Origin of the sequence: Streptomyces sp. PT12 (assembly GCF_003311645.1) — a bacterium.
In the GTDB taxonomy this organism is placed as follows: domain Bacteria; phylum Actinomycetota; class Actinomycetes; order Streptomycetales; family Streptomycetaceae; genus Streptomyces.
In genome coordinates this window covers 1-55377 of sequence record NZ_QEST01000177.1, presented here as the reverse complement: position 1 = coordinate 55377, position 55377 = coordinate 1, and the positions used below count along the sequence as shown (strand labels likewise).

The window sequence follows — 55377 nt, the reverse complement described above, 5'->3', positions numbered from 1 at the left end:
GCCCCAAGGACACCGTGCGCGTCCGGCCTGGCCACGTCGTCCGCGTCAAGACGACGTTCGACGAGCCGGGGGACTATGTGTGGCACTGCCACCTGCTGGAGCACGAGGACCACGCGATGATGCGCCCGTTCCGGGTCTCCTGACCCCGGTGGGGCCCGCCCGGCGCGCGAAGCCGCGCGGGCCCCCTCCGCCCGCGCCCGCGCGCCCTCTCCGTGGAACAGCCGTGAATCGGCCACCACACCCCGCACACATCCTTGGCTTTGGCGTGAACGCGCCCTCATCGGATGAGCGAAGCGGCGCTACTTTGCCCGCGGGAGCGCTCCCATGACTCTTCCCGAGGAGAACCCTTTGTCCACGCAACCCACCCGCCGAAGAAGGCCATCGGCCAGAAGATTCCGCCTCCTGAGCGTCCTGGGAGCGGCCCTGCTCGCCCTGGTGATGGCGTCGCTGCCGACCCAGGCGCAGGCGCACGGCGCCACGATGCTGCCGGGCTCGCGCACGTTCCTGTGCTACCTGGACCTCCAGCGGAACAGCAGCACGCAGATGCCGACCAACCCGGCCTGCGCCAACGCCGTCCGGCAGAGCGGCACCGGGCCGCTCTACAACTGGTTCGCCGTGCTCGACTCCAACGGCGGCGGCCGCACGAGCGGTTACATCCCCGACGGAACGCTGTGCAGCGGCGGCAACAGGGGCCCGTTCGACTTCGCCCCCTACAACGCCGCCCGCGCCGACTGGCCGAAGACGCATCTCACCTCGGGCCGGACGATCGAGCTCCAGCACAGCAACTGGGCCCACCACCCGGGCAGGTTCGATGTCTACATCACGAGGAGCGGCTGGTCGCCGACCCAGTCGCTCGGCTGGGGCGACCTGGAGCGCATCAGCACCGTCACCGACCCGCCGCAGCGCAGCGGCGCGGGCTCCAACGGCGGGCACTACTACTGGAACGTCAACCTCCCGAGCCGCTCGGGCCAGCACGTCATCTATGTGCACTGGACGCGCTCCGACAGCCAGGAGAACTTCTACTCCTGCTCCGACGTCGTCTTCGACGGCGGCAACGGTGAGGTCACCTACGACAACGGCCAGACGCTGACCGCCGACGAGGTCGCCGAGGCGGCCCTGGCGGCCGACGCCGCCCCCGCCTCGGCCCCGGCCTCGTCCGCGGGCCAGGCGGAGCACGCGGGCCACGCCTCCCACGCCCAGCACGCCCCCGGATCGGCGGGCAGCACGGCGCTCGCCACAACGACGAAGGAGGCCCTGCGCGCGGGCCTCCTCAGGCTCCTCCCCTGGTAACACGCCCCCTCGCACCACCCCGCACCACCCCGCACCACCGATGAACCCCCTGTCCGGCGGGGGCCTCTCCCGCCGCCGCCGGACAGGGGCTCCGCGCTCTCAGGTGCCGATCAGGTCGACCAGGTCGTCGGCGTGCTCCTCTTCCTCCTCCAGGATCGACTCCATCAGGCGGCGCGTGGTCGGGTCGTGGTCGCCGAGCCAGCGGATGATCTCCTGATAGGTCGAGATGACGATGCGCTCGGCCAGGAGGTTGTTCTCCAGCATGGCCTTGAGCTCGTGGTCCGCCGGGGTGGCGTAGTCGGTGTGGGCGCGCTCGGCCAGGGTCGTGGGGTCGAAGTCGGGGTCGCCGCCGAGCTGGGAGACGCGTTCGGCGGCGCGCAGCGCGTGGTCCATCTCCTCCTTGGCGTGCTCGGTGAACTCGGCCGAGACCTGCGCCCTGTCGATCCCCGTGGCGGCGATGGCGTGGCGCGTGTAGCGGAGCCAGCAGACCACCTCGGTGGCGATCACGTCGTTGAGGATGGAGATCACCCGGTCCTTGTCCACGCCGTAGGTGTCGGTCACGGGACCCTTCTCCATCCGCTGCCTCGCCTGGTCGCGGATGCGGGTGACGTCGAGCACGAAGTCGTCTGTTGTCGTCATGGCGAGGACGGTAGGCATCCCCTGCGCCTTCCACGGCGCGTGGCACGCCGTTCGGGCCCGAGCGAGACCGAATGGCAGAACCGCGCCGCGCGGTGGGCCGCCGGGCGGGTGAACGGGCGGGTGAACGGGCGAGGCGCGCGGATCCGTTCACGCCGTTCAACGCGTTCAACACCCCGGGGCTCGGGCGCCGGGGGCACCGGGGGTGGTCCCCGGTGCCGGGCGGGGTCAGCGCACGGAGACGTCGTTGTAGACGTTGATCGCGCCGTCGCCGTGGTTGGCCGAGTACATGAACTGGTCCGCGTAGTTGCCGTTGCCGTCGAGGTAGTGGTAGCTGTACGCGCCGACGATGTAGCCCCAGCCGCGCGCGGTCTGGAGGTCGTCGAGCCAGGGGCCGCCGCTCGTTCCATTGCGCATGTCGCACGTCATCCTGATGTCGCCGCCCGCGGCCGTCGATGGGCCCTCGCAGTACCACAGGTCGTTCCCCGAGAAGTCGTTCCGCTGGTAGCCCGCGGCCGGGAAGCCCAGCGCGTGCAGCGAGGCCCACGTCTGGCCCGAGCCGAACGCGTAGCCCTGGGAGCCCACCCAGCCCGCGAGGTCGCCACGGCTGCCCTGCGGCCAGACGGCGATGGCGGCGAGGTCGTAGGCGAAGTCGCCGTTGTCCTGCCAGCCGATGGTGGTGTTGGCGAACTTGTAGCTCCACTGACCGTGCGGCTCGAGGCCGTTGTCGGCGTCGGGCACGAAGACGATGTCCGTGTAGTAGGTGCCGGGGCCCGTGCCGCCCGGGTGGATGCAGTGGCCCGCGGTCCAGACGGTGTTGTTGTTGGCGGCGGTGACCGCGCTGCCGGAGCAGAAGCCGCCGCTGCCGTCGCCGCGCGTGAAGTAGACCTTGCCGGTCGTGGTGGCGGGCATCTGGCCCTGGCCGCCCCAGCGTTGGGCCTGGGTGACGGCGGTGGCGCCGATGGGGTCGTCGGCTTCATCGGCTTCATCGGTGGCGGTGGTGGCGGTGGTGGCGGTGCGCTTCGGCGCGGCGCCGGGGGCGGATCGCGCGGGGAGCGCGTTCGCCGCCTCGGCGTCGGCGAGGGCGTCCGCCAGCTCGTCCTCGCCGACGTCCGGCGGGAGTTCGGGCGTGGCGGCGGCCATGCGCTCCTTGGTCCAGTAGGTGTCGGCCCTGGCGATCTCGGCCGGGCTCGCCGCGGTGCCGCCCGCGGCGCTGGACGGGGCAGTGGTCGGGGCGGGGGTCGGGGCAGTGGTCGGGGCGGAGGTCGGGGCAGTGGTCGGGGCGGGGGCTTTGGCGGTGCGCGTGCCGTCGTGGGCGGCGGCTGGCTGGAGCGCCGCGAGGCCGATGAGGACGGCCCCGGCGATGGCCGCGGCGATGCCCCGCCCGCGACCGGGGCGTGACGAGGTCGAGTCGTTCAACGTGGGTCCCCTCCGATGTGATGTGCCGCGCTGGGCACTCGGAGGTCCCACGGGGGCGCGCGGGCCACCGCGGGAGACTGGCACATTCCCCCCAAGTGCCAACGTTTCCAGGCGAGATGGTAGAGACGCGGCGCCCCCCTGACCATGGGGCGAACGCGGCAGCACGCGCGCGCGGACCACTTCCGGCCATGTACACGGCAAGCCGGGAACGGCGGCGATCTCGGGAACCCCGCCGCGACCGGCCGCGTTAAGAGGGTGAGCAAGGCGCACAACTGTCGCGAAACGGGGGCATTCGCATGGCACTCTTCGGGAACGCACACGCGATCGATCCGGCGTCCGCACAGCGGGACTACGCCCGGCTGCTGGGCCAGGGCGAGCAGATATACGCCGCGTTCCTGCTGATCAGGGACACCATCCTGCTCACCGACCGGCGGCTGATCCTGGTGGACAAGCAGGGGATCACCGGCAAGAAGGTGGAGTACCACTCGGTGCCCTATCGCAGCATCACGCACTTCTCGGTGGAGACGGCGGGCACGTTCGATCTCGATGCCGAGCTAAAGATCTGGATATCAGGCACGCCGACGCCGATCGAGAAGACGTTCACCAAGGGTGTGGACATTTACGAGGTGCAGGCGATTCTTACGCAGTTTGTGGCGCGCTGAGCGCTTGGTTTGTGGGGCGGGCGGCTACTGGCTGGACGCCCGCAGCCCCTCCCTACACCCGCCCGACCCCGGAAATCTCCTCATCAACAGGAGGCGCCCCCGGAGCAGTCCCCTCCCCGAACGGCCGCCCGCCCAACGCCTCGCGGCCATGCGGCGTCCGCCAGCCGGAGAGATCGGGACCGGCGGGGACGATGCCGGTGGGGTTGATCCCGGTGTGCACCAAATAGTAATGCCGCTTGATGTGATCGAAATCGACCGTGTCACCAAAGCCGGGTGTCTGGAAGAGATCGCGCGCATAAGCCCAGAGCACCGGATCCTCGGCGATCTTCGAGCGGTTGCAGCGGAAGTGGTTGTGGTAGACGGCGTCGAAGCGGACCAGCGTCGTGAACAGCCTGATGTCCGCCTCGGTGATCGTGTCACCCACCAGGTAACGGCGGTCGGCCAGCCGCTCGGACAGCGCGTCGAGGCGGCGGAACACATCGCCGTACGCCGCCTCGTACTCCGCCTGCCCGGTGGCGAACCCGGCCCGGTAGACACCGTTGTTGACGTCCTCGTAGAAGCTCTCCACCACGTCGTCGATCTCGTCGCGCAGCGCCTCGGGATAGAGATCGGGCGCGCCAGGGCGGTGCAGGGCGGTCCACTCGGTGGCCAGATCAAGAGTGATCTGAAGGTAGTCATTGGTGACCAGAACCCCACTCGGAACGTCCACGATCGCCGGAACGCTGACCCCGCCCGGATAGCCGGTCTCGCGGGCGTCGTACGCCTCGGCCAGGTAGCGGATCCCCAGCACCGGATCGCGCCCGTCAGGGTCGAGCGTGAAGCGCCAACTGCGGTCGTCCTGGATCGGATCGGTCACGGCGATCGGCAGCGCCGCCTCAAGGCCGAGCAGCCGCCGCGAGATCAGCGCCCGGCTCGCCCACGGGCAGGCCCGGCTCACCACGAGCCGGTACCGCCCGGCCTCCACGGGCCAGCCGTCCGCGCCGTCCGCCGTGATGCGATCGGTGAAGTGGCTCCGCGAGCGGCGGAACTTCTTCCTGCCGTACTGGGCGTTGCCGCTGCCCAGGCCCTCGCCGTTGCCGCCGTTGGCGCCCGTGGCGCCGCCGTTGTCGTTCATGCCGCTCCTCGTCTTGTCACCGCAGCTTCGGATGCGCGTTCCCCGGCACGCGGAACCTATCGCCTCGCGGCCCCGCGCCACCCCGCCGCGCCGCGCGGGCGCGCAAGCCCGGGGCACATGGCCGAAAACGCGCCCCCGGGCCAACTCATGGGAGCGCACCCACACCTAGGGCGCGCGACGTGCGCGGCAGCGCGCGCCGGGTACGGAAGGGGCGCCCGGCGCGGCCACCCCCACAGGCAGCAGATCTCGCCGAATCGCGGAGGGCGCGCAAGAGGTGTTGCGCGAACGGTTACGCAACGATCCGATCGGCGCTACGTTGCTTTGCGGGAGCGCTCCCACGGCCCCATCGCACGGCTTACTCTCCGAAGGAGATCCCCCCACATGTTCATCCGACGCACCGCCCGGAGGACGGCCAAGCGCCGCGACGCGCGCCTGCTGAGTTTGCTGGGCGCCGCGCTGCTGGCGCTCGTCGTCACGAGTCTGCCGACCCCCGCCGCGGCCCACGGTGTCGCCATGTCCCCAGGATCGCGGACGTTCCTCTGCTACGAGGACATGCTCGCGAGCGGCAACCAGATGCCGTCCAACCCCGCCTGCGCCGCCGCCGTCGAGCAGAGCGGCACCACGCCGCTCTACAACTGGTTCGCCGTGCTCGACTCCAACGCCGGTGGCCGGGGCCCGGGTTATGTGCCCGACGGCACGATATGCAGCGCGGGCGACAGGAGCCCGTACGACTTCTCGGCGTACAACGCGCCGCGCAACGACTGGCCGAAGACGCACCTCACCGCGGGCTCGACGATCGAGATCGAGTACAGCAACTGGGCCGCTCACCCGGGTGACTTCGTCGTCTACCTCACCAAGGACGGCTACAGCCCGACCCAGCCGCTCGGCTGGGACGACCTCGAGGAGATCCAGACGGTGACCGACCCGCCGCAGCGCGGCGGCGCGGGCTCCAACGGCGGCGCCTACTACTGGGACCTCCAGCTGCCCGACCGCAGCGGCGATCACCTGATGATGATCCACTGGATCCGTTCGGACAGCCAGGAGAACTTCTACTCCTGCTCCGACATCGTCTTCGACGGTGGCAACGGCCAGGTGACCCTCTAAGCCGCACCCGAGGGGCCTTGCGCCCCGGGGACCCGCCGCGCCCGCCGACACAGGCCAGGCGCGCGGCGGGTCCCTTCGCGCGCGGGCAACACCCCTGCGGATCAACGCCGTTGCGCGAAGGCGCCCCCGCCGGAAAACGCCGTTGCCAAGGGCGCGCCGGTGATAACACGCTTCCGTTCATGACCGTTCGAAAGGCGGCTTCCGCCTCTCTCGGGTGAGCGCCGTGGCGCCGCCGATCTCCGACATGTCCCGGCAGGCCATCGCGCTGGCGCACGCCGTGCGCGACGAGTGGCTCGGCGGGCCGCGCGCGCTGTGGCCGGACTCCGAACTGGTCTGGCTCTGGGCCGAGTTGGCACACTCGACGGGCTGGTGGTGGCCCGGCCCCCGGGTGTGTGTGATGGCCGAGCGGCCCGTCGAGACACATACCGAGTCGCTGCCCGGTGGCCGCGTCGGCGGGCTGCGGCTGCGCAGGGACGACGGTCCAGCGGTGCGGTTCGGGGACGGCGAGGAACTGTACGCGTTACATGGAACGACCGTGCCTCGGTGGGTCGTCGAGGGGCCCACGCCCGAACTGATCCACCGGGAGGCCAACATCGAGGTCCGCGGGGCCGCCATCGAACGGCTCGGCTGGGACCGCTACATCGAAGAGGCCGGGCTGCGCCTGGCCTCGACCGCCGCCGACCCTGGCAACCCCGGCTCGCCCCTGTCCCTGTACGACGTGCCCCCGCGGGTGTGGGGCGCGTCGGCCCGCCTCGTCGTCGCGACCAACGGCTCGGTCGAGCCCGACGGGAGGCGCCGCCGCTACGGCCTCGCCATCCCAGGGTACTTCGACGACCCGGTGGCCGCCGCGGGCTGGACCTATGGCCTGACAGGCGCGCGGTACGCCCGGGTACGACGCCGCACATGAAACGGCCCTGTTCATCAACGCCGCCAACGGTGACATCCATGACGCACCACACCCCGCTGACCCTGGCCGAGCTGACCGAGCGGACGGGGCTCGGCGTCCTGGCCCATCTGGAGCGTTCGCTGTCGATCCCGGTGGTCGACGGCATCCAGGCGCAGGGCGACCTGATCGTCGTCCCGTTCTCCGAGCTGCCCCGGGTGACCCGTTCGCCGTGGGCCCGCTGGCGGGACGTCGAGCCCGGAGGCGTCGAGCAGCCGCGCGGCGCGAACGGCGGCAACCCCCCACACCCTGGTCGCCGACCCGGGCACATGCGCCTGGACCCCGCACGTCAGGGACGCCCAGGGCCTGGCCATCGCCCTGACCCGGGGCAGCGCCCCCGCCACCTCATCCACCCCGAACACGGCGCCACGGGCATCACCCCCGGCACCTGGACGATCCGCCGCCAACGCGAACGCGGCGACGGCCGCACGACGGGCGGCGTGCGGATGATCATGGACTGAACAGGGCGGGCGGGGCGAACGGGGCGGGTCGGCCGGGCCCCTCGTCGGCCGAAGGGACCGGTCCGCTCTGCCGTCGGCGAATCTGCTGGGAGCCGAGAATCATGAGGAAGTAGGGGTTTTCGGTCGAGACTTTAGGTGGGCCGCGGTGAGGGTCGCCGCGGTGTGGAACGAGGAGGATCGATCGTGGTGCTCACCCGAAGGCCGTGGGCCGCGGACGGGGACACGGCTCCGTCGCGGTTCGACGACCATCTCGCCGAGCGGTTGCTCGGGCAGCGCATCGTCGTTCTTGGGACCCAGGTGGACGAGGTGTCGGCGAACCGGATCTGCGCGCAGATGCTGCTGCTCTCCGCCGAGGACCCGCGGGCGGACATCAGCCTGTGCATCAACAGCCCTGGCGGCTCCGTGCACGACGGTCTTGCGATCTATGACACGATGCGGCTCATACCCAACGACGTGGCCACGCTGGCCATGGGATTCGCCGCGAGCATGGGGCAGTTCCTGCTCACCGTCGGGACACCAGGCAAGCGGTACGCGCTGCCCAACGCCCGCATCATGATGCACCAGGTCAGCTCGGGCATCGGCGGGACCACGGCGGACATCGCCATCCAGGCGGAAAACCTCGAGTTCACCAAGCGGACCATCGAGCGCATCACCGCCGAGCACACGGGCCAGACGCCGGAGACGATCTCGCGCGACGGCGACCGCGACCGGTGGTTCACGGCCGATGAGGCCAAGGCGTACGGCATGGTCGATCACGTCGTCGTCTCGCTGGCCGATGTGCGGCCCGCGGACGCGCACCGCAGGACGGGGTTCTGAGATGGGTCAGTACACGATTCCCACGGTGGTCGAGCGCACCCCGCGGGGCGAGCGCGCGTTCGACATCTACAGCAGGCTGCTGTCCGAGCGCGTGGTCTTCCTGGGCACCGAGATCGACGACGGCGTCGCGGGCGTCGTCATCGCCCAGCTGCTCCACCTGGAGGCGGCGAACCCCGAGCGCGAGATCTCGATCTACATCAACTCCCCCGGTGGCTCGTTCACTTCGCTCATGGCGATCTACGACACGATGACCTTTGTCAACGCACCGATCTCGACGTTCTGCGTCGGGCAGGCGGCCTCGACCGCGGCCGTTCTGCTGGCGGGCGGCGATCCGGGGCGGCGGGCCGTCCTCGAGCACGCGCGCGTGCTGCTCGGGCAGCCAGCCAGCCGGGGGCAGCGCGGGACCGCGTCCGATCTGAGCCTCCACGCCAAGGAGATGCTGCGGATCAGGTCGCAGGTCGAGGAGGTGCTGGCCCGGCACACCGGGCACGATGTGGCGACGCTGCGGGCGGACATGGACCGCGACAAGGTGTTCACCGCGCAGGAGGCGGTGGCCTACGGGCTCGCGGACCAGGTGCTGAGCAGGAGGACCCCGGTGGCGACCTGAGCGAGGCCGCCACCGGCGCGGAGGGTGCGGAGGGAACGGAGGGAACGGAGAGGGCGCGGAGGGAGCGGGGCGCTCCGGGCGCGGGCGCGGGGGGCTCGCGTTCAGGCCGCGAGCCTGACCTCGCCCCGGTGCGAACCGGGGCGCGCGGCGGCCCGATGGGTCGCGCTGGCACCGCCCTCGCTCCGGCGCGCGGAGCGGCGCACGGCGCATTCGGCGAGCTCGCGCTGGGCGAGCCCGAGCAGGTCGGCCAGGCCGAGGCCGAGCGCCCCTGCCGCCGCGGCCAGCACCTCGGACGACGCCTCCTTGCGGCCGCGTTCGACCTCGGACAGGTACGGCATGGAGATGCGGGCCGCCTCGGCCACGTCCTTGAGCGTGCGCTCCTGGTCGAGGCGGACGCGGCGCAGCACGTCGCCGATGACGTGCCGCCACAGCGGCTCCCCCGGAGGCGGCGGGCGGCGGGAAGGGCCCCGCCCTCCGCCCTCCGCGAAACCGGCGGGGCGCCTCCCTTCGCAGCACCTGTGAACGGGCCATCGCCGAATGGGGTGACGGCACGTGCGTCCGGGCCACACCCGTCCCCCCAGCCACTACGGTGCTCGCCAAGCCGACGCCATGGTGGCGCCGCGACATGGTGGGAGGGATTCTGTGTGCCTGTTCTCGCGCTGATTTCCGGTTCCGGTGGGGATTCGCCCATGGTGGGCATGTCGGACGAGGCCGTTGATCAATTCTTGTCCGGTCTTGGAACGGCCGTGCGCGAATTCCTTCGGGAATCCGACGGCGAACAGCGGCGCCGCGACGGCCTGATGGAGGCGGGCGAGGCGCACCTTGAGCGTTGCGACCGCACGCGCCACCCGCTCGTCGACTGCGAGATGGCCATCTCATCGACGCGTGAACGCCTCGCCGTCGACTCCGCGACCCGGTACCGCAACGCCGCCCGCGAGTTCGTGTCCTGGTGGGCCGACGCGGCGGCGGTGGCCCTGGCAGCGGCGGCCGGGGGCGCACCCGTGACGAGCGTGCGCCTGGGCGCGGGCAACCCCGCGCTCCCCATGGACGAGAAGGAGGTCGCGCAGCTCCCCGAGGTCGACCGCCAGACCCGGCAGATGGTCGAGCTGGCGGCGTGGCTCGGGCCGACCCCGGCGCACGGCGGCCCCGAGCGCAACGACCTCATGGCCGAGGCGCTGGGACTCGCGTCCAGAAGCGGGCTGTTGATCCATCGCGAGGGCGGCGACGTCAAGGTCATCGACGACCCGTGGCCCGAGGCGCGGCGGCGGCGCCTGTGGGGTGAGTTCTGGACCGAGCACCGGATTCCGCGCCTGCCGAGCCCCAACGAGCTGGCCGACCTGCTGGCGGGGGCGGCGCCCGACACCGTGGAACGCGTCCACTCGGGGGCGATGGCGGTGGGGCGCGCGGTGCGGGCCGAGTCGCGCGTCGAGGAGCTGAACAGCCAGGCGGAGGACTGGACGCGCGAGGACGCGGAGGAGTTCGACCGGCTCTGCGACCAGGTGGACGGGCTGACGGGGCTGCTCGCGGCATACGCGGGCCTGCTCACCGACAGCCTCCCCGAGGTCCGCGCGGCGACGCACCGGCGGACGCGCGCCGGAGCAGGCGCCGGAGCGAACGCCAGGGCGGGCGCCGGAGCACGCGCCGGGACGAACGCGGCAGCGAGCGCGGGCGCGGGCGCCGGGGCGGGTGAGGAGTTCGGGCCGCGATCGCGGCCGTAGCGGCAGGGATCGGCCGCGCGGAAAGGGGACCGCCGCGAGGTTGACGTGTGCATGCTGGTGGGTACGTTCGCCATGCGGGCCTCAACCCGCGTAGACCCCCACATCCAGCGCCCCCCATCCAAGAGAGGTCCCCCCACATGCGTATGCGATCTGTTCTGTCCGCGGTCGGCGCCGTCGGCGCGGCCGGTGCGCTCGTCCTCGGCTCGGGCGGCGGCGTCGCGGCGGCGGAGCGCGCCGATGTCGCGCCGCTCGTGACCAAGATCAGCCACAGCCAGGCCACGTCGATGTTCCAGGCGTCCGGCATCACCTGGTCGTCATCCGGCGGCTGTTCGGACCGCAACGTCCCCACCTGTACGTCGTTCGACCAGCTCAACCTCGAGTCGGCGCAGGGCGCCCAGACCCTCAGGTCCGCCAGCGGCTGCTCCCTCAACATCACCGGCGGCACCGAGACAGGCCACGCGGGCGGCACCTACAGCCACTGGAACGGCTACAAGCTCGACTTCGGCCTCAACAGCTGCATCGACGGCTACATCACGGGCGTCTTCACCTACATCGGCCAACGCGGCGACGGCGCCGCCCTCTACGAGTCGGGCTCGGGCAACGTCTACGCCCGCGAGGGCAATCACTGGGACGTCACCTACTACAACTGCGGCGGCTGCTGACCGGCACAGGCCCCGCCGACCAGGCCCCCCCGACCAGGCCCCACCGTTCGGCCCCCCGGATAGACTGGGGGGCCGATCGTCTGACGGAAGAGGGGAGTTCCGCGGCATGGACGGGACGGTGACGGCGGTCAGCAGCAGCGGCGAGTACACGTTCACCAAGCCGAATCGGGACAGCATCACCCTGCTCGCGGGGCTTGGCGTCGAGGGGGACGTCCACGCGGGCGCCACGGTCAAGCACCGTTCGCGGATGGCGCAGGACCCGACCCAGCCGAACCTTCGGCAGGTCCACCTCATCCACGCGGAGCTGCTCGCCGAGCTCGCGGCCGACGGCTTCCCCGTCGCGCCTGGCGAGCTCGGCGAGAACGTCACCACGACCGGCGTCGACCTCCTGGGCCTGCCCGTGGGCACCCTGCTGCACCTCGGCGGCGGCGCGGTGGTCGAGGTCACGGGCCTGCGGAACCCCTGTGTGCAGATCGACGCCTTTCAGGACGGGCTCCTGAAGAAGGTGATCAGCCGCGACGCCGCGGGGAACGTCGTGCGGCGGGCCGGGATCATGGGCGTGGTCCGCCGCGGGGGCGTCGTCCGCCCGGGCGACGCGGTCAGGATCCAGCTCCCCACGTCCCCGCACCGCCCCCTCGAACGCGTCTGAGCGGATCCGAGCGGGAGGGATCTTGCAGGGGTGGATGCCTCGACGAGCGCGCTGATCGTCGCGGTGGCGGGCGTGGTCGGCACCCTGGCCTCGGGCCTGCTGGCGCACCGCGGCGCGCTGCGGGCCGTTTCGGTGCAGCTGACCCACGCCGAGCGGCAGTGGCGGCGGGAGCGCGAGGCCCAGGAGCGCGGCGAGGAGATGGCGGCGCGCCGGGCCGTGTACATCGCGCTGAACCAGTCGCTGCGGCAGTACCACGCCGCGGTGTACCGCGACCACAGGGCGCGGGTCGCGGGGAGGGTCGAGCCCGAGCTGACCGAGCGGCGCGAGGCGGACCGGCGTGCGACGCGCGATGTGTACGCCGAGGCGCAGATGACCGTTCCCGACGAGGTGATGGAGGCGGCGGGGCGGCTGTTCCACCTGCTGGAGCAGACCAACAGGAGCGTCGAGTCCGGCGATCTCGACGGCGTGCCGGAGCGGCTGGCGCGCGGCTCGGAGTGGCTGTACGAGGTGCGCCAGGTGATGCGGCGGGACCTGGGGATCAGCGATCTGCCGGTGCAGCGGCCACCGGGGTACGGCAGCGTCTGAGGCGCGCGCGGCCCCGCGAGGGCGCGGGTCGCGTAGGGGTGGCGCGGTGGGGTACTCGGGGGCGCATGAATGTCTCAGCGGTGTCCGCGTTGCCTCACGCGGGGGTACCTCCCGCTTGCGGGGTGGGGGTACCTCCCGCTTGCGGGGTGGGGGTACCTCCCGCTTGCGGGGGAGTGTCCGAGGCGTTGATCGACGCGCTCCGGCGCGAGCCGGGGCGCGCGGTCGAGGTGTGCGCCGAGGGCTCGATCCAGGGGGCGGATCCCTATGGGGAGGATCTTCAGCTGGCGCTCTACCTCTGTTACGAGCTGCACTACCGCGGCATCGACGGCGTGGACGCGGCGTGGGAGTGGGATCCGGAGCTGCTGCGGTTCCGCGGGGCGCTCGAGAAGCGCTTCCTCGGCGCGCTGCGCACGGACGCGCCCGCGCACGAGACGCCCGCGGAGGCGTTGGACGCGCTGCTGGTCGAGCCGGTGAACGGGACCGGTCTCTCGTTCTATCTGCGGGACGAGGGTGAGCTGTGGCACCTGCGCGAGTACGCGGCGTTGCGCTCGCTCTACCACCTCAAGGAGGCGGACCCGCACGCGTGGGCCATCCCCCGGCTCTCCGGGCGGGCCAAGGCGGGGCTGGTGGCCGTGGAGTACGACGAGTTCGGGGCGGGGCGCGCGGAGCGGGCGCATGCGCGGTTGTACGCGGAGCTGATGGCCGACCTCGGGCTGAACCCGGGCTATGGCCGGTATCTGGAGGAGGCGGGCACGGCCGAGGCGCTGTGCACCGTGAACGTGATGTCGATGCTCGGCCTCCACAGGGGGCTGCGCGGCGGTCTCGTCGGGCACTTCGCGGCGCTCGAGACCATGTCGTCGCCGGGGTCGCGGCGCATGGCGCAGGCGCTGGAGCGGGTCGGGGCGGGTGAGGCGGCGGTCGGCTTCCACCTGGAGCACGTCGAGGCGGACGCGGTGCACGAGCAGCTGGTGCGGCGCGAGGTCGTCGGTGGCCTGCTCGAGGACGAGCCGTGGCTCGCCAGGGACGTGGTGTTCGGGGTGGACGCGACGGTGTGGCTTGAGGACCGTTTCGCCGAGGCGGTGCGCGGGGCGTGGGAGCGCGGCGAGTCCGCCCTGCGCCAGCCCCTGCCCTGACGCGCTCCCGCGCACGCGCCCGGCGCGCGCGCCGTTCAGCTGTCGCGTCGGCTGTCGCGTCGGCGCGGGCGGTGGCTCGTGTCGCAGAACGGGAAGTGCTTGCTGCGGCGGCACGTGCACAGCGCCACGACCGGGCGGTCCGAACGGGTCGTCGTGCCGTCCTCGTGCCGGAACTCCACGGGCCCCTCGATCAGCAGCGGCCCACCGCGCTCCTGCGCGACCCGGCGCGCGGGCCGTTCAACGGCGGGCCCGGTGGGCCCGGTGGACGAGGCGGGCCCGGTGGACGAGGCGGGCTCGGTGGACGAGGCGGGCTCGCGTGAAGGCTTGTTCGTCGACATGGCCCGCGAGTACCCGGATGTGGACGGTTCGTGCCGTCACGCCCGAGAATGGCGACCGGCTGATCGGGACCGGACACGAGGAGAACGTTCATGGCACACGACGTACGTCATGAGGTACGTGGCGTCATCGCACCAGGCAAGAACGAGCCGGTGCGGGTGGAGACCATCCTGGTCCCAGAGCCCGGGCCCGGCGAGGCGCTGGTGCAGGTGCGGACCTGCGGCGTGTGCCACACCGACCTGCACTACAAGCAGGGCGGTATCAACGACGAGTTCCCGTTTCTCCTGGGCCACGAGGCCGCGGGGGTCGTCGAGGCGGTCGGCGACGGCGTGGCCGACGTCGCGCCCGGCGACTTCGTGATCCTCAACTGGCGCGCGGTCTGCGGCCTGTGCCGGGCGTGTCTGCGCGGCAGGCCGCAGTACTGCTTCAACACCCACAACGCCACCCAGCGCATGACCCTGACCGACGGGACGGAGCTGTCCCCCGCGCTCGGCATCGGCGCGTTCGCCGAGAAGACGCTGGTCGCGGCGGGGCAGTGCACCAAGGTGGACCAGGCCGCGTCCCCTGCCGCGGCCGGGCTGCTGGGCTGCGGCGTCATGGCGGGCATCGGCGCGGCGATCAACACCGGGGGCGTGGGGCGCGGCGACAGCGTCGCCGTCATCGGCTGCGGCGGCGTCGGCGACGCGGCGATCATGGGCGCAAGGCTCGCGGGCGCCGCGCGGATCATCGGGGTCGACATCGACCCGCGCAAGCTGGAGACGGCGCTGCGCCTCGGCGCCACCCACACGGTCAACGCGGCCGAGGCCGACCCGGTCGAGGCGGTGCGCGAGCTGACCGGGGGCTTCGGCGCGGACGTGGTGATCGAGGCGGTGGGCCGCCCCGAGACGTACCGGCAGGCGTTCTACGCCCGCGACCTGGCTGGAACGGTCGTGCTCGTCGGGGTGCCGACGCCCGAGATGACGCTCGAGCTGCCGCTGCTCGACGTGTTCGGCCGCGGCGGCGCGCTCACGTCGTCGTGGTACGGCGACTGCCTGCCGTCGCGGGACTTCCCGATGCTGATCGACCTCTATCTTCAGGGGCGCCTGGACCTGGACGCGTTCGTCAGCGAGACGGTCGGGCTCGACGACGTGGAGGCGGCGTTCGACCGCATGCACGCGGGCGACGTGCTGCGCTCGGTGGTGGTGCTGTGATGGCCGCGCGGATCGAACGCGTCGTCACATCGGGCACGTTCGCGCTCGACGGCGGCGTGTGGGACGTCGACAACAACGTGTGGATCGTGGGCGACGACGCCGAGGCCGTCGTCATCGACGCGGCACACGACGCCGACGCGATCGCCGAGGCGCTGGGCGAACGGCGGCTGATCGCCATCGTGAGCACGCACGCGCACAACGACCACGTGGGCGCCGCCCCCGCGCTCGCCGAACGCACCGGCGCGCCCGTTCTGCTGCACCCGGACGACCTGCCGCTGTGGAAGCTGACGCACCCGGACCGCGCCCCGGACGGGGAGCTGGCCGACGGGCAGGTGATCACCGTCGCGGGCACGGCGCTCACCGTGCTGCACACGCCGGGGCACGCGCCGGGCGCGGTGTGCCTGTACGCGCCCGCGCTCGGGACGGTGTTCACCGGGGACACGCTCTTCGCGGGCGGCCCGGGGGCCACGGGGCGTTCGTTCTCCGACTTCCCCACGATCATCCGGTCGATCGAGGGGAAGCTGCTGAGCCTCGCGCCCGGCACCGTGGTCCGCCCCGGTCACGGGGACGACACGACGGTCGGCGACGAGGCCCCCCACCTCGACGCGTGGATCGCCCGCGGTCACTGAGCCCTGCCCGGACGGGCGCGGCCCCCGAGAGCGACGGCCGCTCCCGTCAGCGCGAGCGCGCCGAGCGCGGCCATGACGTTGCGCATGCGCACCCCCCGTGAGTCGTCTCACCGTCGGCGTGTTTGACTCGTCGGGCGGCCAGGGGGTTGCGGCCATCGCGGGAACACCGCGGGAACGTCGCGTCGTCCGGCACGCTGGAGGGTGACGTGTCAGCGGCTGGATGACGTGATCTCACCGAGCGTAAAGGCAGCGTTTACCACGCGGTCACCCGCGCGTATCCTGACTCGCTGGTCGCGTGTTTACGGTCGTGCCTGTCCTGCTCACTGCCCCTGGAAATCCGGTGCCCAAGCTCTCAGTCATCGTCGCCTGCCACAACGTTGCGGACTTCGTCCCCACCACCCTGCGGAGCCTGGAGAGAAACGCGGGGCCCGACACGGAGTTCATCCTGGTCGACGACCGGTCCACGGACGCCACGGGCGAGATCCTGGGGCGAGCAGAGGGGAAGCTCCCGCAGGCGAGAGTGATCAGGCACGACACCAACCTGGGCATCTCCCACGCGCGGAACACCGGGATCGAGGCCGCCCGCGGCGACTACCTCACGTTCCTCGACGGTGACGACTGGTACGCGCCCGGCTATCTGGACCAGCTCACGGCGGCCGCCGAGTCGATCGACTGCGACTATGTGCGCACCGACCATGTGCAGTCGAACGGGAAGCGGCGCACCGTGGTCCGCGCCCCCGCGCCCCGGCGCGGGGTGGCGATCAGCCCGCGCGACGCGATCGCGCCCGCCGACCGCAAGACGATGGTGGACTACCCGTTCGTGTGGGCGGGCGCGTACCGGCGCTCGCTGTTCGACGACGGGCTGCGCTTCCAGACGCACCTGCGCACCGCCGAGGACCGGGTGTTCTGCTGGCAGCTCCAGCTGCGCGCGACGTCGTTCGCCTCGGTGGGGCTGCTCGGGATGTTCTACCGGCGCGGCGTCACCACGTCGTTGACCCAGATACGGGACGACAGGCAGCTCGACTTCCTCCCCGCCCACGACCTCATCCTCGAAGAGGTCATGAGGGACAGGGAGTCGGAGCGCTTCCTGCCGAAGATCGTCAGGACGTACTGTGCCATGATCGCCTTCCACGCCGCGAACGCCGAGCGCTACGAGCCCGACGCGGCACGGCGGTTGAAGCAGGAGTCGACGGCGGCGCTGCGGCGCTTCCCGCCGCAGCTGCTCGAGCGGACACTGGTGGCCATGGGCGACGAGCGCGGGAGAGTGCTCAGGCGGTTGCTCGGCCGGGTACGGAAGGCGGCCTGAATCCATGGGCGTTGGGAACACCCCGCACACCCCGCACGACGACAAGCTGATCCAGATCTTCGAGGTCTCCACGCTCTACGGCGCGGCCACGCTGGCCGCGGCGCTCGACGCCGGGCAGTTCGGCCCCGGCGGCTCGGCGCACCGCGTGCTCCTGGTGTCGAACAACGCCGCGATCCCCGAGACCGCGTCCGGCATCGACGAGATGACCGGGTGGGGCCGGATCGCGGCGCGGTTCGACCAGGTCGTCGACTGGAACGCCACCATCAGCCCGCACCACCCCAGCGACTGGGGCCCGGCCGACCGTGACTCGCCCCTGTGGGAGCGGCTGCTGCGCCACTGGTGGGGGCTCGGCGAAGGGCCGGTCGAGCTGGCCGTCGAGTCGGTGCACGCCAAGCCAGCGGCGGCGCTCGCGACGATCTTCGCGAACGCCGATGTGCACGTGTACGCGGACGGGCTGATGAGCTACGGGCCGACGCGCGACCGGCTGCCCCCCGACACGTCGATCCGCATCCAGCGGCTGCTGCACCTCGATCTGGTGCCGGGGCTCCGCCCTTTGCTGCTCGCCGAGCACCACGTGCCCGCCGAGGTCGTGCCGAACGACGCCTTCCGCGCGGTCCTCGACGAGATCAGCGCGCAGCACGAGCCCGCGGTGGCCCCCGACGCGGACGGCGTCCCCGAGGGGAAGCCGGCGGTGATCCTCGGCCAGTACCTCGCGGCGATCGACATCCTCAGCGTGCGCGAGGAGGAGGCCCTGCACGAGCGGATGCTGCGCGGGGCGGCGGCGGCGGGGTTCCGCACGGTGGTGTTCAAGCCGCACCCGACGGCGCCCGCGCAGTACTCGCGCGTGCTGGAGAAGGCGGCGGCCGAGGCGGGCGTCCGGCTGACCGTCCTCGACACCCCGATGCTGGCGGAGACGGTCTTCGACCACCTCGACCCCGGCCTTGTCGTGGGCTGCTTCTCGACGGCGATGCTGACGGCCTCGGTGTACTACGGGGTGCCGATCGCGCGCGTCGGGACGGGGCAGCTGCTGGAGAAGATCAAGCCCTACCAGAACAGCAACCGCATCCCGCTCACCATCGTCGACGCGCTGGTCCCCGACCTGGAGCGGGAGAATCCGAGGGCTGGCGAGGTCGTCACGCGACGCCCCGACGCCGCCGCTTCGGTGGAGCCGCTGGTGCGCACGGTCGGCTTCTGCATGCAGGCCAAGACGAACCCCGGCCTGCGCGGCGAGGCCGAGGCATGGCTTGACGCCAACCTGAACGACTCCACCCGCCGCTACTTCAAACGCGCCCGCCTGACGGCCCTGGCCCTCCCTGGCGGCTTCGCCTCGGGAATCACCCGCCAACTCCCGGGCGGAAGCGCGGCCCTGAGAATCGCCCGAAAGGTGCGCAAGGCGACGCTCCGGAACAAGTGAAACGCTGCGCGGGCGTCGCTGCGCTGGCCTGCACGTTGGGGTTGCGCCGCGCCGGGCAGCGCGCCCACGGCGCTCCACACCGGTCGAGGAACCGTCGGCCCGTCCCGGTGCGCCGCTGCGCCGCGGCGCCCCGGTGCTGCGCGCGGCACACGCGGGCAACGGCCCGACACGACGCACGGGCGGCAGCACACCACGGGGCGTGGCACCGCGCCAACGGGCACGCACGCCCCGCGCACAAGACAACGCCCCAGCGCCACGCCCACCCGAACCACCCGCCCGGCACTGCGCCACGCGCGAAGCAACACCACGCAGCGGCACGCCACTTGGCCACGGCACACGCGGGCAGCGGCCCGCGCCACTGACCAGTGCCGCGACACGCCGCCACGCGGTGGGGGGCCGGGCCAACGGCCCGGTGCACGTCAACCCGGCGCGTCCCGGCGCGCAACGCAGCGGCGGCCCGGGCGGCCAGCCCGGGTGCACCGTGTCACCGTGCGTTCAGGCGCGACGTGCTGGCCAGCGCAGCGTCATCGCGCAGCAGTCGATCACCGTGGTCGCTGTGTCCCGCACGGTCGTCACCGTCGGGGTCAGGCCCGCCGCCCTGATCGCTCGCGCCGCCTCCTCGGCCTGGGCCGGGGCCGTCTCGGTCAGGGCGTGGCCCGTCGGGGAGAGCCAGGCGGGCGCCTCGGCCATCACGCGGCGCAGGATCGCCAGGCCGTCCGGGCCGCCGTCCAGCGTGGGGTGGGGCTCGTGGTCGCGGGCCTCGGCGGGGAGCAGGGGGATGTTCGCGGTGGGGACATAGGGGACGTTGGCCGTCAGGATGTCGATCCGGCCGCGCAGCGTCCGTGGGAGGGCGGCGAACAGGTCGCCCTGGTGGACCTGGGCGCCGGTGGCGGCGAGGTTGCGGCGGGCGCAGCGGACCGCCGCGGGGTCGCGGTCGGCCGCGTGCAGCTCGCGGGGGGTGAGCGCGGCGGCCAGGGCCGCGGCGATGGCGCCCGAGCCGCAGCACAGGTCCACGATCACCGGGCGCTCGGGGGCCAGCGCGATCGCGCGGTCCACAAGCGCCTCCGTGCGGCGCCTTGGCACGAACACCCCCGGCTCGACGGCGATCCGCAGGCCGTGGAACGCGGCCCAGCCCAGGACCTGTTCCAGGGGGTGGCCCGCCGCCCGCCGCTCGACCAGGGTGGCGAGCCGCTCGGGCGTGCGGGCCTCCTCGATCAGCAGCCGCGCCTCCTCATCGGCGAAGACGCAGCCCGCGGCGCGCAGCCGCGCGGCGGCCTCCCTCAGCCCAGCCACCGGCGCAGCCCCAGCTTCCCCCACAGCAGGCTGACGCCGTAGGACAGCACGGTGGTCATGGCGAACATCGCGAGCAGCATCCCGCCCGAGACGAGCGGGCCGCCGTCGGCGTCGACCCAGCGCTTGACCAGCTCCTCGACGAAGAACACATGCACCATGTACGCGCCCATCGCCGCCGCGGCGAGCTTCGTCAGGCGCGGGCGCCACCGCTCGGGGACGCGCACGCGGCTGACCAGCATCAGCAGGCTGAAGGTGAGGATCGCGACAAACGGGTGCGCGTTGGGGATGACGTAGTGGACCTGGGTGTCCCAGTAGACGGCGCCGATGCCGGAGACGACTATCAGCGGGACCATCAGCCAGCGGCCGCGCCGGGAGAGGCCGCCTGGCAGCGCGAACAGCATGGCGCCGATCACGGCGTAGGCCACGGAGTAGGTGCCGAAGCCCCAGCCGACCGGCGGCGCCGACCAGCCGGTGAACTCGCTCACGGTGGCGAGGATGTGCGGCAGCGTCGCCACGACGAGCAGCGCGACGCCCAGGCCCCAGGGGCGCTGGCCCGAGCGGATCAGGACGACGAACCCGAGGGCCATGATGATCGGGATGTACGCGTACAGGAACCACAGGTGGTACGCGGGCTGCACCGAGCCGAAGATCGCGTCCACGCCGAGCTCGGTCATCGGCCGGTCGTTGGTGTCGCGCAGCCAGGCCCAGGCGAGATAGGCGGCCGTCCAGACGTACAGCGGGAGCCCGTTGCGGATGATCCGCTGCCACATGCGGGCGCTGTCCCGGGGCGGGGCGCCCATCAGCGCGGCCCAGCCCGCCATGGCGAAGAACATCGGGACCGCGAACTGGTTGAGCCCGTCGGCTATGTGGCCCGCCCAGTACGCGCTCGGACCGTTCTCCTCCTCGCGGTCGACGGCGAGGATGAACGCGCCCGCGACATGGCCGAGGATGACGGCGCACGAGCAGATGAGCCGCATCAGGTCGATGTCGAACCGGTGCTCGTTGACCGGGGCGGAGGCGTGGGGCTTGGGGACCGGTGCGAGCGTGTCCTTGTCGGTGGGCGCGCCGGTCTCCGGGGTCGCTAGGGGTGCGCTGTTGCTGGGCATGGGATCCGATCGCTGGTCGGTACAGGCGTGGCAGCGCCGGCGCCGGACCTGGCTCCGGAGTCCGTTGCTCGGGCACTTCTAGCCGCCTGGGGCCAACAGGCCGCCGCGTCGAGGTATCCGCGGGGTGAACTCCTGGGAACCGGCCGGTGCGGGCCAAGGCCGGGTCGGTGTCCTTCGGGCCTTCTTCCGTCAGGACGCTTCCGACAGGATCTCATCCAAGCTGGTCTCCCTGGGCCCGGGGAAGTCGGGGGACGGCGTGAACGCGGCTTGGAATGCAGCCGTGACCGCACCGGCCATCTCGCGCAGGGTGCTGAAGATCCAGACGCCGCTGAGGCGCTCGGGCACGCCGACCCCGTGGGCGTCGATCCCCGCGGCGTCGCACAGCGCGAGCGCCCTGCGTATGTGGAACTCCTGGGAGACCAGCAGCGCGTCGGTGACGCCGAAGACGGAGCGGGCGCGGGCGCAGGAGTTCCATGTGTTGAAACCCGCGTAGTCGGTGACGACGCGGTCGGCGGGGATGCCGCTGGTCTCGATCAGGTAACGCCGCATGGCGTCAGGCTCGTTGTAGTCGTCCGTGCTGTTGTCGCCGGTGACGAGGAGGGCGCGGGTGCGCCCGGAGTGGTATAGCTCGGCCGCGGTGTCGAGGCGGTGGGCGAGCCACTGGCTCGGCTCGCCGTCCTGGCGCAGGCCCGCGCCGAAGACGACGGTCACGGGCGCGGAGGGCGCGCTCCCCACCGCGTGCACGCGCCCGTCGGTGGTCATGTGGAGCCACGCGGACGGCAGCAGCGCGGCGACGGTGAGCAGCATGAACGCCTGGAGCGCCCGGCGCTTGCCGCGAACGGTGCGCGGCATGCGGGGCATGCGGGGCATGCGGGGCATGGCGGCGGCCAGGAGGCGCCGCACGCGTGAGGGAGACTCGGCGGGTTGCACACCGTGAACACGTGCGACGCCGATGCGGAGTTCCCCGGAAGGCGCGCTCCGTGATGGGATGATGGTATGTCTTCGCGCCGTTCACGCCCCCGTCGCCGCACCCCGACCCCGTGACCGGGTTCGAGCTGAGCGCCGCCGACCTGGTGGTGCTCGCGGTCGGCGCGGTGCTTGTGGGGTTCGCCAAGACGGCGATCGGGGGCGTCGCGGCGATCAGCGTCGCGCTGTTCGCCACCGCGCTCCCGGCGCGCGAGTCCAGCGGCGCGCTCCTGCCGATGCTGATCGTGGGCGATGTGCTGGCCGTGAGCGCCTATCGGCGGCACGCGGACTGGTCGGTGCTGTGGCGGCTGTTCCCCTCGGTTGCGGTGGGGATCCTGATCGGGGTGGTGTTCGTCGCGCGGGTCGACGACACGGTGATGCGCCGCACGATCGGCGCCCTGCTGCTCGCCGTGGTCACCGTCCACGTGTGGCAGCGCGGGCGCCGCAGGCGGCGGGCCGCCGAGGGCGAGCCCGCGGGGCAGGCGGAGCGGGCGGAGCGGGCGGAGCCCGGGGGGCAACGGGTGGGCACGGGCGGCCCGTTGCTGGCGTTCGGCTATGGCCTGCTGGCCGGGTTCACGACGATGGTGGCCAACGCGGGCGGCTCGGTGATGGCGCTCTACCTGCTGGCCGCGGGCTTCCCGATGCTGCGCTTCCTCGGCACCGGCGCGTGGTTCTTCCTCATCGTCAACGTCTTCAAGGTGCCCTTCAGCGCGGGCCTGGGGCTGATCACCGTTGACTCGCTCTCGCTCAACGCCATGCTGCTCCCCGCCCTCGCCGTGGGCGCGCTCGTCGGCCGGGCCAGCGTGAACCACCTGAACCAGAAGCGCTTCGAACGCCTGGTGCTCGGCTTCACGGCCGCGTCCGCGCTCAACCTCCTGCGGTGAACGGCGCGTTGAACGACCCGTTGAACGGCGCGTTCACCCCAGCGCCTCCTCCACGCGCGACCGCAGCTCGGCCAGCGCGTCGGTGGCCAGGCTCTCTTCGGCGGGGCCACGCACGGAGACGCCGACGATGACCGACCCGATGCGGTCCACCGCCCATGTGTAGGGGTGCGGGCCGCCGTCCGCGTCGCTCGTGAACTGCCCGGTCTCGACCACGTGGTCGTCCGCGGAGTTCTGCCCGCGCACCCCCGCGGCGGCGCCGAACGACGACAGGCCCGTGACGTACTCGCCACGCCCCAGCTGCTGGTCGGGGCAGCGCAGGGCCTCCTCGAGCGTGGTCGTCACCTCCCGGTCGGCGCTCTCGACGCCCGCGTGCACCGTGACCACGAGCGTCACCCGAACGGGTGGCTCGCCGTCGGCGCCCGGCGCCTCGGCGTAGCGCGAGAGGCTGCTGAGCACGCCTTCGGGCAGCAGCTCGCGCTGCCAGGCGCACGCGTCGTCGAGCACGGCCCACGTCGCCGGGTCGCTCTCGTACGGGCTCGCGGCCACGAAGCCGTCGCCGAGCGCCGCGGGCTCGAGCGCGATCACGGCGGCGAGGGCCCGCGCCTCGGCCGCGTCCCGCGGCAGCTTGGCGGGGTCGGCGGTGAAGTCGTAGCCGTCGGGGCTGGGTGAAGCGGCATCGTTCACCGCGGGGTCGTTCACCGCGGAGTCGCCGCCCTCGGCGGACGGCGGTCCCTCACCCCCCGAACAGCCGCCAAGCGCCAGGGACAACGCCATGGCAAGCCCCGCCGTGACCCCCGCCGTGAGCCCTCTTCCCCGCACGGACACCCCCAGCACACAGACACCAGCAGCACAGACAACCAGCAGCACGGACACCGGCCCGCGATCCGACGCGCGAGACGCACGAGAGGCACGAGACGCGCGACATCGTACGGCCGCGGCCGGGCCGAGGAGGCACGTTCGCGCGATCGGTCGCACGATGGAGTGGTGCTGCTCGCCGCTGAGTGGGGGCACGGGCGGCGCACGGGCTCGCTGTCCAATCTGCGCCTGGGGGCGCGCACGGCTGACGGCTCGTTCGCGATGCTCGGCAAGACGTTCAAGGGCATGACCGACGCCGTGCTCGCGTGGCAGACGGAGCGCCTGCGCGAGCTGGCCGTCGACGACAGCGGCGGAGTGGTCACGGTGCGGCCCGAGTTGGTGGTGGAGGTCGCGTTCGACGGCGTGCAACGCTCGACGCGCTACCCCGCGGGCGTCACTCTGCGGTGTGCGCGCCTCGTGCGCCGCCGGTCCGACAAGACGCCTGGCCAGGCCGATACCCTGGACGCGGTGCGCGCCTTGCGGACGAATGAGTAGCGGAACCGTGTTTCCATCGTTATGGGGTCAGCCTCAACGTTCCGTCTGGTTGGCGCATCCTTGTCCCTGAGGCCACTCACGTCCTCATCAGGTCCGCGTCCACGCACGCTCGGATCGACCGGGCCGATCCGATCCGCACCACCCAGGGGGAACACCGATGGGCTCCGCGTTTCTTCGTAAATCCGCGCTGAGTAGATCCGCGCTGAGTAAATCCGCGCTGACGGCCGTGGCGGGCACGGCCGTCGCCGCGCTGCTGCTGACGGGCTGTTCGGCCGAGGGCACCGAGGCGTCGGAGCGGCCGTCCGACGAGACCTCCCAGGAGGAGGGCGGCCAGGACGGCGAGGGCGGGGACGAGGAGGAGCAGGACGAGGTCCTGATGGACTTCGGCGACGAGACCGACCAGGTCAGGGAGTTGCAGGCGCGCCTGCTCCAGCTCGAGCACTTCGCCGCGCAGCCCACCGGGTACTACGGCGACGTCACGCTGGGCGCGGTCTCCGAGTACCAGCGCGCGGCGGGCATGGACGTCTCGGGAACGGTGTACCGGTCGACGTGGGACGCGCTGCTCGGCGAGACCGAGGACCCGACGCAGGAGGAGCTCTACCCGCCGCAGCAGCTCATGGGCTACGGGGACAACTCCGACCAGGTGCGCGAGCTCCAGGCCAGGCTCGGGCAGCTCGACCACTTCACGGAGAACCCCACCGGGTACTACGGCGACGTCACGACCTCGGCCGTCCTGGCCTACCAGCAGGCGCGCGGCATCGAGGCCACGGGGACGGTCTTCCAGGAGACGTGGGACGCGCTGCTCGGCGAGACCGAGGCGCCCACCGAGGAGGAGATGTTCCCGCCGCTGGAGATCCCCGAGGTGGAGCCCGCGCAGGAGCTCGACGAACGCTGCCTGACCGGGCGCGTGCTGTGCATCTCCAAGACGTCCAACACCCTGGCGTGGGTGATCGACGGCGAGGTCGAGCTGACCGTCGACGTGCGCTTCGGCGCCGAGGAGACGCCCACGCGCGAGGGCGAGTTCGAGGTGTACTGGAAGTCGCGCAACCACCACTCGACGCTCTACGACTCCCCGATGCCGTACGCGATGTTCTTCGACGGCGGCCAAGCGGTGCACTACTCGGAGGACTTCGCGGCCAACGGCTACAACGGCGCGTCCCACGGCTGCGTCAACGTCCGCGACGAAGCCGCCATCTCGGGTCTCTTCGACGATGTCGTCGAGGGTGACAAGGTCGTCGTCTACTGGTGATGCGGCCACTGGATGATGCGGCCACTGGATGATGCGGCGCCCGGGCCGCACGGGCGACAATGAACCCCATGCGTTACATCGTGATCGGAGCGGGCGCGGTCGGCGGCGCCATCGGCGGGCGGCTGCGCCAGAGCGGCAGGGATGTCGTCCTGGTGGCCCGAGGGGCGCACGCCGCCGCGTTGCGCGCGGACGGGCTGCGGCTCACCACCCCCGAGGGGAGTGTGACGCTGCCCGTCCCGGTGGCCGAGAGCCCCGATGAGGCCGCGCCGCGCGAGGGCGATGTGCTGATCCTCTCGGTGAAGACGCAGGACACCGCGGCGGCGCTGGCCACCTGGGCTGAGGCGGCGGGTGATCTGCCCCTGTTCGCCGCGCAGAACGGCGTGGCCAACGAGCCGATGGCGCTGCGCCACTTCCGCCGCGTCTACGGGGTGTGCGTGTGGCTGCCCGCGCAGTTCCTCGATGCGGGCGCGGTCGTCGCGCCCTGTGGCCCGCTCACCGGGATCCTCCACCTGGGCCGCTACCCGGAGGGCCCCGTTGAGGGCGACGAGACGCTGCGGCGCGTCTCGGAAGACCTGCGGGGAGCGCGCTTCGGGGCCCCCGTGGTGCCGGATGTGATGCGGTGGAAGTACGCCAAGCTGCTGTCCAACCTGGGCAACGCGCTCGAGGCGCTGTGCGGCCCGGTCGAGGGCGAGGCGCGCACGGGCCTGCTCCGCAGGGCGCGCGACGAGGGCGTCGCGGCGCTTCGGGCCGCGGGCATCCCGTTCGCCTCGGACGAGGAGCAGGCGGCGGCGCGCGAGGGCCGCATGACCTACCACGACATCCCGGGCGCCGAGCGCGGCGGCAGCTCGACGTGGCAGAGCCTGCGCAGGGGGCGTTCCGTTGAAGCGGACTGGCTCAACGGCGAAGTGGCGCTGCTCGGCCGGGCGTTCGGCGTGCCGACGCCGGTGAACGAGGCCCTGCAACGCCACGCCGCGGCCGCGGCCCGCGCGGGCCGCCCACCGGGCTCGCTGTCCCCCGATGAGCTGGGCGTCTGACGAGCGCTAGTCGCTCTCCTCGTCGGGTACGCGGCTGGTCAGGCGGGTGTAGCGCTGGCGGGCCGCCTGGGGGTGCCGAGCCGAGGGCCGAACGCGATCTCGTGCCACGTCAGGCCGCACCCCCTGGCCATCGTCAGCAGCCCGGCCTCCAGCTCGTCCAGCTCGCCGCGCACGCGCGGCATCAGCGTGAGCGCCGCGGTGATGTCGGCGCGATCCACCTCGGGTTCGCCTTCGGCGCGCTCGGCCGCGCCGCTCAGCCTTCGGCGCGCTCGGCCGCGCCGCTCATCAGGAACGCCACCAGCCTGACCGCCTCGTGCGGCGCCAGGACGTTCGGGTGGACCCCTCGCGCGCGTCGCGGCGCCGGGTCATGACGTGGTCGACGGCGCCGTCGGCGAAGACGACCACCGTGTCGCCGCCATCGGCGGGGAAGTCCGTGTAGAGCCACGTGTCCCAGCGCGCGTCGGCCGCCGTGGCCGGGTCGTCCCCCGCGAACCTCCCCGAGGCCAGCCGGTCGCGCGGCGGGCCGAGCGCGGACTCGACCTGCTCGGGCGTCATTCCCGGGCCGATCCCCGGCATGAGCCACCTCCCTCGTCGCCCCCGGCACGGTCGCGACGGACGGTACGGCGGATCCGGGGGGAGGGGTCGCGGGGCGCGGACACCCGGGCGCGGACACCCGGCACCGTTCACCCCCGGTAGGCGTGCGGGGCGACGCCCGTGTGGCGGCGGAAGACGCGGCTGAAGTAGGCGCGGTCGTGGAACCCCACGGCGCGCGCGACCGTCTGCACGCTGTCGTCGCTGCGCTGAAGGCGCTCCTTGGCGCGCTCGATGCGCAGCCGGGTCAGGTACTCCCAGAGCGTCAGGCCGAGTTCGCGGTGGAACAGCCGCCCCAGGTGGTCCTCGCTCACCCCGGCCGCGCGCGCGATCTGCCAGCGGCTCAGCCGGTGCCTGTAGTGCTGCTCGATGTGCGCGAGGGCATACCTGACCGGCGCGGGGTCGGCGGCGCGCTGGGGGCGGCGTTCGGTCAACGAGGCGAGCAGCCTGGCCAGTTCGGGCTCGGTCAGGATGCCGCGGCCCAGCAGCACAAGCCCGGGGTGCGGCTCGGCGCGGCGCGCGTCCGCCGCGGTGAAGCCCTGGTCGGAGAGCATCAACGCCGGGGTGCCCGGCAGCCGTTCAACCAGGTCGAAGCCGTCCATGTCGGGCAGGACGCGGGCCACCACGAGCAGCCCTGGGCGCTCATCCGCGATGAGCGCGAGCGCGGCGGTGCCGTCGCCCGCCGCGCGCACCGGGCGTCCGGGCAGGAGGCGACGCAGCTGCTCGCGCGCGGCGGGCGAGCCGTCGGCGATGACGGCGGGGGCGGCCAGGTCGTCGGGGCGCAGCGCGGCCAGCGCCCGGTCAAGGTCGTCGCCCGCGATCCGGTCGGGGCCGCCGAAGAGGAGGAACGGCGTGTGCCGCAGGGCGGGTTGGTCGTGCAGGTGGCGCACGGCCGCCCAGGCGTCGGCGGTGGGGCGCGCGGCGTCCCAGGCGACGGCCGCGGGGCCGGTCGCCGCGAGGGCGGCCAGGTCGTCGTCGGGGTGCAGGCGGTGCACGCGCAGGTCGTGGCGGCGGGCGAGCGCGGCGATGTCGGGTGGCACGGCGGCGCCGGGCGCGGCGAGCAGCAGCGTGTCCCCTGTGGGGCGTGGCCCCCCGGGGTCGGCGGGGGTGGGCAGCGGCAGCGCGAGCTGGAACCCCGGCGAGCCAGGGGCGCGGTGGGGGGCGACCGTTCCGCCGTGCAGCGCGGCCAGGCGGCGGGCGACGGCCAGGCCGAGGCGCGCGCCGGGGCGGCCCGTGGCGAACGGCTGGAACAGCTCGTCGTCCTCGGCCAGGGCGAGCTCGGGGTTGGCGACGCGCACCGCGAGGTGGTGCGGGGTCAGCCGCGCGGCCAGCGTCACCCCGGGGCCCGCGGCGGCGGTCAGCAGGTGGACGACCAGCTGCCGCAGCCGCGCCTCGTCGGCCAGCAGGGCGGGCAGGCGGCGCGGCAGGTCGAGGCGCCCGTCGCCCGGGGCGGTCCCGGTCGCGGCGCGAAACGACTCCGCCAGCAACGGGCGCGGGTCGATCATGCGGCGATCGAGAGCGCGCGCGTCTATTTCCGAACCCGACAGATCCAGAAGGTCGTCGATCATCAGCAGCAGCCGGGCCGCGTCGTCGTGCGCCGCGTCGCCGGGGCGCGTGTGGCGGAGGATCGCCTCGACGGGGGTGCGCAGCTCGTCGGACGCGTTGTCGAGCAGCCGCGTCTTGAAGCGGCTCGCGCGCTCGGCCGCGTCGCGCGCGAGCCGCACCTCGGTGAACAGCCGCACGCCCTTGAGCGCCGCGCTGATCTGGTCGCCGAGCGCCCGGTGGAGCGCCCCGTCGCGCGCCGCGGCGGGGCCGGGCTCGAACGCCGCGTGCCCCAACTGCTCGTCGCCGATGTGCAGGGGTTCGAGCACGGTGGTGGTGCGGGCGGCGCCCTGGCGGGGGCGCTCGGGCAGGGGGTTCGCGCCCGCGCCCAGCGCGAGGCGGTGCGCGGGCACGCCCAGCCCCGGCAGGTGGCGTTCGAGCACCCGGCTCAGCGCGGCCGTGTCGGTCACGGTGGTGAGCGCGGTGGCCAGCTCGCGCAGGCGCCGCGCCTGCTGCCCGCTCGTCCAGCGCTCGTACTCCAGCAGCCGGTGCGCCTTGTCCGCGACCATCAACCTCGCCTGCCCGACGAGCCGTTCGCGGCGCGCGTCGGTCGGCTCGGCGTCGCGGAGGCGCAGCAGCGCGCGGTCGAGGGCGGCGGCGTCGTCGAGCGAGTGGACGCGCTCGCCGAGGTGGCGTTCGACGAGGTCGAGGAACGCGACCCCCGGGCCGTTGAACTCCCGGATCAACGCGGCGTCCACGGGGTCCACGGCGTCCGCGGGGTCCACGGGGTCCACGGGGTCCGCGGCTGGCTCGCCCGGCTCGTGGGGGACGGCGCCGCCCTGGGTCACCAGGGGCGAGTGGCAGCCGCACGAGCGGCGGATGACCAGCGTGCCGGGCACGACGCGGCGCGCGGGCGGGCGCGTGCCGCGCAGCCTGGCCACCACGGTGTCGACCGCGAGCGAGCCGAGCTCGGCGAACGGCAGCGCCACCGACGTCAGCGGCGGATCGCTGATGCGGGCCTCGGTCGAGTCGTTGAATCCGATCAGCGCAACGTCGTCCGGCACGCGGATCCCGCGCGCGGCCAGGAACCGCAGCGCGTCGGCGGCCAGCACGTCGCTGCACGCCACCACGCCGTCGAAGTCGCGGCCAGGGCGCAGCCCGCGCACATCGAGCAGCACGCCCATCGCGGCGGCGCCCGCGCCCGCGGCGTAGTCGAACGACGCGGACACGAGCGCCCTGTCGCGCGGGATGCGGTGCCTGGCCAGCGCGTCGGCGTAGGCGCGGAACCGGTCGCGGGCCACCGGGTTGGTCAACGGGCCGCGCAGGCACGCCAGGCGGCGGCGGCCATGGTGGTGCACGAGGTGGCCGACGGCCTCGCGCATGCCGATGTGGGAGTCGAGGAGCAGCGTCTCGTGGCCCTCGATCGCGCGGTTGAGGCTGACGACGTGGCCGAGGCGGGCGAGGCGTTCGAGCAGGCGCGTCGCGCCGGGGCCGCCGCGCGGCAGGCCCAGGGTCGAGGTCCAGCAGATCGCGCCGTCCACGCGCTCGGGGTCGAGCAGCTCGTAGATGGCGTTGCGGGGGGCGGCGCCTGGGCCCGGCGGCACGGAGTCGCCCGGCAGGCAGACGAGATCGACGTCCTGGCGCTCGGCGGCGTCGAGGACGCCCGACCACAGGGTGGCGCCCACGCCCAGGTGGATGTTGGCGGTCAGGAGCGCAACGGTGGGGCGGGCCTTGGCGGGGCGTGGGGCAGCCCCCAAGGGGACCACCTCGCTCATCGTCGTCGCAGGGCGCCTCAGGTGGCGTGGACGATAGCGGGGGCCGGGCGCCCCGGCAAGGCACCCGGCCCATCTGCTTTGGGCGTTGAACGTTGGGCGTGCGACGTCGGTCCGGTGCGCCTCGTGGTGCGCCGGGGTCAGATGGTGCCGACGCCAGCGCCCGCGGTGACGATCGACTTGACGTCGGCGGCCGGGTCGGGGCTGTAGCCGTAGGGGATGGAGCCGACGGAGCCGCCCGCCTGGCCCGACCCCGAGTTCACGAAGTGGTTGTCCCTCGCGACGATGCCGCCCTCGTCCGACGATCCCTCGCCGAGGTGGAACGGGTCGTCGGTGTTCTCGAAGTAGTTGGCCTCGACGAGCACGCCCGCGTCCTCGGTGGAGGCGACGCCGTAGCCGCCGATGTCGTTGTAGTAGTTGTTGTAGACGTGGACGGGGTCGCCGAAGCGGACGCGGGGGTTGCGCTGGTTGACCCCGTCGAACCAGTTGTGGTGGTAGGTGACGTTGAGGCGGCCCGCGTCCTCGCCGCCGTTGCTGTCGCTGTGGCCGAGGAGCATGTTCTTGTCCGAGTCGTAGGTGTGGTTCCACGACACGGTGATGTTCGTCGAGGCGCGCTTGATGTCCAGGGCGCCGTCGTTGGGGTTGGTGAAGTCGTTGTGGTCGAGCCATACGTTCGTCGAGTACTCGACGTTGATGCCGTCGTCGTCGGAGTTGCTGAACGTCAGGTTCTGCACGATGACGTTGTCGGCCTCGCGGATGGTGAGCCCGCTGCCGTCGATGCGGCCCGAGGTGCCGACGCCGACGATCGTCTTGTCCGATGACACCCGGGCCATGGCGTCGAGCTGGATCGTGCCGTTGACCTGGATCTGGAGCGGCCCGTCGCTGTCGGCGGCCTCGATGAAGGCGTCGGCGTCCGACACGGTGACCACGTCGCCGCCCGCGCCACCGGTCGTTCCGGCTCCGAAGCCGGTGGGGGTGCCGACGGCCAGGGTGGCGGGGTCCTGGGCGTCGGAGGGCTCCGCGGCGTTCGCAGCGGTGATGCCGCCAAGGGCGACGGCGGTGGCCAGCGCGAATCGTGCGCTCGTCCTGCGCATGGGATTCTCCGTCCGGAAGGGGTGGAGGTGCTGGAAGGTGTGCCGCGCGGCTGCTCTGATGCTAGGGCGGGCGCCGTGGACGATGACGGGCCGTGTGTGGACTATGGCGCGCGGTGTCCGTGTCAGTGGGCGGGTGCACACTGGGCGGCATGTGCCGAAGCATCAAGACTCTCCGCGCTCCCGTCACGCCCGAGGTGTCCGACGAGGACATCAGGGCGGCGGCGTTGCAGTACGTCCGCAAGGTCTCGGGCTTCCGCGCCCCGGCCGCACACAACAAGGAGACGTTCGACGAGGCGGTGGAGGCGGTGACCGCGGCGACGGCCCACCTGCTGTCCCACCTGAAGGTCAGGGGCGCGACGCCCCCGGCGCCCTGACCTGGCGGGCGTCGCCTCGAAGGAGCCCTCCTTTGCCTCGATGACACAATCATGGTGTCATCGAAGCATGCTCTACCAGGCTCCCGCTCTCGACGCCGCGGATCGCCGCGCCCTTGATGAGATCGCCGAGATGCGGCACGACCTGCGGCATCTGCTCCCTTCGACGTGCCGATGGACCAAGCAGCTGCGGCGGAACCTCACGGCCCGCGCCATCGCGGGATCCAACACGATCGAGGGGTACGCCGCGACGGTCGACGACGTCGAGGCGCTGATTGCCGGGGAAGAGCCTCTGGAGACCAGCGACGCGACGCGCAAGGAGCTGGAGGGATACCAGAGGTCGATGACCTACATCCTCGCCCTCTCCGATGTGGACGCGGACTTCCGGTACGACCTCGGGCTGATCAACGGCCTGCACTACATGGTCCAGGAGCACCACTCCTGGAAGCGCCCAGGGCGCCTGCGGACGAAGTCCGTCTACGTCTCCAGCCCCGAGGACGAGTTGGTGCCCGTCTACACGGCGCCGTCGAGCGATGAAGTGCCCCGGCTGATGGACGAGTTGATCACCTGGCTCAACGAGGGCGACCTCGACGCTCCCGTGCATGTTCGCGCCTCCATGGCACACCTGAACCTGGTCAAGATCCACCCATGGGCGGACGGGAACGGACGCATGTCGCGTGCCCTGTCCACCCTGGTGTTCTCCCGGGAGGCGCTGATGCCCGCCGAGTTCTCCTCGATCGAGGAGTGGCTCGGGCACGGCCAGAACACCTATGGCTACTACGAGGTACTGCGGCAGACGGGGGGACCGCAGTGGAGCCCTGAGGCGGACACCTCGGCCTGGATGAAGTTCTGCCTCGCCGGGCATCACATCCAGGCCCAGCAGGCCAAGCGGCGCGTCGACCTCTACGCGCGGGCGTGGGTTGCCCTGTCCGAAGCCGCGGTGAGGGCCGGTCTTGACGAGCGCGTGGCCGCGGCGCTGCTGCCCGCGTTCCTCGGGGGCCGCGTGCGGCGGCCGGTCTACCAGTCCGACGCGGAGCTCAGCCTTCAGCAGTCCACGCGCGACATCCGCGAGCTGGTCCGCCTCGGCTGGCTCGAACAGCACGGCAAGGCGCGCGGGCGGTTCTACACGGCGGGCTCCAGGACCCGCGCGATCCGCGATGAGGTCCGGCGCTCCACGGACCCGTTCGTCCACCCCTACCGGCGGTAGCGCCCGCGGTCAGAACCTCGGACCCGGGCGCGGCGTCGGTGGCGAACGCGGCGTCGGCGACCGCGCGGATGGCGTCGATGTCGGCGGGGGTCTCTCGTCGGATGAGCACCCGCCACAGTCTGGCCGCCCGCCGCCCCGCCCCCGAAGGACCCCGGCCCCCTCGGCCGTGCGTTCAGCCCATGCTCTTCGCGCCGTCGATGGACTCGCGGATGATGTCGGCGTGGCCCGCGTGCTGGGCCGTCTCCGCGATGACGTGCATCAGCACACGGCGGGCCGACCACCGCGCGTCCGGCTCGAACCACGGGGCCTTCGGCAGCGGATGGGCCGCGCCCAGGTCGGGCAGGGCCGCGACCAGCTCGTCGGTCCCGCGGGCCACCTCGGCATAGGCCGCGAGCACCCCGGCAAGCGTCTCGCCCGGCAGCATGCGGAACTCGTCGGCCCGCCGCGCCCAGTCCTCCTCGGTCATGGCGGTGAAGTCGCCCATCGCGGACGGGCCTTCGACGATGAACGCCGCCCAGCCCCGCTCGACCGAGGTGACGTGCTTGATCAGGCCGCCGAGGCACAGCTCGCTCGCGGTGGTCCTGCGCCCGGCCTGTTCGTCGGTGAGGTCGCGGGTGGTGAAGCGCAGGAAGTGCCGGTGCGTCGCCAGCGCCTGAAGCAGATCGGCGCGCTCGTCCGTGACAGAGACGGTGGTGGTCACGTTCATCACCTTTCGTGGAGGTTTTCCCTCGAACGATGACCACGCTAGAAGCCCAAGCGGCCACTTTCTGACCTGAACGGCGCGAGAATCGACGGCATGGCGAACACGGGCACAAGGACGCTGCGGCTGCTGTCCCTGCTCCAGACCCACCGGTACTGGCCGGGCGCCGAGCTGGCCGCGCGCCTGGGCGTCTCGGTGCGCACGCTGCGCCGGGACGTGGACCGGCTGCGCGAGCTCGGCTACCCCGTCGAGGCGCAGCGCGGCGCCGAAGGGGGCTACCAGCTGGCCGCGGGCGCCGTGCTTCCGCCGCTGGTGATCGACGACGAGGAGGCGGTCGCCCTGGCCGTGGGCCTCCAGACCGCGGCGTCCGGCGCGGTGGAGGGGATCGCCGAGTCGTCGGTGCGGGTGCTCGCGAAGGTGGCGCAGGTGATGCCCGCGCGGCTGCGGCGCCGGGTGGAGGCGCTGCGCGCGATGACCGTGCCCGCCGACTGGGGCGGGGCGGGCGGGGCGCCGGGGACGGGCATCGACGCGGATGTGCTCACGGCGGTGGCGCTGGCCTGCCGGGACGGCGAGGCGCTGCGCTTCTCCTACACCGCCGCCGACGAGCGCCGCGGCGACCGGCACGTCGAGCCGCTGCGCCTCGTGTGCCTCGGCCGCCGCTGGTACCTGGTCGCGTACGACCTCGCCCGGCACGACTGGCGGATCTTCCGCGTCGACCGGATCGAGGCGCCGCACGGCACGGGCGAGGCGTTCAGGCCCCGCGAACTGCCCGCCGCCGACGCCGCGGCGTTCGTCCGCACGCGCCTGCGTGAGCAGCCGCGCCCGCACCGGATCGACGTCCTGGTCGACGCCAGGGCCGCGGCCGTGCGCGAGCGGATCGGCCGGTGGAGCACGGTGGAGGAGACGGGGCCAGGGCGCTGCCGGGTGCGGATGACCGCCGACTCCCTTCAGTGGCCGATCATGGCCCTTGGCTCGCTGGGCGCCGACTTCCGCGTCATCGGCCCGCCCGAGCTGCTGGACGAGATCCGCGCCTGGGGCGTGCGGTTCGGCCGCGCGGGGCGCGCGTCCGAAGACGAGGCCGAGGCGAACGGCGACGACGAGGCCGAGGCGGGAGCGGCCGGCGAGTGATCAGCGAATGATCCGCGCGGCGCGGGCCGCGGCGAGCCAGTCGGGGAACTCCGCCATGAGCCGGTCGTAGAGGTCGCGGTCGGAGAGCGAGCGCGGGTTCTTCCCCGCGGGGAAGAACCCCGCGTTGTCCACCACCCGCCGCGCGGGGACGGGCAGCTCGTCCAGCTTCCTCAGGAACGCGAACTGCTTGTGGTCCGGCTCCCCGAACCCCACGAACTGCCAGAAGATCGGCAGCCGCGACGCCTCGCACAGCAGCCGCTCCGCCGCCGAGCGCGACGTCGGCCCTCCGTCCGTCTGGAAGATGACGAACGCGGGGTCCGAGCCGCCCGAAGCGGCGTGGTGGTCGATGACGGCGCGCATCGCGAGGTGGTAGTTGGTCCTGCCCATGTGCCCGTAGGAGGCGTGCAGGGCGGCGACGCGGCCGCGGTGGTCGGCCAGCGAGACGTCGGCGACGCCGTGGACGTCCGTGGAGAAGAAGACGACGGGCACCACGCCGTCGTCGTCGAGGTTGGCGGACAGGGCGAGCGCCTGCTCGGCAAGGTGCTGCACCGTGCCGTCGTCGTAGTAGGGCCGCATCGACCCTGAGCGGTCCAACACCAGGTAGACGGCCGCGCGTTGACCGCCGAGTCCCAGCTTCTCGAGCGAGACGCGCGCCGACTCGTACGCCACGGCCAGCGCCTCCCCCGCCGTGGCCCGCACCTTCTCCAGACTGATCGCCGGAGTGCCAGCGTTCATGAACCCACCCCTCTCACAGGAACCCCGTAGGAATCTCATATGAGCCGCCATCGGGAAGCGAAGGCCCGGAACGCTATCACCCCGCGCGTCAGGCAGTGGCGCGCATGCGGGCGATCGGCGGCGGGTCGGCCTGGATCAAGTGGCCTTCGGGCGCGGGCAGTCCGTACATGCGGTAGAGCCAGCCACGCACCCGTTCCATGGGGTACTGGTCGGTATAGACGGCGGCCTTGAAGATCACGCCCTCGAGGACGCTGCGGAGCATGACCTCTTCGAGGGCGGGGTCGTCGGCGCCCCTGGCCGCGAACAGGTCGCGCAGCCCGTCCTCCAGCTTGGTCAGCTGGGCCTCCTTGCGCGCCTCGGCGGCGGCGAAGAGGGGGTGGGTCGCGGGGTTGACGATGAGGCTCAGCGCCATCCGCTGCACGGGAACGGTGGAAACGGCGGCGCGCAGGATGCCGTCGATGATGGCGGCCAGCCGCTCGTCGGGCGTCCCGCTCACGTCGAGGACGCCCGCGACGCCCTCGAGGTAGCGGTCGAGCAGCTCGGTCACGAGGTCCTGTTTGCCGGGGAAGTAGTAGGTGATCAGCCCGCGGGAGACGCCCGCCTCGGCCGTGATGTCGGAGATCGTCGCCTTGTGGTAGCCCTTGGCGGCGAAGACCGCGAGTGCGGCGGCCAGGATGCGTTCGCGCGACTGCTCGCGCATCCCCTCGTTCACCCGCGCCGATCGTGGCGACACCTGGCTCACCTCACTGCTCGCGGTCCGGCCGGTGCCGGGCTGAGGCGCCCGGCACCGGCCATTGTCGCGCGGGAGCGAGGACCGCGGGAGCGAGGATTACGCGGGTCCGCGCTCCCTCCGGGCGCCGGCGGATGCCTCCATGCGCCCCCCGCGGCGCCGCGTGTGCGCACTCCGGCCGGGAAATGCCAGAGTTTGACCGCCGACAGGAGAGAGCCGTTGGAAAGTGAAGGATCCCCCTGCGCGGTCCCCGGCGATGTCCCCGGCGATGTCCCCCGCGTCGCGTTGGCCGACGCGCTCGTGCGGGTGCCCCGGCACCGCTTCGTGCCCGGGCGGGCGTGGGCGCTGCCGCGGGGCGGCGCGGGGCGCTGGATCGACCGGGGGGCCGAGCCGGGGGCGTGGTGGGACGCGGTGTACTCGGAGACGGTCATCTACACGCAGCTGGACGACGGGCGGACCGCGCTGACCGCGGAGAGCGCGGCGCGGACCTACGCCCCGACCAGCTCGGCGTCCAACCCCCTGCTCGTCCTGGCCTTTCTGCGGCTGCTCGGGCCCAGGCCGGGGGACCGGGTGCTGGAGATCGGCACGGGCACCGGGTGGACCGCCGGGCTGCTGTGCGACCTGACCGGCGAGGCGGAACGCGTGACCACCGTCGAGATCGACCCCGCCCTCGCCGTCACGGCCGAGGCCAACCTCCGCGCGGCCGGGCTCGCGCCGCGCGTCGTGGTGGGCGAGGGCGAGAAGGGCTGCCCCGACGCGGCGCCGTTCGACCGGGTCCATGTCACCTGTGGCGTCTCCGACGTGCCCTACGCCTGGGTCGCGCAGACCCGCCCCGGGGGCGTGATCGTGCTGCCGCACGCCCCCACGATGCGCCTGTTGCGGCTGACGGTCGGCGACGACGGGACGGCGGCGGGCCGCTTCCACGACGCGTGCTCGTTCACGCCGCTGCGCTCGCAGCGGCGGCGCGGGGCCCGCGGGGTCGCGCACACGCCGCCGCGCGAACGGGCGTTGAGCGGGGGCCGCGCGGCGCTCGCCGATCCACCGGCCGGGCTGCGCCTGCTGTGCGACGCGCTGCTCGGCGACAGCCCCTGGCCCACGGAGCCGGGGTGCGTGCTGCTCAGCGACGGGGTATCCAAGGCGGTCGTGGCCCGGGGGCGGGTCAGCCAGAGCGGGCCTCGCGACCTGTGGGACGAGGCCGAGGCGCTTCACGACGCGTGGCGGGCCGAGGGCGGCCCGGGTCTTGACCGCCTCGGCTTCGCCGTCACGCCGGAGCGCCAGTATGTGTGGCTCGACGACCCGTCGGCACCGGCCGCGCGGGTGTTCACCTCGGAAGACGCAGGGAGGGGCAAGGCGTGATGAGTACGTGCTCGGAGTGCGACGGGACCGGGTGGGTGTGGGTGTACAACGACGGACGCCGCGAGCGGGTCCGCTGCCCGCGCGGCTGCAAGTGAGCCGGGCGAGCCGCCGGGGGGCACCCCCGGCGGCTCGCCCTCACAGCGCCGCCAGCTCCTCCTTCAGGTCGTCGAGGCCGAGGGAGCCGAGGGAGAGGGCCGCCATGTGCCACGCCTTGAGGTCGAACGCCGACCCGCGCGCCGCCCTCGCGGCCTCGCGGCCCGCGACCCAGGCGCGTTCGCCCAGCTTGTAGCTGATCGCCTGGCCTGGCGCGCCCAGGTAGCGCACCAGCTCGGACGTCACATAGTCCGGCTCGCGCCCCGTGTGCAGGCGGAAGAACTCCGCGGCGAGCGCCGGGGTCCACACCTCGCCTGGGTGGAACGCCTCGCCCGCGGGGACGCGTAGGCCCAGGTGCATGCCGATGTCGATGATCACCCGGATCGCGCGCGTCATCTGGGCGACCAGATAGCCCAACCGCCGTCCCGGGTCGGTGAGATGGCCCAGCTCGTCCATGAGCCGTTCCGCGTAGAGCGCCCAGCCCTCCGTGGTGGCGCTGACCGAGCCGACGCCGGTCTGGTAGCGCGACAGGTCGTCCGCGGCGACAAGCCACTGCGCCAGCTGGAAGTGGTGCCCGGGAACGCCCTCGTGGTACCACGTCGAGACCAGGCTCCACACGGGGAAGCGCGTCGCGCCCATCGTCGGCAGCCACGTGCGGCCCGGGCGGGAGAAGTCGAGCGAGGGGCGCGTGTAGTAGGGGGCGGCGGCGCTGCCCGGCGGGGCGATCATGGCCTCGACGGTGCGGACCGGCTCGGCCACGTCCAGGTGCGTGCCGTCGAGCTCCGCGATGGCCTCGTCCATCAGCGTTTGGAGCCACGCCCTGATCTCCTCGACGCCGTCGACCGCCTCGCCGTGCCGGTCGAGGTGGGCCATGACGGCCTGGGGCGTCTCGCCCGGCAGGATCAGCGCGGCGGCCTCGCGGATCTCGCGCGCCACGCGGTGGAACTCCTCCCAGCCGTACGCGTACGCGTCGTCCAGGTCGAGGTCGGCCCCGCTCCAGTGGCGCGAGGTCAGCAGGTAGCGCTCGCGGCCCACGCCGTCGGGGGTGCCAGCGGCGGCGGGGAGGTAGGTCTCGCGCAGATGGACGCGCACGCGGTCGAACGCGGCGGTGGCCAGGCCCGCGGCCTGGTCGAGCTCCGCGCGGAGCGGGGCGGGGGCGGGCGCGGTCAGCTCGCGGCACCAGTCGGCGGCGATGAGCGCGTCGAGCTGCTCGGCCGCGGTCTCCACCTGGCGCGCGGCGGCGAGCAGCCCCTTGGCCGCGCCCGTGTCGAGGGACGCGAGGTAGCCGTCGAGCGCGGCGGGGACGTTCCGCAGGCGGCGGCCCAGGGTGGCCCAGTCGTCCTCGGTGGCCTTGGGCATGAGGATCAGGCCGTTGCGGAGGCTCTGGAGCGGGGTGAAGAAGTTGGACACCGCGCGCAGGTGCTCGCCCGCCTCGTCGAGCGCGAGCTGCGCGGTCAGCCGCTCGCGCAGCAGGCGCGCGGCGCGGCGCTCGACGGCCGGGAGCGCGCCGTTCGCGCGCGCCTCGGCGGCGTCGAGGCGGGCCAGGGTGGCGCGGCGGGCATCGGTGAGGGCGGCGTGCCCCGCGGGGGAGAAGTCGGGCAGGTCGGCGACGCCCGGCCTGATCCCCAGCTGCGTGCCGAGCAGGGGGTCGAGGTCGGCGAGAGTCTCCACGAAGGCGTCCGCGATGGACCGCGGGGTGGGGTGATCCATTGTGTCATCCTCATACAACAGACATTCCGACGGAAGATGGGGGCGCACTGGTGCTCGGTGACCTCATCGGGCGGGACCATGCCGCCGGTGTGCTGCGCGCCGAGCTCGACCGGTCCACCTCGCGGCACGGGGGCCTCGTGCTGGTCGCTGGCGAGGCGGGCATCGGCAAGACCGCGCTGGTCACCGGGGCCGCGGAGGAGGCGAGGACGCTCGGCGCGCTCGTGCTGGGCGGCTCGTGCTGGGACGCCGAGAACGCGCCGGGGTACTGGCCGTGGGTGCAGGTGCTGCGCGCGCTGCGGCGCGCGGTCGGGGCGGAGGAGTGGACCGAGATCGCCGAGGCGGCGGGGCCCACGCTCGGGGCGCTGCTCGGGGCGCGCCCAGGCGAGGCGCCGCGCCCCGGCGACGCTGCCCGCCCCGGCGACGCTGCCCGCCCCGGCGACGCTGCCCGGCCCGGCGACGCTGCCCGGCCCCAGGCCGAGCCGGGCCCCCCGGCTTCTGCCGAGGCGGCCCCCGAGGGGTTCGAGGTGTACGACGCGGTGACCAGCGCGCTTGTCACCGCGTCGCACCGCAGGCCCCTGGTGGTGATCTTCGAGGATCTGCACTGGGCCGACACCGCGTCGCTGCGGCTGCTCAGGTTCGCCGCGCAGCACACGTGGTTCGAACGGCTGCTGCTGCTTGGCACCTACCGCGACGCGGAGGTCGAGCCGCCCGACCACCCGCTGCACGCGCTGATGATGCCGCTGGTCGCCAAGGCGACGACGCTCGCGCTCGCGGGGCTCACGCGCGACGAGGTGGGCGCGTTGATCGAGCGCACGGTGGGCGACGCGCCGGGGCCCTCGCTGCTCGCCGAGGTGTACCGGCGCACCGGCGGCAACCCGTTCTTCGTCGAGCAGACCGCCCGCCTGTGGGCCAGCGGCGGCGGGGTCACCGCGATCCCTCCCGGCGTCGGCGACGTCGTGCGGCGGCGGCTCGCGCTCCTGCCCGCGCGCGTGATGCGGCTGCTGACGGACGCGGCGGTGCTGGGGCGCGAGTTCCACCGGCAGGTGCTGAGCGCGGTCGCCGCCGTGCCCGCGGCCGAGACCGACCGGCTGCTCGACCACGCGGTGACCGCGCGGCTGGTGGCGCAGCGTGGCGGCGGGCGGTTCGCGTTCGCCCACGACCTGGTGCGCGAGACGCTGTACGCCGGGCTCGACGAGGGGGAAAGGCGCCGCCGCCACGCCGCCGTCGTCACCGCGCTCGACCCCGCGGGGCTCGCCGACCGCGTGCCCCCCGCCGACCTGGCGCGGCACGCGCGCCTGGCGGGCGCCGAGCTGTCCCCCGCGCGCGCCGTCGACCTGCTGCGCTCGGCGGGCGAGGACGCGGTGGGGCGCATGGCGTTCGAGGAGGGAACGGCGCACTACCGCGACGCCTACGCGCTCTCCGCCGCGCTGGGCGCGCGCCGTCGCGTTCTCATCGGCCTCGAGTACGCCCTTGAGCTGCACCACGGCCGCTCAAGCCGGGAGGCGGCGGCCGTCATGCGGGAGGCGGCCGAGGCGGCGCGGCGGCTCGACGACCCGGCGCTGCTGACGCGCGTCGCGCTGACGCTGCACCGCAGCTACGACCCGGTGCACGTCAACGGGCTCGGGCCGCTGCGCGCCGATCTGCTGCGGGAGGCGCACGCGCGGCTGATCGGCGGGAACGCCCCCGCGCGCGCCGGTGAACGCAACGGCGGGCCCGGCGAGTTGGACCAGATCGCGCGCGAGCTGGCCGTGCGCATCGCGGTGCTGGCCAGGCGCGGGGAGGACGACGACGCGCTGGCGTTCAGCCTGTGGGCGCGGCACGACGCGATCTGGGGCCCCGGCACCGCGGGCGAACGCCTGGCCCTGATCCAGGAGATGCTCACCGTGAGCCGCCGCTCGGGCGACTTCGACATGGAGCACTACGCTGCGTCGCTGCGCTGGGTGACGCTGGTGGAGCTGGGCGACCCGGCGTATATGACGGCGCTCGGCGACTATGTGACGCTCGTGGAGGCGTCGGGGCAGCCGAGGTTCTGGATGTCGGCGTCGATCGACCAGTCGATCATCGCCGTGTTCCAGGGCAGGTTCGACGACGGCGAGGCCCACTGGTCGCGGGCCGTGGAGATCACCGCGCTCGGCGACCAGACCGACCACTACGCGCAGTTCGCCTCGGCGCTGACGTGGCAGAAGCACCTGCTCCAGGGGCGGTTCGACGAGCTGGACGATCCGTTCCAGGAGGGCGCGGGCGAGACGTTCCCCGACCAGACGCACCTCGAGCTCTTCGAGGGCGTCGCGGCGGCGCAGCGCGGGGACGTCGAGGAGGTCGAACGCATCTGGGCGACGGCGCGTTCACGGCGTTACCCCGGCTTTGTCGAGAGCGTGTGGCTGCGCTTCCAGGCGCAGGCCGCGGCCCTGTCGCGCGACCCGGAGCGGTGCGCGGCGGCCAGGGAGGCGCTCGGGCCGAACGACGGCGAGTGGCTGGTGTCCATGTTCGGCTTCGACATCAGCGGGCCCGTCGCGCTGTGGGCCGGGCTGCTCGACGCGGCGCTCGAACGCTGGGACGCGGCCGTCGCGAGCCTGCGGGCGGCGGCGGAGTCGGCCGACGTGATGCGGTCGCGCCCGTGGGCCGCCGAGGCGCGCGCCCACCTCGCGGACGCGCTGATCGGGCGCGGCGGCCCTGGCGACGACGAGGCGGCGCGCGCGGCGCTCGACGCGGTGGAGCGCGAGGCCGCGGAGCTTGGCCTGCGCCACCTGCCCGCCAGGGTGGCGGCGGCGCGCGCCCGGCTGACCGGGACGGGCCACGCCGGGGTGCCCCACGCCGGGGCGCCCGAGGGGGAGTTCCGCTTCGACGGCTCGGTGTGGACCCTGACGCACGCGGGCCGCACAGTGCACATGCCCGACGCGAAGGGGCTGCGCGACCTGCACGAGCTGCTGTCCCACCCCGGCACCGACATCCCCGCGGCGCGGCTGCTCGCGCCCGAGGCGGGGGCGGCCGCGCGCCTGGGCGGCGACCCGGTGCTCGACGACGAGGCGAAGGCCCGCTATCGCGCGCACCTCACGGCGCTCGACGCGGAGATCGACCGCGCAACGGAGCGCGGCGACGACGCACGCGCGGCCGACCTCGACCGCGAACGGGCCGCGCTGCTCGACGAGTTGCGCGCCGCGGCGGGCCTGGGCGGCCGCAGCCGACGGCTGGGCGACGAGGCGGAACGCGCCAGGAAAACGGTCACCGCCCGCATCCGCGACACCCTCCGCCGCCTGGACGACCGCCACCCCGAGCTCGCCGCCCACCTCCGCGCGACGGTGACCACGGGCACGATGTGCGCGTACCGGCCGGGAGCAAACGACACGAAGTTCTCGCTGCGTTGACCGCTGCGCTGGCCAGCACGTTGAACGCTGCGCTGGCCGCGGGAGGTGCCGCCCGCCATGGGGCGGCCAACCGCCTGTCCGCGGCAACGGTGCGCGAGGACTCGCCGCGCACGATCTCGCCACGCGGCGGCACGGTCGCGCGCCATGAACAACGCCAACGGCGCAGCGGGGCACGTGCCGTGGGCCACCAACGACGTTGACCGCCACCGGCACAGCCGCGCAACGGTGCGCGCCAGCGCAGCGGCGCCGCAGGCGCAACGCGCACACCCGCCGCGCGACGCGCGGCTACGCGCGGGGCAACGTCGGAGCCGTCGCAGACGACGATGTCGCGGACGACCCCGCGTCGTGCGCGAGCAGGGCCGCCTGCACGCGGTTGGTGACCTCCAACGCCGTGAGGATCCTGCTGACATGCGCCTTCACCGTGCTCTCGCGCATGCCGAGGCTCGCCGCGATGTCGGCGTTCGTGTCGCCCCTGGCCAGCAGCGTCAGGACGTCGCGCTCGCGGGGCGTGAGGCGTTCGAGGCGCGCGCGGGCCGTGGCCGCCCCCGGCGGATTCGTGCGGTGGTAGCGGTCGATCAGGCGGCGGGCCGCGGCCGGGTGGAGCATCGCCGAGCCCGCGGCGACCAGGTGCACCGCGCGCAGGATCTCGGCGGGGTCGGTGTCCTTCAGCAGGAACCCGTCGGCCCCCGCGGCCAGCGCGTTGTAGACGTACTCGTCCAGGTCGAACGTCGTGAGCGTGATCACCCGTGGCGCATACGGGAGTTCGCGCAGGCGCGCCGTGGCCGTGATGCCGTCCATGCGCGGCATGCGCACATCGACGAGCGCCACGTCCACGCGGTGCGCGGTGGCCTGCTCGACCGCGCCGAGGCCGTCGGCCGCCTGGGCCACCACCTCGATGCCGTCGTCGCCCTCGAGGAGGTCGGCGAGGCCGAGGCGGACGAGCGCGTCGTCGTCGACGATCATGGCGCGGATCGCGGCGGTGCTCGCGGCGGTGCTCGCGGCGCGGCCCACGGCGGGGCTCATGCGCGGGCTCCGCTCCACCACGCGACGCGGTACCGCTCGCCCGAGCAGGACGTGTCGGACTCGCGGGACTGCCGCCCCACGGTCGGCGTCGGCGCCGGTGTCGGCGTCCGCGTCGACGACGGGGGCGGCGGGTGCGGGATGCGGGCGGCCACGCGCCACGCGCCCGCGCCGCTCGCACCGGCGTGCAGGTGGCCGCCGAGCGCCGCGACGCGTTCACGCAGGCCCACCAGGCCGAAGCCCGATGGCACCGCGTCGGCGGACCCGACGCCGGGCTCGTTGACGACCTCGACGAGCGTCGCGGGCGGCCCGTGGTCGATGCGGACGCGCACCGGCGAACCCTCGGCGTGCTTACGGGCGTTGGTCAACGCCTCCTGCACCACCCGGTAGACCGCCAACCGGTGGGCGGCCGGGGCCTGTTCGGGCGCGCCCTGCACCGTGATCCACACCGGCTGGCCCGCGGCGCGCGCCTGCGCGACCAGCTCGTGCACGTCGCGCAGCACGGGAACGGGCGCCGCGTCGTCGGACGCGGCGCCCGGCTCGCGCAGCGCGCCCAGGACGTCGCGCAGGTCGGCCAGCGCCTCGGTGGACGCGGTGCGCAGCAGCGCGAGGCGTTCGACAACCGGGGCGGGCAGGGCGTCCTTCCTGTTGATCAACACCCCCGTGTGCAGGGCGATCAGGCTCAGGCGGTGGGCGAGGACATCGTGCATCTCGGCGGCGATCGCGGACCGTTCGGCGCTGCGCGCGGCCTCCTCGCGCAGCCGCCGCTCGGTGCGCAGGTGCTCGACGCGCGTGTTGAGGGCCTCGACGAGGCGGCGGCGGTTGCCCATCCACAGGCCGCCCACCACGGCCATCGTCAGGAGCACGCACGAGCCGTACTTCTGCGGCGCCCACAGCGAGACATCGGGACCCACCAGTGTGTTGGCCCCCACCGCGGCGGCGGCGAAGCCAAGGGCCGCGGCGGCGCGGCGCTGCGCGGCGAGCTCGAACAGCACGAGCAGCAGCAGCGGAAGCAGCGGCCAGCCCCAGATCCCCGCCGACACCGTGGCGAGCACGGGCGCGATCAGCCAGTGGCCGCGGCTCGTGAACAGGACGGCGCCGCACAGCAGCACGGCGGCGACACCCGGCGTGAGAAACGCGCCGTCCGCGGCCGACACGGCGTGCTTCGCGGCCAGGGCCGTCAGCAGCACCACCGCGACGCGGCGCCCGCGCCGACCCCATGTCGCGCTCTCTCTCCTGCCCACGCGGGCATCCTACTGACCGCGAGACATTCCGGACGGGCGCGGTCCGCTTCCCCGCGCCAAGCCGACCAACGCCCTCCGCACCGGTCGGCCGCACCGGTCGGCCGCGCCGCTCAGCCCCGCGCCCTGGCCGTCTGAAGGGCCGTGAGCCGACGGACATAGAGCGCCGTTACGACCACGGCGGGCACGACCAGCAGATGGGCGGCCAGGATGAGCCATGTCAGCGGCTCGAACTCGTACCAGTAGCCGATGTCCTCGACATAGCGGCAGTCGCCTTCGGCGTCGCGGGTCTCGCAGAAGAACATCTGGTCGCTCCTCCTGTTGATCGTCTCGAACCAGGGAGTCCAGAACGCGGGCCAGGTCAGCAAGGTGACCAGCCAGAGGAACCACCACGCGTGCAGCGGTGCGGCGGGGCCCATGCCGCCGCCAGGGCGGGGTGGCCCTGAGGCGTGCCAGACGTCGTTGGCGATCTGCTTGGGCAGAAAGAGATTCCCTATCGGAACGAACCAGCTGGTCACCGCCGTGCGTGGCTGGTACCGCAGCCCACCGGGCACGAAGCGCTCCGCCGTGGCGCGCACCTGGTGGAACCAGAGCAGCCAGCACACCACGAGCCCCGCGGCCGCCAACGCCCTGGCGCCCAGCAGGACATAGGTCATCCCCCGCTGGCTCCGGTCCCCTATGCCCAGCTCCCAGATCCACAGGTCGCCGACGCGGTCGACGGCCTCGGACCTTCCCGACCCGGCGAGACCGCTCAGCAGATGGGCCGTGCTGGCCAACGAGGCCAGGGCCAGGAACGTCAGCATCCCGTAGAGGACCCTGCGGTACGCGTCCGTGCGCGACCAGCCCCGGACATCGCGGCGTTGGTCGGCGAGCCGACGGCCCCCCGTTCCCGTTCCCGATCCCGCCCCCTGGCCCTGTCCCTCGGCGCGCGGCGGCGGCACGCCGCCATCAGGGGCCGTGGGCAGCGGCGCCGTGGGCGGCGGGGGAACGGACGGGCGCGCGGGCTCGGTGGGGGCGTCGGCCACCGGCTCGGTCCTGGTGCCGGGGTCGTCGCGTTCGAGCAGGCGCACCGCCTCCTGGCCGAGGCGGGCCAGCACCTCGGGGGGCAGCCAGGGCCCTGGCGGCCGGGGCAACGCCTCGTCCCGCTCCCGCAGTTCGGCCGGTTTCGGCCGGGCGGCGGGGTCCTTCGCCAGGCAGCTCCCGACCAGGCCGAGCAGCGCGTCGGGGACGCCGACCAGGTCGGGCGGCTCGTGCACCACCCGGTAGAGCAGGGCGTGCGGCTGGCCCTCCTCCGCGTGGAACGGCGGCCGCCCGGTGGCGGCGAACGCCAGCACCGCGCCAAGCGAGAAGACGTCGCTCGCGTCGGTCAGCCGTTCGCCCCTCGCCTGTTCGGGCGACATGAAGCCGGGCGAGCCGATCACCACGCCGGTCGAGGTCAGCCCCGTCGTGGTGAGGGCGCCGGTGCCGGAGAGGTCGAGGGCGCGGACGATGCCGAAGTCGATCACCCTGGGGCGTTCGATGGTCACCATGACGTTGGACGGCTTCAGGTCACGGTGCGCGAGCCCCGCGGCGTGGATGTCGCCCAGCGCGTGGCCCAGCCCCGAGGCCAGGGCGCGCACCGCGTGTTCGGGGAGCGGGCCGTACTCATCCACCACCTGGTGGAGCGTCAGCCCGGCGACATACTCCGTGGCCACCCAGGGCAGCGCCGCGTCCGGGTCGGCCGCGAGCACGGCGGCCGTCCACCGCCCGCCGACCCGCTGGGCGACGGCGGTCTCCTTGGCGAAACGGCGGCGGAAGTCGGGGATGTCGGCGTACTCGGCGCGGATCGTCTTCACCGCCACCATCCGGCCACGCGGCGACCTGGCCAGATAGACCACGCCCATGCCGCCCTCGCCCAGTCTCCCGAGCAGGCGGTAGTCGGCGATGTGCCCGGGATCGTCTGCGCGCAGCGGCCGCATGTCCGCCTTCCTCCCCCTCGTGGCGCCGATCGGCGCCCCAACACTATGGGTGGGCGCCCCCTTCCGATCAAGTCCCGTTCGCGGGCCGACGATCGGCCAATGATCGGCCAATGATCGGCAGCGGCCCTTCGACGATCCGCGGGGGCCACCCCCTACTTTCGTCGGTGAACGCCGGGGCGGAACGGCGGATCCGCAGGTGGGGGGCGGATTCCTAGCGTCGGAAGCATGGATGAACGCACCACCCCCGGCGCACGGACCCCCGGCGCCCGGACCCCCGGCGCACGGACCCCCGGCGCACGGACCCCCGGCGCACGGACCCCCGGCGCCCGGCGCCCCGCCGCGAGCTGGATGTTTCTGCGCGAGGCGGTCCGCGACATGCGCACCACGGGCGCGATAGCCCCCAGCGGGCGCGCGCTGGCAAAGGCGCTGACGGCGCCGGTAGTGGCGGCGGCGGGGCGCCCGTTGGACGTCCTGGAGGCGGGCGCGGGAACGGGCGCGGTCACCCGGGTGCTGCTACCGCGGCTCCCCGCGGGCAGCCGCCTCGACGTGGTCGAGGCCAACCCCACGTTCGCCGACCGGCTGCGCGAGATGACGGCGGGGGCCGAACGGGTGCGGGTGCACCAGGTGTTCGTCGAGCACCTGGACACGAGGCACCGCTACGACGTGATCGTCTCGGGGCTGCCGTTCGCCAACTTCCCTCCGCACCAGGTCGAGGCGATCATGGGCCGCTATCTGGATCTGCTGCGCCCGGGCGGCGCGTTGACGTACTTCGCCTACCGCGGCACGCGCCGGGCCCGCGCGCTGTTCGCCTCCCGCGCCGAGGCGCTGCGGCACCACTCGGCCGAGCAGGTCCTCGCGGACTACCGAGGCCACTACACGGCCACCAGCCGCACCGTGTGGCCGAACCTCCCCCCGGCGCGGGTCTGGCACCTCACGCGGCCCACCGGTGGCCCCGCCAAGGCGGAGTCCACCGGTCAACGGGCGCGTGACAGCTTCCTCTTGTGATCACTTCCTGTCGTGACCGCTCCCCGTTGTGACCGCTCCCCGTTGTGACCGCTCCCCGTTGTGACCGCTCCCCGTTGTGATCACTTCCGGTTGTAGAGGCGCATCGTCAGCGTGCCGAACACCGCTATCAGCCCGGCGCCCGCGATGAGCACCCAGCCGATCTCGCCCGCGTCGGCGTCGCCCGCCATCAGCCCCCGCGCGGCCTCGGTCAGGATGGCGACGGGGTTGACGTCGACGAACGCCTGGAGCCAGCCGGGCATCGTGTCGGGCTCGACCAGGATGTTGGACATGAACGTCATCGGCATCAGGACGAGCATGCTGACGCCCATCACCGACTTCTCCGACCGCATCAGCAGCCCGAACATCGTCCAGATCCAGGAGAACGCGAACGAGAACGCCACGAGCAGCGCGATCGCCGCGACCACGCCGAGCACCCCGCCGTCGGGCCGGTAGCCCAGGATCAGGCCGACGACCAGGATCACCACGGACGCCATGGTGTAGCGGAACATGTCGCCAAGCAGATACCCGACCATCGCCGAAGGCCGCCACACCGGCAGCGTCCTGAAGCGGTCGAAGACGCCCTTGGCGATGTCGGTGTTGACCGAGACGCCGGTGTACATCGTGGTCATCACGACGCTCATCACCATGATGCCCGGCAGCAGGAACTGAAGGTACTCGCTCGTCGAGCCCGCGAGCGCGCCGCCGAACAGGTACGTGAACATCAGCGTCATCATGATCGGGAAGACGGTGACGTCGAAGAGCTGCTCGGGCACGTGCTTGATCTTCAGCATCGCGCGCCAGCCGAATGTGACGGACGCGGAGAACGCGCTGGGCCGCGGCGGGCGTTCGGACGTGGAGAGCACCGCCTCCAGGGTCTCGGTGGCCGGGACGTAGACGTCGTCCTCGTCCGACCGCTCGTCGGTGCGGGCCTCCGTGTTGGTCGCCGTGCTCATGCCGTGGCCTCCTGCTTCCGCTTCGCCGTGCCGTTCGCCGTGCCGTCCGTGGTGCCGTTCGCGTTGTCCGTGCCGCTCTTGTCCCCGGTCCCGCCCGGCCGGGTGCGCTTGTCGCCGGTGAGGGCGAGGAAGACCTCGTCGAGGCTGGGCTGCCCGAGCGAGAAGTCGTCCACCGTGATGCCGCTGGCCGCCAGCTCCCCCAGCGCGTGGGCGGCGCGCTCGGCGGGGCCGACCGCCGCGTCGTCGGCCATGACGCGCGCGGTCAGGGCGACCGGGTCGTGGTCGAGGGTCACGGAGGTCTGAAGGACCCGGGCCAGCACGCCCTGGGCCTCCGCGCGCCGGTCGGCGTCGCGCAGCCGCACATGGATCGAGCCCGAGCCGACCGAGGACTTGAGCTGCCCCGGGGTGCCCTCGGCGATCACCTTGCCGTTGTCGATGACCGCGATGCGCCCGGCCAACTGGTCGGCCTCGTCCAGGTACTGGGTGGTGAGCAGGACCGTGGTGCCCTGGGCGACGACGGCGCGCACGATGTCCCACACCTGGTTCCTGCTGCGGGGGTCGAGGCCCGTGGTGGGCTCGTCGAGGAACAGCAGGTCGGGGGTGTTCAGGATGCTGGCGGCGATGTCGAGGCGGCGCCGCATGCCGCCCGAGTAGTTCTTCGCCTGCTTGGCCGCGGCCTCGGTGAGCCCGAACGCCTCAAGCAGGCGCGCGGCCCGCTCGCGCGCCGCGGGCTTGCGGTAGCCCAGCAGCCTGGCGAGCAATATCAGGTTCTCCGTGCCGGTCAAGTCCTCGTCCACCGAGGCGTACTGGCCGGTCAGCGACACGCGGGCGCGCACCGCCGCGGCCTCCTTCACCACGTCGTGGCCGAAGACGCGCGCCTCGCCACCGTCGGGGCGTAGCAGGGTCGCGAGCATCCGGACGGCGGTGGTCTTGCCCGCGCCGTTGGGCCCGAGGACGCCATAGACGGTCCCGGCCGGGACCGTGAGGTCGATGCCGTCCACCGCGCGCTTCTCGCCGAAAACCTTGACGAGCCCCGTCGTTTCGATCGCGGGCCCGCCCGTGCGTTCACTCATCTCGATCCTCTGCTGTGTGATGTCCGTCCGCTCGGTTCAACGGGTGGACCAGGCGGGACGCGAAAACTCATCGTTCCGCACACTAGTGCGATTCTCATGCTGGGTCACATCAGGTCATATAGGGCCGCCTGGCGCGCGCCTCCCGCAGCGCCATGCCCCACCACACGAGTTGATCAAGGAGCGCGGTGGCGGCCCTGGCCTGCGACTCGGTGCGGCGTTCGGCGTCGACGAGCAGGTCGATGCCGACCACGTCGCGCACGGTCACGGTGTGCAGCTCGGCGAACACCCCGCGCAACGCCTCGACCGCGCACGTGCCGTAGGAGCGCAGGCCGTAGGAGACGAAGCCGACGGGCTTGGCGTGCCACTCGTCGTAGGCCGCGTCGATGGCCTGCTTGAGGGAGGCGGGAAAGCTGCGGTTGTACTCGGGCGTGACAACGGCGAACGCCTCGGCCCGGTCCACGGCGGGCGGCGAAGCGGCGCATGGCGGGCGTCGGTTCGTCGGGGAGCCTGGCGGGGAACGCGAAGTCCACCAGGTCGAGCACCGCGACCTCGACGTCGTCGCGCCCGCGCGCGTGCGCCGCGAACCACTGCCCGATCGCGCCCCCGGCGCGCCCCTGCCGGGTCGAGCCGATGATCACGGCGACGCGCAGGCCGTTCCCCTCGCCACGTCCCTCGACCATGCCGTTCACCTCCCTCACAGGGAAGGCGCGAGACGGCGCCGCGCACCCGCGAGATCGAATCTCGCGGGAACCCTCGTCGCCGACACCACTTTGGCCGCCTGGTGCACCGACGCTTTCCAGGAGGTCTGGGAGCGGGCCACACCGCTGTTCCGCGACGCCGCCCGCAATGACGAGCCGAGCCAAGACGTCATCTGGAATGGGACGATGAAACCAGGCGACGTCATACACATCCCGCGCGGCTACTGGCACAAGGCCAGCCGTAGTGGCCGGGACTCAGGACACAGCCTCCATATGACCTTCGGATTCACCAACCCAAGCGGTGTGGGTTGGCTTTCATGGCTGGCCGACTGGTCCCGGGAAGTCGAACTCTTCCGTCGTGACCTGGACGCTCGGCCGATCCTGAGCGGCAAGAGACCCAGCGCAATAAGCTGGTGGACGCCGCCGTCCAACTCATCGAATCGCGCGGCCCGGCCGACTTCCTTGCCGCGCGCAAGAAGGATGTCGTGCCCGCCCGACACGTGCCGTTCGTGGATCTCTTCGGGCCACTGGAGAACGTCGTGTGCGTTACGGAGTTCCCTCCCCAGATCATCGAACAGGGGAGCACCGTGAAAGTCGTCGGGGCCGGTAAGGAAGTGACCCTCGCGGCCAAGGCACTTCCCGCGTTGCGGCTCCTTCTGAGCGGCCACCCGGTCAATCTGTCCCAAGCGGCCGGTTTGGTCGGCGATGTGGTCAACCGGGTGGCGGAGATCCTGACGGAGGAAGAATTGTGCGCAAACCTCACTCCAGAATTGTCCTCGGGCTACACCGGTCTCGTTACCAGCGACATTCACTGAATGCCGCGCTGGACATGGGCATACGGGCGATCGACACAGCGTTCAACTACCACGGTTTCGCCGCTCACCAGACGTTGGCGAGCTTCGGTGACCTGCTGGCCCCTTTCAGCGTGTCCACCAAGGTCGGTTACTTCCCTGGGGCGGCGGGCGGCGCTGTTCACTCCCTCGACCCCGGCCGACTTCGCTACGCACTGGAGAAGACGAACCGAGACCTCGGGCGATCGCCTGACCTCGTCTTCCTGCACAACCCGGAACAGTCGGTCTCAGGGCTTCCCTTGGAAGTGGCGCGAGACCGTCTGACGCTCGCCTGCGGGGTGCTGGCGAACGCTGCCCGGGAAGGGCTCTGCGGCGCTTGGGGGATCGCTTCCTGGCGTCCGGGTCCGCTCGTGTGCCTCGTTGACGGCGACACCCCGAGACCTGACGTACTCATGGTCCGCTCGGGGCTGCTGGTCGCCATTGACACCCTGGACGCCTCCGAATCCCTGGCCGCGCGGTGGCACCTACCCGCCGCTGCGGTCTGGGGCATGAGCCCCTTCGGGGGCAAGGCCACAGACCCGATATGGGAAGAGATCAACCCCAAGGTCTTTCTCCGTGGGGATTCCGCCCGTGTCTGTTCGCGACTCCAGGTAGCATTCCGAGCGGCGTACTACCTGCCCCGCGTCAGTTCCGTAGCGGTGGGTTCTGATGATCCCAGGCACCTCAGGGAGCTACTGGACTCCCTTGGCGCCGAGGTGGACGAAAGCGCCGTGGCGAGATACCAAGATCTGCTGAGGCGTCAGCGCGGAGACTCCAACTCCTCAAGCAGCCGACGCGCTTCCCTTCGAACTGCCGCCCCTTCATCGACATAGGGAACGAGCTTCGAGCAGTAGAACAACGACATGAGTTTGCCGGTTCGGCTCCCAAGATCGCCCCGCCTTTCGTGCCGCACTCGCTCGGCCACTTCCGGGACATCGAGGGAGCTGACCCACAACTTGGCTGAGTCCAACCCTCGCGGAGCCATCCCCCAGTCTTCCCAGTCCAACAGGTAACACTCCGGCGTGGTCAGGTTGGCCCAGCTCAGGTCAGCGTGTGCCGCTGCCCACTCGTCCAAGCTGATGTCAATCCTGGTCTCGGGAAACGCCTTCTGAATGACCTCGGCCACCACTTCCCGAGAAATGGTCACGGTGTCCGGTGTCGCCACGCGGGTGGTCGTTTGCGCGGCCAGAGCATCGAGGGATTCGGTCAGCGTCGCCCACCACGCGTCAGACAGCTCCGCCCTGTCAGTGGGCTTCATGGGATCGGCAGTGATCAGCTGTGTTTCATCGGCCCGCCACATCGAACCGTCGTCCTGGTCACTCCAAGCCAGCCCTGCTCGTCTGACTCGCTCGCAATCGCGTGCAATCAGCTGTGAGTTGGCACCCTGCTGCCGCTAACGTGGCGGCCATCCGTACGAGGCGTACCGGCCGCGACCGCCCGCCTCAGGGCCCAGTAGGCGAAGCGGGGCGTGACCCGCTCCCTACGGTTCAGGTTGAAGCAGCTGTCGCAGGCGCCCTCGCGCTTGCCCTGTCGAAAGGGTGCACATGAAACGACTTATTGCCCGAGCCTGGAAACTGATCCGCGGCCCTCTTCAGTGGCGCGTCCTATGGTTCACGCATGCCAAATTCATGATCGGCGTCACGGGTGTGGTGCGGAACGAGCAAGGTCACGTCCTGTTGCTGAAGCACCGCATGTGGCCTGCTGACCGTCCATGGGGCCTTCCCACCGGTTACGCGGTCAAGAGTGAAGAGTTCCCGAGAACCATCATCCGAGAGGTTCGGGAAGAGACTGGCCTTGACGTCGCTCCTGGGCGACTGGTCCAGGTAACCAGCGGCTATAAGCTCCGCGTCGAAGTCGCCTACGAGGCGCTGCACATGGGTGGAACTCTCAAGCTCAACAGCTTCGAGATTCTGGAGGCGAAGTGGTTCAGCCCGGATGCGCTCCCGGAGGGGATGCAAGAGTCTCACGTTCAACTCATCAGGGCGGGCACACCGACTTGACCCAACTCGCCCCGAACGAGTCCGTAACCGGCGCCGAGGCAATGGTGGCACTAACGGCCATGCGCGCCGATGCGTCATCGCTCACGGGAAGGCACCCCGCCCACGTGTTCCGGCCTCTCCCTGAGATTCTCGCCGGGTGGGAGGCAAACGGAATCGGCACCATGCCTTTCCGAGTAGGCGTCGACATCGCCACCCACAGGTACGCCGGGTACGGGCTGGCGAAGATGCTGCCGCTTGAGCGCGTACTGGTCGGCTGTGAATCCTCGCGCGCCGGGGCCTTCGGCGGCTTTCACCACCCGGACCAGGGGTATCGGCATTTTCAGATGGTGGCCCTCATCACCATGTACGGGCCCATGGAAGGCAGAAATCCCGAGCGTCCTACGTTGGCCCTTCTCGACCTGTTGCGCGCGTACACGCATGACTGCCTTCACTATGGATCGCGTCGCCGGTACGTGGAAGTGGCAGGCATGCCCTTCCGCACTCAGTACGGAATCAACTACCGCCGCACGAGTGGACAGTCCTACTCAGCTGCTGACCCGTGCGAAAGCCACCACACGCGGAATCTGGGAATCATCATGGAAGGCGCGTGCGACAAAGAGGCCCGCGCCATCACTCGGCAGATGGCAGAAAACTTCGGCGTGGCGGAACCCTCAGATGTTCTCGGCTCACTCGCGTTCCGGGACGTGACGGGAAGGCTGACGGAAGAGGACGCCGGGCGCGTGGTGGACATACCGGGAAGCGAAGAGCAGACGCGATACGCGGCGGCTCTCCGTGGCTACGAGAAGGACGTCAATCGCCGGTACGCGCACTTCCTCGAGGAGTTCGCTCCTGGGGAAGAGAGGGAGTGCCACACGCGCCTTCTCACGGCCATCATCAGCGGGGACGTCGCGGAGCTGGGCGCGTGGCTGGACGCACGGCACGGCCCCGGAGCCTTCGCGGGCCTGTTCCGCACGCCGGAGTACTTCGCACCGACGGACCCGCGAGGCGGCCAGCGGCGAGACCCCCGGGCCCGCCCGTTCCGTGTTCACGCTCCGCGGGCACCCGGCCAGCGCCCTCGTGAGCAACGGTGAGGCGCGGCGCGCGGGCGCCGGGCCGGGCGGCACCCGTCGCGCGGGCGCCGGGCCGCACTCCCCCCTTCCCGTCGCCGACCCCTTGGTAGGGTCCGACCCGTCCGTCACGCCAGCCGCGGAAACCCTCCTCTGACGGCCGGTGCCCCACCCCCCTCGCGAATCGGTGAGCACATGGACTCGGCGACCTGGACCACGATCGCGCGCCTCGTGGATTGGCTCGACGCCCACAACACCAACTCCCCCGAGCTGACACGTCTGTTGCGCGTGCTGAAGATCCAGGAGGAGGCGGGGGAGGTCGCCGAGGCCATTCACGGTGCCATGGGCGCGAATCCGCGGAAGGGCGCCAGCCACACCTGGGACGACGTGGAGAAGGAGCTGTGCGACGTCATCCTCACGAGCATGGTGTCGCTGGCGACCATCACCCCGGACGCGCGGAGGGTTTTCGCGTACCACCTCAACCGCGTGGCCGAGCGTTCCCTCGGCGCGGCGGGGCCGACCGCTGACGCGGCGGGGCCGACCGCGATCGCGTGAACGCGCGCGTCAGCTTTCGATGGTGCAGCGGGTGAGCTCGATCACCAG

52 protein-coding genes and 5 pseudogenes (1 of these 57 only partly in view) are annotated in these 55377 nt (G+C 72.6%); 33 read left to right on the top strand and 24 right to left on the bottom strand.

Annotated features, from left to right (window positions below):
• Both DEH69_RS19495 and DEH69_RS19490 read left to right on the top strand, forming a co-directional pair.
• A protein-coding gene (locus DEH69_RS19495; protein ID WP_258534785.1) for a multicopper oxidase family protein crosses the window boundary here: on the top strand, positions 1–143 show its 3' end. Its footprint begins 1684 nt before the window's first position; 143 of the gene's 1827 nt are visible here — the last part of the coding sequence; its start codon lies off the left edge, out of view; its stop codon occupies positions 141–143.
• Between the two features lie 295 nt (positions 144–438).
• A complete protein-coding gene (locus DEH69_RS19490) occupies positions 439–1290 on the top strand; it encodes a lytic polysaccharide monooxygenase (protein WP_258534792.1) in 852 nt (283 codons plus the stop codon).
• 99 nt (positions 1291–1389) lie between these two features.
• On the opposite strand, the gene DEH69_RS19485 is transcribed toward DEH69_RS19490, so the two are convergent.
• Entirely contained in the window at positions 1390–1929 is a 540-nt protein-coding gene (locus DEH69_RS19485; protein WP_113688267.1) for a ferritin-like domain-containing protein, read from the bottom strand.
• Positions 1930–2154: 225 nt separating this feature from the next.
• Positions 2155–3345, bottom strand: a complete 1191-nt coding sequence (locus tag DEH69_RS19480; protein WP_113688266.1) for a serine protease — start codon at positions 3343–3345, stop codon at positions 2155–2157.
• A 296-nt stretch (positions 3346–3641) separates the two neighbouring features.
• Here DEH69_RS19480 and DEH69_RS19475 point away from each other — a divergent pair, with 296 nt between their 5' ends.
• Complete coding sequence (locus tag DEH69_RS19475; protein ID WP_113688265.1) at positions 3642–4007, top strand: PH domain-containing protein; 366 nt, start codon at positions 3642–3644, stop codon at positions 4005–4007.
• Positions 4008–4059: 52 nt separating this feature from the next.
• Here DEH69_RS19475 and DEH69_RS19470 read toward each other — a convergent pair whose 3' ends face one another.
• The gene (locus DEH69_RS19470; RefSeq protein WP_113688264.1) at positions 4060–5121 is read right to left on the bottom strand and encodes a glutathione S-transferase family protein; all 1062 of its coding nucleotides are present in this window, start codon (positions 5119–5121) and stop codon (positions 4060–4062) included.
• A 381-nt stretch (positions 5122–5502) separates the two neighbouring features.
• Here DEH69_RS19470 and DEH69_RS19465 point away from each other — a divergent pair.
• The 5 genes and pseudogenes from DEH69_RS19465 to DEH69_RS19445 all read left to right on the top strand — a co-directional run.
• Positions 5503–6219: pseudogene (locus tag DEH69_RS19465) on the top strand (lytic polysaccharide monooxygenase); the annotation flags it as partial.
• Between the two features lie 229 nt (positions 6220–6448).
• Positions 6449–7132, top strand: coding sequence for a DUF6745 domain-containing protein (locus DEH69_RS19460; protein ID WP_147255710.1), 684 nt, complete (start codon positions 6449–6451; stop codon positions 7130–7132).
• A gap of 38 nt (positions 7133–7170) precedes the next feature.
• The gene (locus DEH69_RS19455) at positions 7171–7629 is read left to right on the top strand and encodes a hypothetical protein (protein ID WP_258534784.1); all 459 of its coding nucleotides are present in this window, start codon (positions 7171–7173) and stop codon (positions 7627–7629) included.
• A 183-nt stretch (positions 7630–7812) separates the two neighbouring features.
• Positions 7813–8445, top strand: a complete 633-nt coding sequence (locus DEH69_RS19450; RefSeq protein ID WP_258534783.1) for a ClpP family protease — start codon at positions 7813–7815, stop codon at positions 8443–8445.
• 1 nt (position 8446) lies between these two features.
• The gene (locus DEH69_RS19445; protein ID WP_113688260.1) at positions 8447–9052 is read left to right on the top strand and encodes a ClpP family protease; all 606 of its coding nucleotides are present in this window, start codon (positions 8447–8449) and stop codon (positions 9050–9052) included.
• Between the two features lie 101 nt (positions 9053–9153).
• On the opposite strand, the gene DEH69_RS19440 is transcribed toward DEH69_RS19445, so the two are convergent.
• Positions 9154–9483 (bottom strand): helix-turn-helix domain-containing protein, encoded by a 330-nt coding sequence (locus DEH69_RS19440; protein ID WP_258534791.1) that lies wholly within the window; start codon positions 9481–9483, stop codon positions 9154–9156.
• Positions 9484–9798: 315 nt separating this feature from the next.
• On the opposite strand from DEH69_RS19440, the gene DEH69_RS31100 reads away from it, so the two are divergent.
• The 5 genes from DEH69_RS31100 to DEH69_RS19415 all read left to right on the top strand — a co-directional run bounded on the left by DEH69_RS31100 (position 9799) and on the right by DEH69_RS19415 (position 13799).
• Positions 9799–10770, top strand: coding sequence for a hypothetical protein (locus DEH69_RS31100; RefSeq protein ID WP_147255708.1), 972 nt, complete (start codon positions 9799–9801; stop codon positions 10768–10770).
• A 137-nt stretch (positions 10771–10907) separates the two neighbouring features.
• A complete protein-coding gene (locus DEH69_RS19430; protein ID WP_113688257.1) occupies positions 10908–11432 on the top strand; it encodes a hypothetical protein in 525 nt (174 codons plus the stop codon).
• A gap of 106 nt (positions 11433–11538) precedes the next feature.
• Positions 11539–12081, top strand: a complete 543-nt coding sequence (locus DEH69_RS19425; RefSeq protein WP_113688256.1) for an MOSC domain-containing protein — start codon at positions 11539–11541, stop codon at positions 12079–12081.
• A 30-nt stretch (positions 12082–12111) separates the two neighbouring features.
• The gene (locus DEH69_RS19420) at positions 12112–12666 is read left to right on the top strand and encodes a hypothetical protein (protein WP_113688255.1); all 555 of its coding nucleotides are present in this window, start codon (positions 12112–12114) and stop codon (positions 12664–12666) included.
• A gap of 185 nt (positions 12667–12851) precedes the next feature.
• The gene (locus DEH69_RS19415) at positions 12852–13799 is read left to right on the top strand and encodes an iron-containing redox enzyme family protein (RefSeq protein WP_258534782.1); all 948 of its coding nucleotides are present in this window, start codon (positions 12852–12854) and stop codon (positions 13797–13799) included.
• A 35-nt stretch (positions 13800–13834) separates the two neighbouring features.
• Here the strand turns inward: DEH69_RS19415 and DEH69_RS32900 are convergent, their stop codons facing one another.
• A complete protein-coding gene (locus DEH69_RS32900; protein ID WP_258534790.1) occupies positions 13835–13996 on the bottom strand; it encodes a CDGSH iron-sulfur domain-containing protein in 162 nt (53 codons plus the stop codon).
• 231 nt (positions 13997–14227) lie between these two features.
• On the opposite strand from DEH69_RS32900, the gene DEH69_RS19405 reads away from it, so the two are divergent.
• The 4 genes from DEH69_RS19405 to DEH69_RS19390 all read left to right on the top strand — a co-directional run bounded on the left by DEH69_RS19405 (position 14228) and on the right by DEH69_RS19390 (position 18674).
• Positions 14228–15325, top strand: a complete 1098-nt coding sequence (locus DEH69_RS19405; protein ID WP_113688252.1) for an S-(hydroxymethyl)mycothiol dehydrogenase — start codon at positions 14228–14230, stop codon at positions 15323–15325.
• Positions 15325–15954, top strand: a complete 630-nt coding sequence (locus DEH69_RS19400) for an MBL fold metallo-hydrolase (RefSeq protein WP_113688251.1) — start codon at positions 15325–15327, stop codon at positions 15952–15954. Before DEH69_RS19405 ends, DEH69_RS19400 begins: the two co-directional genes overlap by 1 nt.
• A 340-nt stretch (positions 15955–16294) precedes the next feature.
• Positions 16295–17260, top strand: coding sequence for a glycosyltransferase family 2 protein (locus DEH69_RS19395; protein ID WP_113688250.1), 966 nt, complete (start codon positions 16295–16297; stop codon positions 17258–17260).
• A gap of 4 nt (positions 17261–17264) precedes the next feature.
• The gene (locus DEH69_RS19390) at positions 17265–18674 is read left to right on the top strand and encodes a polysialyltransferase family glycosyltransferase (protein ID WP_113688249.1); all 1410 of its coding nucleotides are present in this window, start codon (positions 17265–17267) and stop codon (positions 18672–18674) included.
• A gap of 495 nt (positions 18675–19169) precedes the next feature.
• Here DEH69_RS19390 and DEH69_RS19385 read toward each other — a convergent pair whose 3' ends face one another.
• The 3 genes from DEH69_RS19385 to DEH69_RS19375 form a co-directional block, all read right to left on the bottom strand.
• Positions 19170–19967, bottom strand: a complete 798-nt coding sequence (locus DEH69_RS19385) for a putative protein N(5)-glutamine methyltransferase (protein WP_113688248.1) — start codon at positions 19965–19967, stop codon at positions 19170–19172.
• Positions 19955–21073 (bottom strand): acyltransferase, encoded by a 1119-nt coding sequence (locus DEH69_RS19380; RefSeq protein WP_113688247.1) that lies wholly within the window; start codon positions 21071–21073, stop codon positions 19955–19957. Before DEH69_RS19380 ends, DEH69_RS19385 begins: the two co-directional genes overlap by 13 nt.
• A gap of 189 nt (positions 21074–21262) precedes the next feature.
• Positions 21263–21943: a vancomycin high temperature exclusion protein gene (locus DEH69_RS19375; RefSeq protein ID WP_258534781.1), complete on the bottom strand. Its 681-nt coding sequence runs from the start codon at positions 21941–21943 to the stop codon at positions 21263–21265.
• A 170-nt stretch (positions 21944–22113) separates the two neighbouring features.
• On the opposite strand from DEH69_RS19375, the gene DEH69_RS19370 reads away from it, so the two are divergent.
• Positions 22114–22923 (top strand): sulfite exporter TauE/SafE family protein, encoded by an 810-nt coding sequence (locus DEH69_RS19370; protein WP_258534780.1) that lies wholly within the window; start codon positions 22114–22116, stop codon positions 22921–22923.
• A 33-nt stretch (positions 22924–22956) separates the two neighbouring features.
• Here the strand turns inward: DEH69_RS19370 and DEH69_RS19365 are convergent, their stop codons facing one another.
• Positions 22957–23697: a hypothetical protein gene (locus DEH69_RS19365; protein WP_113688246.1), complete on the bottom strand. Its 741-nt coding sequence runs from the start codon at positions 23695–23697 to the stop codon at positions 22957–22959.
• Positions 23698–23904: 207 nt separating this feature from the next.
• On the opposite strand from DEH69_RS19365, the pseudogene DEH69_RS32895 reads away from it, so the two are divergent.
• From DEH69_RS32895 to DEH69_RS19350, 3 genes and pseudogenes are all read left to right on the top strand, one after another.
• Positions 23905–24273 (top strand): annotated as a pseudogene (locus DEH69_RS32895) (ATP-dependent DNA ligase); the annotation flags it as partial.
• A 157-nt stretch (positions 24274–24430) separates the two neighbouring features.
• Entirely contained in the window at positions 24431–25522 is a 1092-nt protein-coding gene (locus tag DEH69_RS19355; RefSeq protein WP_258534779.1) for a peptidoglycan-binding protein, read from the top strand.
• A gap of 68 nt (positions 25523–25590) precedes the next feature.
• Positions 25591–26556, top strand: a complete 966-nt coding sequence (locus DEH69_RS19350) for a ketopantoate reductase family protein (protein ID WP_113688244.1) — start codon at positions 25591–25593, stop codon at positions 26554–26556.
• Positions 26557–26562: 6 nt separating this feature from the next.
• On the opposite strand, the pseudogene DEH69_RS19345 reads toward DEH69_RS19350, so the two are convergent.
• From DEH69_RS19345 to DEH69_RS19335, 4 genes and pseudogenes are all read right to left on the bottom strand, one after another.
• Positions 26563–26911 (bottom strand): annotated as a pseudogene (locus tag DEH69_RS19345) (DNA-binding protein); the annotation flags it as partial.
• The gene (locus DEH69_RS31625; protein ID WP_181727507.1) at positions 26842–27132 is read right to left on the bottom strand and encodes a hypothetical protein; all 291 of its coding nucleotides are present in this window, start codon (positions 27130–27132) and stop codon (positions 26842–26844) included. The pseudogene DEH69_RS19345 and the gene DEH69_RS31625, both read right to left, overlap by 70 nt.
• A 107-nt stretch (positions 27133–27239) precedes the next feature.
• Positions 27240–30446: a substrate-binding domain-containing protein gene (locus tag DEH69_RS19340; RefSeq protein ID WP_181727503.1), complete on the bottom strand. Its 3207-nt coding sequence runs from the start codon at positions 30444–30446 to the stop codon at positions 27240–27242.
• A 155-nt stretch (positions 30447–30601) separates the two neighbouring features.
• Positions 30602–31555, bottom strand: a complete 954-nt coding sequence (locus tag DEH69_RS19335; protein WP_113688242.1) for a polysaccharide lyase family 1 protein — start codon at positions 31553–31555, stop codon at positions 30602–30604.
• A gap of 149 nt (positions 31556–31704) precedes the next feature.
• Here DEH69_RS19335 and DEH69_RS19330 point away from each other — a divergent pair, with 149 nt between their 5' ends.
• The gene (locus tag DEH69_RS19330; RefSeq protein WP_113688241.1) at positions 31705–31929 is read left to right on the top strand and encodes a DUF2277 domain-containing protein; all 225 of its coding nucleotides are present in this window, start codon (positions 31705–31707) and stop codon (positions 31927–31929) included.
• A 67-nt stretch (positions 31930–31996) separates the two neighbouring features.
• Positions 31997–33133 carry a Fic family protein gene (locus DEH69_RS19325; RefSeq protein ID WP_113688240.1) on the top strand — a complete coding sequence of 379 codons (1137 nt, stop codon included), beginning with the start codon at positions 31997–31999 and terminating at the stop codon, positions 33131–33133.
• Positions 33134–33305: 172 nt separating this feature from the next.
• Here DEH69_RS19325 and DEH69_RS19315 read toward each other — a convergent pair whose 3' ends face one another.
• Positions 33306–33839: a DinB family protein gene (locus DEH69_RS19315; protein ID WP_113688239.1), complete on the bottom strand. Its 534-nt coding sequence runs from the start codon at positions 33837–33839 to the stop codon at positions 33306–33308.
• Between the two features lie 90 nt (positions 33840–33929).
• On the opposite strand from DEH69_RS19315, the gene DEH69_RS19310 reads away from it, so the two are divergent.
• Positions 33930–34961, top strand: coding sequence for a YafY family protein (locus DEH69_RS19310; protein WP_113688238.1), 1032 nt, complete (start codon positions 33930–33932; stop codon positions 34959–34961).
• Here DEH69_RS19310 and DEH69_RS19305 read toward each other — a convergent pair whose 3' ends face one another.
• Positions 34962–35696 carry a VWA domain-containing protein gene (locus DEH69_RS19305; protein WP_113688237.1) on the bottom strand — a complete coding sequence of 245 codons (735 nt, stop codon included), beginning with the start codon at positions 35694–35696 and terminating at the stop codon, positions 34962–34964.
• 88 nt (positions 35697–35784) lie between these two features.
• Entirely contained in the window at positions 35785–36408 is a 624-nt protein-coding gene (locus DEH69_RS19300) for a TetR/AcrR family transcriptional regulator (RefSeq protein WP_258534778.1), read from the bottom strand.
• Positions 36409–36645: 237 nt separating this feature from the next.
• On the opposite strand from DEH69_RS19300, the gene DEH69_RS19295 reads away from it, so the two are divergent.
• On the top strand, positions 36646–37782 hold the full coding sequence (locus tag DEH69_RS19295) for a methyltransferase domain-containing protein (protein WP_181727502.1): 1137 nt from the start codon (positions 36646–36648) through the stop codon (positions 37780–37782).
• Between the two features lie 135 nt (positions 37783–37917).
• Here the strand turns inward: DEH69_RS19295 and DEH69_RS19290 are convergent, their stop codons facing one another.
• Positions 37918–39585 carry a DUF885 domain-containing protein gene (locus tag DEH69_RS19290; RefSeq protein WP_113688236.1) on the bottom strand — a complete coding sequence of 556 codons (1668 nt, stop codon included), beginning with the start codon at positions 39583–39585 and terminating at the stop codon, positions 37918–37920.
• A gap of 50 nt (positions 39586–39635) precedes the next feature.
• Here DEH69_RS19290 and DEH69_RS19285 point away from each other — a divergent pair, with 50 nt between their 5' ends.
• Complete coding sequence (locus DEH69_RS19285; RefSeq protein WP_113688235.1) at positions 39636–42950, top strand: AAA family ATPase; 3315 nt, start codon at positions 39636–39638, stop codon at positions 42948–42950.
• A gap of 285 nt (positions 42951–43235) precedes the next feature.
• Here the strand turns inward: DEH69_RS19285 and DEH69_RS19280 are convergent, their stop codons facing one another.
• The 3 genes from DEH69_RS19280 to DEH69_RS19270 form a co-directional block, all read right to left on the bottom strand.
• Complete coding sequence (locus tag DEH69_RS19280) at positions 43236–43973, bottom strand: response regulator transcription factor (RefSeq protein WP_258534777.1); 738 nt, start codon at positions 43971–43973, stop codon at positions 43236–43238.
• Positions 43970–45214, bottom strand: coding sequence for a sensor histidine kinase (locus DEH69_RS19275; protein WP_258534776.1), 1245 nt, complete (start codon positions 45212–45214; stop codon positions 43970–43972). Before DEH69_RS19275 ends, DEH69_RS19280 begins: the two co-directional genes overlap by 4 nt.
• 110 nt (positions 45215–45324) lie before the next feature.
• Positions 45325–47169 (bottom strand): DUF4328 domain-containing protein, encoded by a 1845-nt coding sequence (locus DEH69_RS19270; RefSeq protein WP_113688233.1) that lies wholly within the window; start codon positions 47167–47169, stop codon positions 45325–45327.
• Between the two features lie 348 nt (positions 47170–47517).
• Between DEH69_RS19270 and DEH69_RS19265 the strand changes: the two genes are divergently transcribed.
• Positions 47518–48174: a class I SAM-dependent methyltransferase gene (locus tag DEH69_RS19265; protein ID WP_258534789.1), complete on the top strand. Its 657-nt coding sequence runs from the start codon at positions 47518–47520 to the stop codon at positions 48172–48174.
• An 80-nt stretch (positions 48175–48254) separates the two neighbouring features.
• Here the strand turns inward: DEH69_RS19265 and DEH69_RS19260 are convergent, their stop codons facing one another.
• The 3 genes and pseudogenes from DEH69_RS19260 to DEH69_RS19250 form a co-directional block, all read right to left on the bottom strand.
• Positions 48255–49127, bottom strand: a complete 873-nt coding sequence (locus DEH69_RS19260) for an ABC transporter permease (RefSeq protein WP_113688231.1) — start codon at positions 49125–49127, stop codon at positions 48255–48257.
• On the bottom strand, positions 49124–50200 hold the full coding sequence (locus tag DEH69_RS19255; RefSeq protein WP_113688230.1) for an ATP-binding cassette domain-containing protein: 1077 nt from the start codon (positions 50198–50200) through the stop codon (positions 49124–49126). Before DEH69_RS19255 ends, DEH69_RS19260 begins: the two co-directional genes overlap by 4 nt.
• Positions 50201–50309: 109 nt before the next feature.
• Positions 50310–50880 (bottom strand): annotated as a pseudogene (locus DEH69_RS19250) (NADPH-dependent FMN reductase).
• 204 nt (positions 50881–51084) lie between these two features.
• Between DEH69_RS19250 and DEH69_RS33485 the strand changes: the two are divergent.
• The 3 genes and pseudogenes from DEH69_RS33485 to DEH69_RS19240 all read left to right on the top strand — a co-directional run.
• Positions 51085–51141 (top strand): annotated as a pseudogene (locus DEH69_RS33485) (hypothetical protein); the annotation flags it as partial.
• Positions 51142–51311: 170 nt separating this feature from the next.
• Positions 51312–51713: a hypothetical protein gene (locus DEH69_RS32885; protein ID WP_258534793.1), complete on the top strand. Its 402-nt coding sequence runs from the start codon at positions 51312–51314 to the stop codon at positions 51711–51713.
• 14 nt (positions 51714–51727) lie between these two features.
• Positions 51728–52561, top strand: coding sequence for an aldo/keto reductase (locus DEH69_RS19240; RefSeq protein ID WP_113688229.1), 834 nt, complete (start codon positions 51728–51730; stop codon positions 52559–52561).
• On the opposite strand, the gene DEH69_RS19235 is transcribed toward DEH69_RS19240, so the two are convergent.
• Complete coding sequence (locus tag DEH69_RS19235) at positions 52489–53028, bottom strand: hypothetical protein (RefSeq protein WP_113688228.1); 540 nt, start codon at positions 53026–53028, stop codon at positions 52489–52491. The genes DEH69_RS19240 and DEH69_RS19235 overlap by 73 nt on opposite strands.
• 244 nt (positions 53029–53272) lie before the next feature.
• Here DEH69_RS19235 and DEH69_RS19230 point away from each other — a divergent pair, with 244 nt between their 5' ends.
• The 3 genes from DEH69_RS19230 (at position 53273) to DEH69_RS19220 (ending at position 55329) form a co-directional block, all read left to right on the top strand.
• A complete protein-coding gene (locus DEH69_RS19230) occupies positions 53273–53728 on the top strand; it encodes an NUDIX domain-containing protein (protein ID WP_113688227.1) in 456 nt (151 codons plus the stop codon).
• A 59-nt stretch (positions 53729–53787) separates the two neighbouring features.
• Positions 53788–54798, top strand: coding sequence for a hypothetical protein (locus tag DEH69_RS19225; RefSeq protein ID WP_258534775.1), 1011 nt, complete (start codon positions 53788–53790; stop codon positions 54796–54798).
• A gap of 171 nt (positions 54799–54969) precedes the next feature.
• Complete coding sequence (locus tag DEH69_RS19220; protein WP_113688226.1) at positions 54970–55329, top strand: MazG-like family protein; 360 nt, start codon at positions 54970–54972, stop codon at positions 55327–55329.
• Positions 55330–55377 lie beyond the last annotated feature (48 nt).

What these genes read in the sequence shown, in the direction of transcription:
- DEH69_RS19490 (WP_258534792.1), top strand. Translation starts at nt 439, where the DNA reads ATGGCGTCGCTGCCGACCCAGGCGCAGGCGCACGGCGCCACGATGCTG.
- DEH69_RS19485 (WP_113688267.1), bottom strand. Translation starts at nt 1,929, where the DNA reads ATGACGACAACAGACGACTTCGTGCTCGACGTCACCCGCATCCGCGAC.
- DEH69_RS19475 (WP_113688265.1), top strand. Translation starts at nt 3,642, where the DNA reads ATGGCACTCTTCGGGAACGCACACGCGATCGATCCGGCGTCCGCACAG.
- DEH69_RS19470 (WP_113688264.1), bottom strand. Translation starts at nt 5,121, where the DNA reads ATGAACGACAACGGCGGCGCCACGGGCGCCAACGGCGGCAACGGCGAG.
- DEH69_RS19455 (WP_258534784.1), top strand. Translation starts at nt 7,171, where the DNA reads ATGACGCACCACACCCCGCTGACCCTGGCCGAGCTGACCGAGCGGACG.
- DEH69_RS19445 (WP_113688260.1), top strand. Translation starts at nt 8,447, where the DNA reads ATGGGTCAGTACACGATTCCCACGGTGGTCGAGCGCACCCCGCGGGGC.
- DEH69_RS19430 (WP_113688257.1), top strand. Translation starts at nt 10,908, where the DNA reads ATGCGTATGCGATCTGTTCTGTCCGCGGTCGGCGCCGTCGGCGCGGCC.
- DEH69_RS19425 (WP_113688256.1), top strand. Translation starts at nt 11,539, where the DNA reads ATGGACGGGACGGTGACGGCGGTCAGCAGCAGCGGCGAGTACACGTTC.
- DEH69_RS19405 (WP_113688252.1), top strand. Translation starts at nt 14,228, where the DNA reads ATGGCACACGACGTACGTCATGAGGTACGTGGCGTCATCGCACCAGGC.
- DEH69_RS19400 (WP_113688251.1), top strand. Translation starts at nt 15,325, where the DNA reads ATGGCCGCGCGGATCGAACGCGTCGTCACATCGGGCACGTTCGCGCTC.
- DEH69_RS19390 (WP_113688249.1), top strand. Translation starts at nt 17,265, where the DNA reads ATGGGCGTTGGGAACACCCCGCACACCCCGCACGACGACAAGCTGATC.
- DEH69_RS19380 (WP_113688247.1), bottom strand. Translation starts at nt 21,073, where the DNA reads ATGCCCAGCAACAGCGCACCCCTAGCGACCCCGGAGACCGGCGCGCCC.
- DEH69_RS19375 (WP_258534781.1), bottom strand. Translation starts at nt 21,943, where the DNA reads ATGCCCCGCATGCCCCGCATGCCGCGCACCGTTCGCGGCAAGCGCCGG.
- DEH69_RS19365 (WP_113688246.1), bottom strand. Translation starts at nt 23,697, where the DNA reads ATGGCGTTGTCCCTGGCGCTTGGCGGCTGTTCGGGGGGTGAGGGACCG.
- DEH69_RS19355 (WP_258534779.1), top strand. Translation starts at nt 24,431, where the DNA reads ATGGGCTCCGCGTTTCTTCGTAAATCCGCGCTGAGTAGATCCGCGCTG.
- DEH69_RS19350 (WP_113688244.1), top strand. Translation starts at nt 25,591, where the DNA reads ATGCGTTACATCGTGATCGGAGCGGGCGCGGTCGGCGGCGCCATCGGC.
- DEH69_RS31625 (WP_181727507.1), bottom strand. Translation starts at nt 27,132, where the DNA reads ATGCCGGGGATCGGCCCGGGAATGACGCCCGAGCAGGTCGAGTCCGCG.
- DEH69_RS19335 (WP_113688242.1), bottom strand. Translation starts at nt 31,555, where the DNA reads ATGCGCAGGACGAGCGCACGATTCGCGCTGGCCACCGCCGTCGCCCTT.
- DEH69_RS19330 (WP_113688241.1), top strand. Translation starts at nt 31,705, where the DNA reads ATGTGCCGAAGCATCAAGACTCTCCGCGCTCCCGTCACGCCCGAGGTG.
- DEH69_RS19325 (WP_113688240.1), top strand. Translation starts at nt 31,997, where the DNA reads ATGCTCTACCAGGCTCCCGCTCTCGACGCCGCGGATCGCCGCGCCCTT.
- DEH69_RS19315 (WP_113688239.1), bottom strand. Translation starts at nt 33,839, where the DNA reads ATGAACGTGACCACCACCGTCTCTGTCACGGACGAGCGCGCCGATCTG.
- DEH69_RS19310 (WP_113688238.1), top strand. Translation starts at nt 33,930, where the DNA reads ATGGCGAACACGGGCACAAGGACGCTGCGGCTGCTGTCCCTGCTCCAG.
- DEH69_RS19305 (WP_113688237.1), bottom strand. Translation starts at nt 35,696, where the DNA reads ATGAACGCTGGCACTCCGGCGATCAGTCTGGAGAAGGTGCGGGCCACG.
- DEH69_RS19290 (WP_113688236.1), bottom strand. Translation starts at nt 39,585, where the DNA reads ATGGATCACCCCACCCCGCGGTCCATCGCGGACGCCTTCGTGGAGACT.
- DEH69_RS19280 (WP_258534777.1), bottom strand. Translation starts at nt 43,973, where the DNA reads ATGAGCCCCGCCGTGGGCCGCGCCGCGAGCACCGCCGCGAGCACCGCC.
- DEH69_RS19270 (WP_113688233.1), bottom strand. Translation starts at nt 47,169, where the DNA reads ATGCGGCCGCTGCGCGCAGACGATCCCGGGCACATCGCCGACTACCGC.
- DEH69_RS19265 (WP_258534789.1), top strand. Translation starts at nt 47,518, where the DNA reads ATGTTTCTGCGCGAGGCGGTCCGCGACATGCGCACCACGGGCGCGATA.
- DEH69_RS19260 (WP_113688231.1), bottom strand. Translation starts at nt 49,127, where the DNA reads ATGAGCACGGCGACCAACACGGAGGCCCGCACCGACGAGCGGTCGGAC.
- DEH69_RS19255 (WP_113688230.1), bottom strand. Translation starts at nt 50,200, where the DNA reads ATGAGTGAACGCACGGGCGGGCCCGCGATCGAAACGACGGGGCTCGTC.
- DEH69_RS19240 (WP_113688229.1), top strand. Translation starts at nt 51,728, where the DNA reads ATGGGCATACGGGCGATCGACACAGCGTTCAACTACCACGGTTTCGCC.
- DEH69_RS19235 (WP_113688228.1), bottom strand. Translation starts at nt 53,028, where the DNA reads ATGTGGCGGGCCGATGAAACACAGCTGATCACTGCCGATCCCATGAAG.
- DEH69_RS19230 (WP_113688227.1), top strand. Translation starts at nt 53,273, where the DNA reads ATGAAACGACTTATTGCCCGAGCCTGGAAACTGATCCGCGGCCCTCTT.
- DEH69_RS19225 (WP_258534775.1), top strand. Translation starts at nt 53,788, where the DNA reads ATGCGCGCCGATGCGTCATCGCTCACGGGAAGGCACCCCGCCCACGTG.
- DEH69_RS19220 (WP_113688226.1), top strand. Translation starts at nt 54,970, where the DNA reads ATGGACTCGGCGACCTGGACCACGATCGCGCGCCTCGTGGATTGGCTC.